Source organism: Segniliparus sp. (genome assembly GCF_051660745.1).
In the GTDB taxonomy this organism is placed as follows: domain Bacteria; phylum Actinomycetota; class Actinomycetes; order Mycobacteriales; family Mycobacteriaceae; genus Segniliparus.
Genome location: NZ_JBOFQF010000027.1, coordinates 1 through 56068, shown reverse-complemented (window position 1 = coordinate 56068; position 56068 = coordinate 1). Strand labels below are relative to the sequence as shown.

At 69.5% G+C, this 56068-nt stretch carries 55 protein-coding genes (1 of these 55 cut by a window edge); 21 read left to right on the top strand and 34 right to left on the bottom strand.

Features of this window, described 5'->3' with window-relative positions:
* A protein-coding gene (gene ctaC / locus ACRC20_RS07490; RefSeq protein ID WP_438685734.1) for an aa3-type cytochrome oxidase subunit II crosses the window boundary here: on the bottom strand, positions 1-401 show its 5' end (the start). The gene continues 652 nt to the left of window position 1, outside the view; the window shows 401 of its 1053 coding nt (coding positions 1-401); the start codon lies at positions 399-401; the stop codon falls past the left edge of the window.
* Between the two features lie 170 nt (positions 402-571).
* Here ctaC and asnB point away from each other — a divergent pair, with 170 nt between their 5' ends.
* Positions 572-2491, top strand: a complete 1920-nt coding sequence (gene asnB / locus ACRC20_RS07485; RefSeq protein ID WP_438685739.1) for an asparagine synthase (glutamine-hydrolyzing) — start codon at positions 572-574, stop codon at positions 2489-2491.
* Between the two features lie 67 nt (positions 2492-2558).
* Here the strand turns inward: asnB and ACRC20_RS07480 are convergent, their stop codons facing one another.
* Both ACRC20_RS07480 and ACRC20_RS07475 read right to left on the bottom strand, forming a co-directional pair.
* Positions 2559-2747 (bottom strand): hypothetical protein, encoded by a 189-nt coding sequence (locus tag ACRC20_RS07480; protein ID WP_438685733.1) that lies wholly within the window; start codon positions 2745-2747, stop codon positions 2559-2561.
* A gap of 222 nt (positions 2748-2969) precedes the next feature.
* A complete protein-coding gene (locus tag ACRC20_RS07475; protein WP_438685732.1) occupies positions 2970-3326 on the bottom strand; it encodes a HesB/IscA family protein in 357 nt (118 codons plus the stop codon).
* Between the two features lie 117 nt (positions 3327-3443).
* Here ACRC20_RS07475 and ACRC20_RS07470 point away from each other — a divergent pair, with 117 nt between their 5' ends.
* Entirely contained in the window at positions 3444-4163 is a 720-nt protein-coding gene (locus ACRC20_RS07470; RefSeq protein ID WP_438685731.1) for a DUF3043 domain-containing protein, read from the top strand.
* Entirely contained in the window at positions 4160-4969 is an 810-nt protein-coding gene (locus ACRC20_RS07465; protein ID WP_438685730.1) for a nicotinate-nucleotide--dimethylbenzimidazole phosphoribosyltransferase, read from the top strand. The genes ACRC20_RS07470 and ACRC20_RS07465 overlap by 4 nt, the downstream gene beginning before the upstream one ends.
* Positions 4970-4989: 20 nt before the next feature.
* Here ACRC20_RS07465 and ACRC20_RS07460 read toward each other — a convergent pair whose 3' ends face one another.
* Positions 4990-6105, bottom strand: a complete 1116-nt coding sequence (locus ACRC20_RS07460; protein WP_438685729.1) for a branched-chain amino acid aminotransferase — start codon at positions 6103-6105, stop codon at positions 4990-4992.
* Positions 6106-6242: 137 nt separating this feature from the next.
* Here ACRC20_RS07460 and ACRC20_RS07455 point away from each other — a divergent pair, with 137 nt between their 5' ends.
* From ACRC20_RS07455 to ACRC20_RS07425, 7 genes are all read left to right on the top strand, one after another.
* The gene (locus tag ACRC20_RS07455) at positions 6243-7583 is read left to right on the top strand and encodes an MFS transporter (protein WP_438685728.1); all 1341 of its coding nucleotides are present in this window, start codon (positions 6243-6245) and stop codon (positions 7581-7583) included.
* 57 nt (positions 7584-7640) lie between these two features.
* Complete coding sequence (locus ACRC20_RS07450; RefSeq protein WP_438685727.1) at positions 7641-8618, top strand: ABC transporter permease; 978 nt, start codon at positions 7641-7643, stop codon at positions 8616-8618.
* Positions 8615-9514, top strand: a complete 900-nt coding sequence (locus ACRC20_RS07445; RefSeq protein WP_438685726.1) for an ABC transporter permease — start codon at positions 8615-8617, stop codon at positions 9512-9514. Before ACRC20_RS07450 ends, ACRC20_RS07445 begins: the two co-directional genes overlap by 4 nt.
* Positions 9511-11394, top strand: a complete 1884-nt coding sequence (locus tag ACRC20_RS07440) for an ABC transporter ATP-binding protein (RefSeq protein ID WP_438685725.1) — start codon at positions 9511-9513, stop codon at positions 11392-11394. Before ACRC20_RS07445 ends, ACRC20_RS07440 begins: the two co-directional genes overlap by 4 nt.
* Positions 11391-13073, top strand: coding sequence for an ABC transporter family substrate-binding protein (locus ACRC20_RS07435; protein ID WP_438685724.1), 1683 nt, complete (start codon positions 11391-11393; stop codon positions 13071-13073). Before ACRC20_RS07440 ends, ACRC20_RS07435 begins: the two co-directional genes overlap by 4 nt.
* A 406-nt stretch (positions 13074-13479) precedes the next feature.
* Positions 13480-15141 (top strand): ABC transporter family substrate-binding protein, encoded by a 1662-nt coding sequence (locus ACRC20_RS07430; RefSeq protein WP_438685723.1) that lies wholly within the window; start codon positions 13480-13482, stop codon positions 15139-15141.
* A gap of 110 nt (positions 15142-15251) precedes the next feature.
* Positions 15252-15740, top strand: a complete 489-nt coding sequence (locus tag ACRC20_RS07425; RefSeq protein WP_438685722.1) for a Dps family protein — start codon at positions 15252-15254, stop codon at positions 15738-15740.
* Between the two features lie 27 nt (positions 15741-15767).
* Here ACRC20_RS07425 and ACRC20_RS07420 read toward each other — a convergent pair whose 3' ends face one another.
* The 9 genes from ACRC20_RS07420 to ACRC20_RS07380 all read right to left on the bottom strand — a co-directional run bounded on the left by ACRC20_RS07420 (position 15768) and on the right by ACRC20_RS07380 (position 25015).
* On the bottom strand, positions 15768-17024 hold the full coding sequence (locus ACRC20_RS07420) for an MFS transporter (RefSeq protein WP_438685721.1): 1257 nt from the start codon (positions 17022-17024) through the stop codon (positions 15768-15770).
* 104 nt (positions 17025-17128) lie between these two features.
* A complete protein-coding gene (locus tag ACRC20_RS07415; protein WP_438685720.1) occupies positions 17129-17623 on the bottom strand; it encodes a hypothetical protein in 495 nt (164 codons plus the stop codon).
* A 61-nt stretch (positions 17624-17684) separates the two neighbouring features.
* Positions 17685-18620: a hypothetical protein gene (locus ACRC20_RS07410; RefSeq protein ID WP_438685719.1), complete on the bottom strand. Its 936-nt coding sequence runs from the start codon at positions 18618-18620 to the stop codon at positions 17685-17687.
* Between the two features lie 14 nt (positions 18621-18634).
* Positions 18635-19651 carry a YdcF family protein gene (locus tag ACRC20_RS07405; RefSeq protein WP_438685718.1) on the bottom strand — a complete coding sequence of 339 codons (1017 nt, stop codon included), beginning with the start codon at positions 19649-19651 and terminating at the stop codon, positions 18635-18637.
* A 101-nt stretch (positions 19652-19752) separates the two neighbouring features.
* Positions 19753-20952, bottom strand: a complete 1200-nt coding sequence (locus tag ACRC20_RS07400; RefSeq protein ID WP_438685717.1) for an ABC transporter permease — start codon at positions 20950-20952, stop codon at positions 19753-19755.
* Complete coding sequence (locus tag ACRC20_RS07395; protein WP_438685716.1) at positions 20949-22016, bottom strand: ABC transporter permease; 1068 nt, start codon at positions 22014-22016, stop codon at positions 20949-20951. The genes ACRC20_RS07400 and ACRC20_RS07395 overlap by 4 nt, the downstream gene beginning before the upstream one ends.
* A complete protein-coding gene (locus ACRC20_RS07390) occupies positions 22013-23545 on the bottom strand; it encodes an ABC transporter ATP-binding protein (protein ID WP_438685715.1) in 1533 nt (510 codons plus the stop codon). Before ACRC20_RS07390 ends, ACRC20_RS07395 begins: the two co-directional genes overlap by 4 nt.
* Positions 23542-24693 (bottom strand): BMP family lipoprotein, encoded by a 1152-nt coding sequence (locus tag ACRC20_RS07385; protein WP_438685714.1) that lies wholly within the window; start codon positions 24691-24693, stop codon positions 23542-23544. The genes ACRC20_RS07390 and ACRC20_RS07385 overlap by 4 nt, the downstream gene beginning before the upstream one ends.
* 1 nt (position 24694) lies before the next feature.
* On the bottom strand, positions 24695-25015 hold the full coding sequence (locus tag ACRC20_RS07380) for a hypothetical protein (RefSeq protein ID WP_438685713.1): 321 nt from the start codon (positions 25013-25015) through the stop codon (positions 24695-24697).
* Between the two features lie 26 nt (positions 25016-25041).
* Between ACRC20_RS07380 and ACRC20_RS07375 the strand changes: the two genes are divergently transcribed.
* On the top strand, positions 25042-26007 hold the full coding sequence (locus tag ACRC20_RS07375; protein ID WP_438685738.1) for a quinone oxidoreductase family protein: 966 nt from the start codon (positions 25042-25044) through the stop codon (positions 26005-26007).
* 123 nt (positions 26008-26130) lie between these two features.
* Here ACRC20_RS07375 and ACRC20_RS07370 read toward each other — a convergent pair whose 3' ends face one another.
* The 9 genes from ACRC20_RS07370 to ACRC20_RS07330 all read right to left on the bottom strand — a co-directional run bounded on the left by ACRC20_RS07370 (position 26131) and on the right by ACRC20_RS07330 (position 34046).
* On the bottom strand, positions 26131-26877 hold the full coding sequence (locus ACRC20_RS07370; protein ID WP_438685712.1) for a dienelactone hydrolase family protein: 747 nt from the start codon (positions 26875-26877) through the stop codon (positions 26131-26133).
* Positions 26759-28384, bottom strand: coding sequence for a ComEC/Rec2 family competence protein (locus ACRC20_RS07365; protein WP_438685711.1), 1626 nt, complete (start codon positions 28382-28384; stop codon positions 26759-26761). Before ACRC20_RS07365 ends, ACRC20_RS07370 begins: the two co-directional genes overlap by 119 nt.
* On the bottom strand, positions 28381-29202 hold the full coding sequence (locus ACRC20_RS07360; RefSeq protein ID WP_438685710.1) for a helix-hairpin-helix domain-containing protein: 822 nt from the start codon (positions 29200-29202) through the stop codon (positions 28381-28383). The genes ACRC20_RS07365 and ACRC20_RS07360 overlap by 4 nt, the downstream gene beginning before the upstream one ends.
* Before the next feature lie 104 nt (positions 29203-29306).
* Positions 29307-30146 (bottom strand): DegV family protein, encoded by an 840-nt coding sequence (locus tag ACRC20_RS07355; RefSeq protein ID WP_438685709.1) that lies wholly within the window; start codon positions 30144-30146, stop codon positions 29307-29309.
* The gene (octT, locus tag ACRC20_RS07350; protein WP_438685708.1) at positions 30143-30859 is read right to left on the bottom strand and encodes a diglucosylglycerate octanoyltransferase; all 717 of its coding nucleotides are present in this window, start codon (positions 30857-30859) and stop codon (positions 30143-30145) included. Before octT ends, ACRC20_RS07355 begins: the two co-directional genes overlap by 4 nt.
* Positions 30852-31514 carry a histidine phosphatase family protein gene (locus tag ACRC20_RS07345; RefSeq protein WP_438685707.1) on the bottom strand — a complete coding sequence of 221 codons (663 nt, stop codon included), beginning with the start codon at positions 31512-31514 and terminating at the stop codon, positions 30852-30854. Before ACRC20_RS07345 ends, octT begins: the two co-directional genes overlap by 8 nt.
* Positions 31511-31942: a ribosome silencing factor gene (gene rsfS, locus ACRC20_RS07340; protein ID WP_438685706.1), complete on the bottom strand. Its 432-nt coding sequence runs from the start codon at positions 31940-31942 to the stop codon at positions 31511-31513. Before rsfS ends, ACRC20_RS07345 begins: the two co-directional genes overlap by 4 nt.
* Complete coding sequence (gene nadD / locus ACRC20_RS07335) at positions 31939-32634, bottom strand: nicotinate-nucleotide adenylyltransferase (protein WP_438685705.1); 696 nt, start codon at positions 32632-32634, stop codon at positions 31939-31941. The genes rsfS and nadD overlap by 4 nt, the downstream gene beginning before the upstream one ends.
* 26 nt (positions 32635-32660) lie before the next feature.
* Positions 32661-34046 carry an MFS transporter gene (locus ACRC20_RS07330; protein ID WP_438685704.1) on the bottom strand — a complete coding sequence of 462 codons (1386 nt, stop codon included), beginning with the start codon at positions 34044-34046 and terminating at the stop codon, positions 32661-32663.
* Positions 34047-34108: 62 nt separating this feature from the next.
* Between ACRC20_RS07330 and soxR the strand changes: the two genes are divergently transcribed.
* Together soxR and ACRC20_RS07320 are read left to right on the top strand one after the other, a co-directional pair.
* The gene (gene soxR / locus ACRC20_RS07325; protein ID WP_438685703.1) at positions 34109-34567 is read left to right on the top strand and encodes a redox-sensitive transcriptional activator SoxR; all 459 of its coding nucleotides are present in this window, start codon (positions 34109-34111) and stop codon (positions 34565-34567) included.
* Positions 34568-34678: 111 nt separating this feature from the next.
* Positions 34679-35383 carry an SAM-dependent methyltransferase gene (locus ACRC20_RS07320; protein WP_438685702.1) on the top strand — a complete coding sequence of 235 codons (705 nt, stop codon included), beginning with the start codon at positions 34679-34681 and terminating at the stop codon, positions 35381-35383.
* 39 nt (positions 35384-35422) lie between these two features.
* Here the strand turns inward: ACRC20_RS07320 and ACRC20_RS07315 are convergent, their stop codons facing one another.
* The 5 genes from ACRC20_RS07315 to ACRC20_RS07295 form a co-directional block, all read right to left on the bottom strand.
* A complete protein-coding gene (locus tag ACRC20_RS07315) occupies positions 35423-36967 on the bottom strand; it encodes a vWA domain-containing protein (protein ID WP_438685701.1) in 1545 nt (514 codons plus the stop codon).
* 2 nt (positions 36968-36969) lie between these two features.
* The gene (locus tag ACRC20_RS07310) at positions 36970-37860 is read right to left on the bottom strand and encodes an AAA family ATPase (protein WP_438685700.1); all 891 of its coding nucleotides are present in this window, start codon (positions 37858-37860) and stop codon (positions 36970-36972) included.
* A complete protein-coding gene (locus ACRC20_RS07305) occupies positions 37857-39149 on the bottom strand; it encodes a glutamate-5-semialdehyde dehydrogenase (RefSeq protein ID WP_438685699.1) in 1293 nt (430 codons plus the stop codon). Before ACRC20_RS07305 ends, ACRC20_RS07310 begins: the two co-directional genes overlap by 4 nt.
* A 74-nt stretch (positions 39150-39223) precedes the next feature.
* A complete protein-coding gene (locus ACRC20_RS07300; protein WP_438685698.1) occupies positions 39224-39544 on the bottom strand; it encodes a DUF2218 domain-containing protein in 321 nt (106 codons plus the stop codon).
* 90 nt (positions 39545-39634) lie between these two features.
* Positions 39635-40495, bottom strand: coding sequence for a metal-dependent hydrolase (locus tag ACRC20_RS07295; protein WP_438685697.1), 861 nt, complete (start codon positions 40493-40495; stop codon positions 39635-39637).
* Between the two features lie 149 nt (positions 40496-40644).
* On the opposite strand from ACRC20_RS07295, the gene ACRC20_RS07290 reads away from it, so the two are divergent.
* The 3 genes from ACRC20_RS07290 to ACRC20_RS07280 are packed head-to-tail and all read left to right on the top strand — an operon-like array spanning position 40645 to position 43645.
* Entirely contained in the window at positions 40645-41265 is a 621-nt protein-coding gene (locus tag ACRC20_RS07290; RefSeq protein WP_438685696.1) for a TetR/AcrR family transcriptional regulator, read from the top strand.
* Positions 41266-41306: 41 nt separating this feature from the next.
* A complete protein-coding gene (locus tag ACRC20_RS07285) occupies positions 41307-41972 on the top strand; it encodes a TetR/AcrR family transcriptional regulator (protein ID WP_438685695.1) in 666 nt (221 codons plus the stop codon).
* Positions 41969-43645 (top strand): MDR family MFS transporter, encoded by a 1677-nt coding sequence (locus ACRC20_RS07280; RefSeq protein ID WP_438685694.1) that lies wholly within the window; start codon positions 41969-41971, stop codon positions 43643-43645. The genes ACRC20_RS07285 and ACRC20_RS07280 overlap by 4 nt, the downstream gene beginning before the upstream one ends.
* Here the strand turns inward: ACRC20_RS07280 and ACRC20_RS07275 are convergent.
* Positions 43642-44238, bottom strand: coding sequence for a TetR/AcrR family transcriptional regulator (locus tag ACRC20_RS07275; protein ID WP_438685693.1), 597 nt, complete (start codon positions 44236-44238; stop codon positions 43642-43644). The two genes, ACRC20_RS07280 and ACRC20_RS07275, sit on opposite strands and share 4 nt — an antisense overlap.
* Before the next feature lie 62 nt (positions 44239-44300).
* Here ACRC20_RS07275 and ACRC20_RS07270 point away from each other — a divergent pair, with 62 nt between their 5' ends.
* The 4 genes from ACRC20_RS07270 to ACRC20_RS07255 all read left to right on the top strand — a co-directional run bounded on the left by ACRC20_RS07270 (position 44301) and on the right by ACRC20_RS07255 (position 48224).
* A complete protein-coding gene (locus tag ACRC20_RS07270; protein ID WP_438685737.1) occupies positions 44301-45110 on the top strand; it encodes an acyl-CoA thioesterase in 810 nt (269 codons plus the stop codon).
* Positions 45111-45225: 115 nt separating this feature from the next.
* On the top strand, positions 45226-46179 hold the full coding sequence (locus tag ACRC20_RS07265) for an alpha/beta fold hydrolase (RefSeq protein WP_438685692.1): 954 nt from the start codon (positions 45226-45228) through the stop codon (positions 46177-46179).
* A gap of 36 nt (positions 46180-46215) precedes the next feature.
* Positions 46216-47142 carry a metal-dependent hydrolase gene (locus ACRC20_RS07260; RefSeq protein WP_438685691.1) on the top strand — a complete coding sequence of 309 codons (927 nt, stop codon included), beginning with the start codon at positions 46216-46218 and terminating at the stop codon, positions 47140-47142.
* Entirely contained in the window at positions 47139-48224 is a 1086-nt protein-coding gene (locus ACRC20_RS07255) for a PDR/VanB family oxidoreductase (RefSeq protein ID WP_438685690.1), read from the top strand. Before ACRC20_RS07260 ends, ACRC20_RS07255 begins: the two co-directional genes overlap by 4 nt.
* Positions 48225-48255: 31 nt before the next feature.
* Here ACRC20_RS07255 and ACRC20_RS07250 read toward each other — a convergent pair whose 3' ends face one another.
* Genes ACRC20_RS07250 through ACRC20_RS07225 form a run of 6 tightly spaced genes read right to left on the bottom strand, consistent with a single transcriptional unit; the run spans position 48256 to position 55219 of the window.
* Positions 48256-48972, bottom strand: coding sequence for an HNH endonuclease family protein (locus ACRC20_RS07250; protein ID WP_438685689.1), 717 nt, complete (start codon positions 48970-48972; stop codon positions 48256-48258).
* The gene (locus tag ACRC20_RS07245) at positions 48969-51236 is read right to left on the bottom strand and encodes an ATP-dependent DNA helicase RecG (RefSeq protein ID WP_438685688.1); all 2268 of its coding nucleotides are present in this window, start codon (positions 51234-51236) and stop codon (positions 48969-48971) included. Before ACRC20_RS07245 ends, ACRC20_RS07250 begins: the two co-directional genes overlap by 4 nt.
* Complete coding sequence (locus tag ACRC20_RS07240) at positions 51233-52942, bottom strand: DAK2 domain-containing protein (RefSeq protein WP_438685687.1); 1710 nt, start codon at positions 52940-52942, stop codon at positions 51233-51235. The genes ACRC20_RS07245 and ACRC20_RS07240 overlap by 4 nt, the downstream gene beginning before the upstream one ends.
* On the bottom strand, positions 52930-53604 hold the full coding sequence (locus ACRC20_RS07235; protein ID WP_438685686.1) for a uracil-DNA glycosylase: 675 nt from the start codon (positions 53602-53604) through the stop codon (positions 52930-52932). Before ACRC20_RS07235 ends, ACRC20_RS07240 begins: the two co-directional genes overlap by 13 nt.
* Positions 53601-54122: a gamma carbonic anhydrase family protein gene (locus ACRC20_RS07230; RefSeq protein ID WP_438685685.1), complete on the bottom strand. Its 522-nt coding sequence runs from the start codon at positions 54120-54122 to the stop codon at positions 53601-53603. The genes ACRC20_RS07235 and ACRC20_RS07230 overlap by 4 nt, the downstream gene beginning before the upstream one ends.
* Positions 54123-54169: 47 nt before the next feature.
* Entirely contained in the window at positions 54170-55219 is a 1050-nt protein-coding gene (locus tag ACRC20_RS07225) for a thiamine-phosphate kinase (protein WP_438685684.1), read from the bottom strand.
* Between the two features lie 43 nt (positions 55220-55262).
* Between ACRC20_RS07225 and ACRC20_RS07220 the strand changes: the two genes are divergently transcribed.
* Positions 55263-55808 (top strand): DUF3515 domain-containing protein, encoded by a 546-nt coding sequence (locus ACRC20_RS07220; RefSeq protein WP_438685683.1) that lies wholly within the window; start codon positions 55263-55265, stop codon positions 55806-55808.
* The last annotated feature ends 260 nt before the right edge of the window (positions 55809-56068 follow it).

Here is a 56068-nt window from a genome sequence, read left to right as displayed (position 1 = left end):
GGGTTCGAGACCTTCTTCTCGACGAAGTTCTGCGTGACCACCGTGTAGTAGAAGAGGCCCGCCACGATGATCGTCGGGAGGACCGTGCAGATCATCTCCAGCACCGCGTTGTACCCGGTCTGGCGGGGGAACTCGGGAGAGCCCTCTTTCAGACGGGACTTGCGGTCGAAGTACATGGTCCAGAACATCGCCGCCCAGACCACGACGCCGACGGCGAGCGCCGCGACGCAGGACCACACCCAGAAGTCGCCCATGGCAGTCGCTTGCGGGGTGACTCCTTGCGGCCAGCCGAAGCGGAAGTCGTCATACACCGAGCAGCCGGAGAGGCTGAAGGCGGCCAAGCCAAGGACGGCCGGCCAACGCAGACGACGAAAGTCCAGCGTAGGGCGGAGTTTGCGCACGAACTCTCTACCTTTCTCTCCGACTTGGGGTCTGAGCGCTCTTCACGACGGGGAACTGTCTACTACGCAGCGTAGACCATGCGTGTCCGAGTTCAGAAGTCAGGGTCGAGTCCGTAGACTGCACAGGTCCTATCTGCCGAACGAAATCTAGAAGGAGCGTGACCGCCCTCGTGTGTGGACTTTTGGGAGCGCTCTCCTGCAGGCGTTCTGCGGGCGCGCTCACCGGCGACATCCTCTCGGCCGCCCATCTGATGCGCCACCGGGGGCCGGACGAGGAGGGCGGGATCTGGCACGACGACGATGTCGTCTTCGGGTTCAACCGCCTCGCCTTCATCGACGTCGACCACGCGCACCAACCGCTGCGCTGGGGCCCGCCGGAGTCGCCCGACCGCTACGCGCTCACCTTCAACGGCGAGATCTACAACTACCGCCAGTTGCGCGAGCGGCTCGCCGCCGAGCACGGCGCGGTGTTCGCGACCGAGGGCGACGGCGAGGCGATCGTCGCGGCATGGCACCACTGGGGCGCAGGCGCGCTTCGCGAGCTGCGCGGGATGTTCGCCTTCGCGATCTGGGACACCGTCGAGCGCGAGCTGGTCCTCGCCCGCGACCCCTTCGGCATCAAGCCCCTCTTCTACGCGGAGGGGTCCGAGGCCTTCGTGTTCGGCAGCGAGAAGAAGAGCGTGGTCGCCCTCGCGCAGGCCGCGGGCTTCGGCGAAGAGCTCGATCGCAGGGCGCTCGCCCATTACCTCGCCCTGCAGTACGTCCCGGAGCCGGAGAGCCTGCACCGCGAGGTCCGCAGGCTTGAGTCGGGGACCTACGCGGTCTTGCGCCCTGGCGCGGAGCCGCAGTTCGGCAGGCACTTCCGCCCCGATCTCGGCCAGCCGACCCGTAAAGACCCCGTCGCGCGGATCTTGGCGGCGCTGGAGGACTCGGTCGCCGCCCACATGGTCTCCGACCCGGACATCACCGTCGGCTCGTTCCTCTCCGGCGGCATCGACTCGACCGCCGTGGCCGCGCTCGCGATGCGCCACAACCCGAACTTGATGACCTTCACCACAGGCTTCGCCCGCGAGGGGTACTCGGAGATCGACGTGGCCGCCGAGTCGGCGCAAGCCATCGGCGCGAAGCACATCGTGAAAGTCGTCGACGAGGACGAGTTCGTCGCCGCGCTGCCGGAAATCGTCTGGTACCTCGACGACCCGGTGGCCGACCCCGCCCTCGTGCCGCTGTACTTCGTCGCGAAAGAGGCCCGCAAGCACGTCAAGGTCGTGCTGTCCGGGGAAGGCGCGGACGAGCTGTTCGGCGGCTACACCATCTACCGCGAGCCGTTGTCCCTCCGCCCGCTCACGGGCCTGCCCGCCCCGGTGCGCCATGGGATCCGCAGGCTCTCGACCAAGATCCCCGACGGGGTCCGGGGCAAGGGCCTGCTCTGGCGCGGCTCGATGACGTTGGAGGAGCGCTACTACGGCAACGCCCGCAACTTCGCCGACGAGGAGTTGCGGTCCCTCGCCCCGTGGCGGGGAGCAGAATGGGGGCACACCGATGTCACCGCGCCGGTCTACGCGGAGTCCGAGGGCTGGGACCCGGTGGCCCGGATGCAGCATCTCGACCTTTTCACCTGGTTGCGCGGCGACATCCTGGTCAAGGCGGACAAGATGACCATGGCGAACTCGCTCGAGCTCCGGGTGCCGTTCCTCGACCCGGAGATCTTCTCCATCGCCAAGCAGTTGCGCAGGCAGGACAAGATCCACGCCGGGACGACGAAGTTCGCGTTGCGTCAGGCGCTCGCGACGGTCGTGCCCGCGCATGTGCTGGACCGGCCGAAACTCGGCTTCCCCGTCCCCGTCCGGGTATGGCTCAAGGGCGGGCAGCTCGCGGAGTTCACCCGCGAGCAGCTCGAAGCCTCGCAGGCGGGCCATCTGGTGGACCTCGGCTTCGCGACGAGCCTCCTCGACCGCCACCAGGCGGGCGAGGGCGACCACTCCCGCAAGATCTGGACGGTGCTGCTGTTCGTCCTGTGGCACGCGGTGTTCGTGGAGAAGCGCATCGTGCCTGCCATCCCCGAGCCGCACTACCCGGTGCGGATTTAGCCGGTCAAAATCTCGTCACTGGCCGTTTCGGCGCAGCGGGTCGCCCGGCCGAACGCGTCGCCCTCGTTCACCACGCGGCCCCCGTCGCGGTGACGCTGCCGAACCTCTCCATGCCCAGCGCCCACGGCGTCGCGCTCTCCCGCTCGGACCGCTCGGCTTCGTCCGCCGGGCCGCGGAGCCGCCCGTGCCCGATAGCGGGCTGGGGCTCTTCTTCGATATCGCATCGGGGGACGCACAATTGGTCGACGTAACTCATGGCTGACACCTCATATCCGTCATTGGAAACCGGTCCCCATCACTGTGCGACAGCAGGAAAACCCAGGTCAAGGCATGAGACAAAGAAAGACACTTCTGGCAGTCCGACGTCTCGGGCTGAGACAGAACAAGACGCCGCCGCGGCGGGGCGACGACGGGCTATAACGCGCTGTGCCCCACGGACCAGGTCCGTGGGGCACAGCGCGTCCGCGCGTTCAGCGGGTCAGTTGAACGAGTCGCCGCAGGCGCAGGAGCCCGTCGCGTTCGGGTTGTCGATCGTGAAGCCCTGCTTCTGGATGGTGTCGACGAAGTCGATGGAGGCGCCGGAGAGGTAGGGGGCGCTCATCCGGTCCACGACCAGGCGCACGCCGTCGAACTCGGAGACCAGGTCGCCGTCGAGGGTGCGGTCGTCGAAGAAGAGCTGGTAGCGAAGGCCCGCGCAGCCGCCGGGCTGCACCGAGATACGGAGCGCCAGGTCGTCGCGGCCCTCCTGCTCCAGGAGCGCTTTGGCCTTCGTGGCAGCGCCGTCGGTGAGCACGACCTCGTGCTCGCGCGCCTCAGTCTGCAAATCGGCGGTCATCCGGTCTCCTTCACTATCTCTCCGCGCGTGCGTCGCGGAAGTCTTTCACTCCAGGTGCTCTGTCATCCCACAATACTCCGAACACGACGACAACGCTAAGGTCTAGCCTTGATGCTCGTGAAACTACCGTGGACCCGACACACCAAGGACGACCGCTCCCAAGCCGGCGCTCCCGAATCGAACCCTTCCGCGCCGAACCAGCCCGAACAGGCCGCCGACGCTCCTGGCGAGAACACGCCCGAAGGAGCCGGGGGCAAAACCCAAGGCAAAGGGCGGCCGACGCCGAAGCGGCGGGACGCGGCGGGAGCGCGACGCGGCCCGCTCCCCCCTGCCCCGCTCACCGGCGCGGAGGCCAGAGCCCGGCGCAAGGCCCTTGCCGGGCCCAAGCTCAGCCGTGACGAGCGGCGCGCGCAGGGCGCCGCGCGGCGCGAGCGGCAGACGCAGGCCAGGGAGCGGATGCTGGCGGGCGAGGAGGCCTACCTGCTGCCTCGGGACAAAGGCCCCGTCCGCGCGTACGTGCGCGACGTGATCGACTCCCGGCGCAGCGTCTCGGGGGCCTTCATGCCGGTCGCGTTCGTGATGATCGGAGCCTCGCTCATCGCCCCGGCGAAGTTCCAGGTCTTCGCCGCCCCCGCGATGCTCGTGCTGCTGGCCGCCATGGTGCTCGAAGGCCTGTGGCTCGGCCGCAAAGTGAACAACTTGGTCCGGTTGAAGTTCCCCGACAGCACCGAGCCGGGCCTCGGACTCGGCTGGTACGCCTTCAGCAGGGCGACCCAGATGCGCCGGATGCGTGTGCCCAAGCCCAGGGCGACCCCGAAAGACAAGGACCAGGTGTGAGCCTGAACCCGTCCGACGGCGCCTCGGCATGGCCGCCCGCGCCGAGTCCCTTGCCCGTCGCGGCGCGCGGCGAGCAAGGGCAAGGGCGGCTCGGCGAGCTGCTTCGCTGGTACGAGTCCTGCCGTGCGGGCGGGCACGCCGCGCCGACAAGGGTCCGGCTGCTGCTCGGCGAGCACGGTCCCGAGTGGTCTCTGTCCGCGCTGCCCGACGATGCGCACGAGGCCCGCTGGGCCACGGTCGCGACCGGCGCGGACGCTTTCGAATTCGGGCGGAAGACCGTCGACCAGCAGGTGGACTCGGGAACGGATTTGCTGCTGCTCGCGGATTCGCCGCAGGCGCGCACTGCGGGGACGGCGGCCATCGCCGCGATCGTCGACATCGAGCCCGTCGCAGCCGTCGGCTGGGGAGAGCCCGGCGAGGAGCGCCGCTGGGTCGAAGAGGTGGCCGCCGTGCGCGACGAGCGCCATCGGCTGTACGGCGCGGCGCGCGACCCCGAACGCCTCGTCGGCCTCGTCGCCAAGGAGATCGCTGTGACGGCGGGCTTCTGCCTGCAGGCCGCCCTGCGCCGCACCCCGGTGCTGTTGGACGGCGAGGTCTCCGCAGCGGGCGCGCTCATCGCCGCGCGGCTGTCCACCGGCGCGAGCGCATGGTGGCACGCCGCGCACCGCACCAGCCTGCCCGCGCATGAGAAAGGCCTCGCCCGGCTCGGGCTCGCGCCCACGCTCGCGCTGGATTTGGCGGGCGGCGGCCTCGGGCCGGTCCTCGCCCTGCAGGCGCTGCGCACCGCGCTCCGCGCGCTGTCCTGACGCTCTGACCGCGCGGGTCGTCAGGCGTTGGGCGACCAGAGGGTGCTCATCCAGCCGTGCGCGTCCGCGAACTGGCCGCGCTGGATGCCGGTGAGCGTGTCGCGCAGCGCCATCGTGACCTGGCCGGACTCGCCCTCGCCGACGACGAACTCGCCCTCTGCGCTGCGGATCTCGCCGATCGGCTTGACCACGGCGGCGGTGCCGCAGGCGAACGCCTCGGTGAGCTCGCCGGAGAAGGCCTTGTCCCTGACCTCCTGGAAGCTCACTGGACGCTCTTCGACCGCGTAGCCCGCGTCCACCGCCAGCTGCAGGATGGAGTCCCGCGTGATGCCGTCCAAAATGGTGCCGCTGATCGCGGGCGTCACCAGTTTGGCCTGCGCCCCCGAGCCGAAGATGAAGACGAGGTTCATGCCCGCGCCCTCCTCGAAGTACTTGCGCTCCACCGCGTCGAGGAAGACCACCTGGTCGCAGTCGTGCGCCACGGCCTGCGACTGGCCGATCATCGAGCCCGCGTAGTTGCCGCCGCATTTCGCGCCGCCGGTGCCGCCCGGAGCCGCCCTCGTGTACTCGGTGGTGACCCAGACCTTGCCGGGGGCGACCCCGCCCTTGAAGAACGGCGCGACCGGGCACGCGATCAGCAAGTAGCGGTACGACTTCGCCAAATGCAGCCCAAGCGCGGGCTCGTCCGCGAAGACGAAGGGGCGCAGGTAGAGCGAGTACTCCGTGCCCGCCTCGGGCACCCATGCGTGGTCGAGGGCGAGGAGCTGGCGGATCGACTCGAGGAAGAGGTCCTCCGGCAGCTCGGGGATCGTCAGGCGGCGGGCGGAGCGCTGGAAACGACGGGCGTTCGCCTCCGGGCGGAAGACCGCCACCGAGCCGTCCGCCTGCCGGTACGCCTTGAGCCCCTCGAAGATCTCTTCCCCGTAGTGGAACACGCGCGTGGAAGGCTGCAGGCTGATCGGGCCGTACGGCAGCACCTGCGCGTCGTGCCAGCCCTCTTCCCTCGAAAAGGCGATGGAGACCATGTGGTCGGTGAACACAGTCCCGAAAACAGGATCCGCGAGTACAGCCGCTCGCTCCGCAGGCGCCAGAGGGGCTGGATTGCGCGTCACTGCGAATGCGGGGGCTATGGTCATAACCAACAATGATATCCGGCCTGGGCGAACAGCCGCCATCAGGTTTCGCCGAGCCTGGCTCGGCGCCGGAACGCTCTTTCTGATCTGGGCAATTCAGATACTTCACAGAGGCGCCTCGCTCCAGTACGGTGCGGCGGATGACTGTCGTCGCGGGCACGCCGCCCGAACAAGAGAACCCGGCGCGCGAGGAGGGCAGGGCCGAACCCGAGCGGCACGAGCCAGCCGCGTCCCGGCAAGCCCCCACGTTCAAGCAGGCGCTCGGCGTCGCGGTGACGGCGGGGCTCGGCTACGGGTTCGACTCCTACGCGGTGAACATCTACGGCCTCGTGCTGCCCAAGATCCAGCAGACCCTGCAGATCACCGAAGCCCAAGCCGGGTACATCGGCTCGATCTTCCTGGTCGGCTACACCGTCGGCACGATCGGCTTCGGCCTCGCCGCCGACCGCTGGGGGCGCAAGACCACGCTCGGGGCCTCGATCCTGCTCTACGGCTTCACCACCGCCCTCGCGGGGCTCACCACGAACCTCGCCGCGTTCACCGGGCTCCGGTTCCTGACCGGGGTCGGCGGAGCGGGCGAGCTCGCGGTCGGCGCCCCCTACACGGCCGAGGTGTGGCCCGCGAAGACCCGGGCCATCGGGGTGGGCGGGGTGATCTTCTCGCTCTTCTCCCTCGGCTACGTCCTCGCCGCCTCGGTCGCGCTCGTGCTCGTGCCGCATTTCGGCTGGCAGTCCGTGTTCGTGGTCGCGATCGTCCCCGCGGTCCTCCTGTTCCTCGTCCGCCAGGGCGTCGTCGAGTCGCACCGCCACGTCGAGGCCAAAGCCAAGGCGCGCGCGGCCGCGGCCAAGCCGAAGCTCTGGCGCCTCCCCGGCGTGCGGCGCAGGCTCGTCGTCGGCTGGCTGATCTACACGGCGAACGCGGTCGGCTACTGGGGCATGACGCTCTTCCTGACCACCTATATCGTGAAGAAGTTCCACGCCGCCCCGACCGACGCGATCCGCTACGCGCTGCTGTTCTTCCTGTTGCAGGCGGTGTTCGTGTTCGTGGGCGCCTGCCTCGCCGACTGGGTCGGGCGGCGGCCCTCCGCGATTCTCGCCGCCGTCGTCGAGATCGTCTCGACCGTCCTCGGGGCGACCTCCGAATCGCTCGGCGAGTACCTGCCGTTCGGCGCGGTCTCCATCGCCACACTCGGATGGCTGTGGGGCGTCGGCGACACCTATATCGCCGAGCTCTTCCCCACCGTGCTGCGCGGCACGGGGTTCGGAGTCGCGGTCGGCGGGGGCCGGATCGCGTCCATCGCCGCGCCCGCCGTCGTCGGCTGGGCCATCGGGCAGTACGGGCCGCAAGCCCCGTATCTCGCGCTCGGCGGGCTGTGGACGCTGACGATCGCGGGCTACCTCCTCGGGCCGGAGACGAAGGGCGCGGAGCTCGACGACCTCGCCGACGCCGCCCTCGCGGAAGACCACACGCATGCGTCGTGAGCCGAACGCGCTGCTCGGCGCGCGACGCTCAGTCCCGTATGCCACACTGTCCCCACTATGCTGTTCTTTTTAGGGAAACGGCTGGCGGGAGCCATTGTCCTGCTTTTCCTCGCGACGTTTTTGACGTTCGCGCTGGCCTCGGAGACCTTCGATCCGATGGCCGCGTACAAGCAGCGCAACCCGCCGCCGCCCGCCGCCGCGATCCACGCGAAAGAACACGAGCTGCGGCTGGACAAACCGGTGCTGGAGCGGTACACGCTCTGGCTCGGCGACATCGGCCGGGCCAGTTTCGGCAACACCATCAACGACACCCCCGTTGCGCCCGAGCTCGGCCACCGGATCGGCGTGACCCTGCGCCTCGTGCTCCTCGGGGCGCTGATCGGCACCCTCCTCGGCGTTCTCCTCGGCGTGGCCTCCGCCGTGCGGCAATACAAATTCGCCGACCGCGCCACGACGTTCACGGCCTTCGTCGTCCTCTCCGCGCCCACGTTCCTCATCGCGACGATCTTCAAGCTCCTGGCGCTCACCGCGAACTCGTTCGTCGGGAAACAGGTGTTCCTCTACACCGGCGAGCAGTCCGCGATCCCCCCGAACGGCTTCTGGGCCGGGTTCGCGGACTCCAGCCAGCACCTCGTCCTGCCGACCCTCACCCTCGCGGTGATCGAGGCCGCGATGTTCAGCCGCTACCAGCGCAACGCGATGCTCGACGTGCTGGGCAGCGACTTCCTGCGCACCGCCCGCGCGAAAGGGCTCACCAAGACGAAGGCGCTGTTCAAGCATGGGCTTCGGACCGCGCTCATCCCGATGACCACGCTGTTCGCCTTCGGCTTCGGCGGGCTCATCGCCGGGGCGACCTTCACCGAGCGGGTCTTCGGCTGGAACGGGGTGGGCAGCTGGCTCGTCGACGGCATCGGGCGGCAGGACACGAACATCGTCACCGCGATCACCTTCTTCGCCGCAGTGGTCATCCTCCTCGCGGGGCTCGTCGCCGACGTGGCCCAAGGGGTCCTCGACCCGAGAGTGCGGGTGTCATGACGGAGAACGCCCGGGCGGGCGCAGAGACTCCCGCCAAGCCGATCACTCGCGCCAGGCTCGTCGCGAGCCGTTTCGTGTCGAACCGCCTCGCGGTGGCGGGGCTCGGGGTTTTGGCCCTGCTCTACCTCGTCGCCTTCCTGGTCTCGCCCTTTCTGCCGTGGGACTACCAGATCATCGACTACGGCCACGCGCTCGAAGCCCCCGGCGCGCGGCATTGGTTCGGCACGAACTCGATCGGCCAGGACATGCTCGCGCAGACACTGCGCGGCCTGCAGAAATCGCTCACCATCGGCCTTCTCGTCGCGATTCTCGCCTCCCTCATCGCCGCCGTGGTCGGCTCGGCGGCGGGCTATTTCGGCGGTTGGGCGGAACGCGTGATCGGCTGGGGCCTCGACCTGCTCTTGGTCCTGCCGGGCTTCCTCATCATCGCGGTCGCGAGCCCGCTGTTCCTCGGGCGCAGCTGGCTCTTCCTCGTGCTCCTGATCGCCCTGTTCAGCTGGATGCTCTCGGCACGTGTCGTGCGAGCTTTGACGATCAGCCTCAAACAACGCGAGTTCGTGATCGCGGCCCAGTACATGGGGGCCTCCCCCGCCAAGGTCATCGTCTCCCACATCCTGCCGAACGTCGCGTCCTTCCTCATCATCGACACCACGCTGACCGTCGGCTCCGCGATCCTCACCGAGACCGGGCTCTCTTTCTTCGGCTTCGGCGTGCAGCCCCCGGACATCTCCCTCGGCACGCTCATCGCGGAAGGCAGCTCCGCCGCGCTGCCCTTCCCGTGGCTCTTCATCTTCGCGGGCGGCGCGCTCGTCGTCACCGTGCTCGCCGCGAACTTCGCGGGCGACGGGCTCCGCGACGCCTTCGACCCCGGGGCGCAGATCGGAGCGGCGAAATGACCGTGCCGCGCTCCCCGTTGCTGCAGGTCGCCGACCTGACCGTCGCCATCGGCGGAACCGCCGTGGTGCGGGGCGTCAGCTTCGCCGTCGAGGCGGGCGAGGCGGTGGCCGTCGTCGGCGAGTCCGGTTCCGGCAAGTCCGTCACGGCGCTTTCCGTGCTCGGCCTTCTGCCCGACGCGGCGAGAGTCACCGGGTCGATCCGGTTCGAGGGCCAGGAGCTGGTCGGGCAGCCCGACAAGCATTTGTCCAAAATCCGAGGCGCCGGGATCAGCATGGTCTTCCAAGACCCGCTCTCCTCCCTCACCCCCGTCTACACCGTTGGCGACCAAATCGCCGAGGCGCTGCTCGTGCACGGGGGCAGGGGCGGCAGGCCTTCGCTGACGAAACGGCAAGCGCGGGACCGCGCGGTGGAGCTGCTCGACCTCGTCGGGGTGCCGAACCCGGCGCAGCGGGCCAAATCCTTCCCGCACCAGCTCTCCGGCGGGCAGCGCCAGCGCGTCATGATCGCGATGGCCATCGCGAACGACCCGAAGCTCATCATCGCCGACGAGCCGACCACCGCGCTCGACGTCACCGTGCAGGCGAAGATCCTGCGCCTGCTGCGCACCGCGCAGGAGATCACCGGGGCCGCGGTCGTCCTGATCACGCACGACCTCGGCGTTGTCGCCGAGTTCGCCGACCGCGCCCTGGTCATGTACGCGGGCCGGATCGTGGAGTCGGCGCCGCTGGAGCCGCTCTTCGCGAGCCCCCGCATGCCCTACACCCTGGGCCTGTTGGGCGCGGTGCCCCGGATCGACGCGCCCATCGGCGCCCGGCTCGTGCCCGTCCCCGGCACGCCTCCCCTGCCCTCGGCCCTGCCGCCCGGCTGCTCTTTCGCGCCGCGCTGCCCTTTGCGGATCGACCGCTGCGACGAGGCCGAGCCGCCGCTGTCGCCTGTCGGCGAGCACCAGGCGGCCGCGTGCATCCGCTCGGAAGAGCTGGCCGGGGCCGACGCGGCGGCCGTGTACCGAGTGCCGCCATGGAACGAGCCGCCTGCGAAGCCCGCGCAGCCCGAGGTCGTGGTGTCCGTCGAAGGCTTGCGGCGCACGTACCCGGTCACCAAGGGGCTTGTGTTCAAACGCCAGGTGGGCGAGGTGCACGCAGTCTCGGACGTGAGCTTCCAGGTGCGCCAGGGCGAGGCGCTCGGCCTCGTCGGCGAGTCCGGCTGCGGCAAGACCACCACGATCATGGAGATCATGGCCCTCGTCGCCCCGCAGGCCGGGAAGATCGAGGTCCTCGGCCGAGACGCCGCCTCGCTCTCCCCCCACGAGCGCCGCGAGCTGCGCCAGGACATCCAGATCGTCTTCCAGGACTCGATGGCGGCCATGGACCCGCGTCTGCCCGCCGCCGACATCCTCGCCGAGCCGCTCCGTTTGTTCGGGAAGCCAGAAGCGGAGTGCAATACGCGAGTATTGGAGCTGCTCGATTTGGTGGGCTTGGACCGGGGACACCTCGCGCGTTTTCCCGCGCAGTTCTCCGGCGGGCAGCGCCAACGGCTCTGCATCGCCCGCGCGCTGGCCCTCAAGCCGAAGATCCTGGTGCTCGACGAGCCGGTCTCCGCGCTCGACGTCTCCATCCAGGCCGGAATCTTGAATCTGCTCTCGGACCTGCGGGCCGAGCTCGGGCTGTCCTACCTCTTCGTCTCGCACGACCTCGCGCTCGTGAAGCAGGTCTGCGACCACGTCGCGGTGATGCGGGCGGGCGAGATCGTGGAAGCAGGCCCGGTCGCCAAGGTCTACGCCGACCCGCAGCACGAGTACACCCGGGAGCTGATGGCCTCGGTCCCGGTCCCCGACCCTGCGGCCGCACGGGCGAAGCGCGATTCGGAGAGGGCCCTATGAGACCGATCGACCGCCGCGCCGTGCTGCTCGGCCTGGCCGGGCTGCCCGTCCTCGCCTCATGCGGGCTGGAGCTGACCAGGCCGCAACAGGGCGACGACCCCACCCGCAAAGCCGATCCCGCGACCTTGCGCCAAGGCGGCATGCTGCGTTGGGCGTTGGACGAGCTTCCGGTCAACTACAACTACAACCAGGCGGACATGACCGCCTACATCGCGACCATCGCGGGCGCGCTCATGCCGACGAGCCACAAGTCCGACCCGCAGGGCAACCTCAGCGTCAACACTGACTATTTCAGCAAGATCGAGCTCCGCCCCGGCGAGCCGCAGACCGTCGTCTACACCATCGACCCGAGAGCCCATTGGTCCGACGGGAGCCCTCTGGCCTGGGAAGACCTCAAGGCGCAATGGCAGGCGCAGAGCGGGAGAAATCCCGACTACCAAATCATCTCCACCACCGGATATCGAGATATCGCCGCTGTCGAACCGGGCGTGGACAACCGCCAAGCCGTCGTGACTTTCCTGCGGAACTACGCCGATTGGCGCAGCCTGTTCTCGTATCTGTACCCGAAATCCACCAATCAAGACCCCGAAGCCTTCAACAAAGGCTGGATTCTCGATTTGTCCGGCTTCACCCGCCCGCCGGTGACGGCGGGCCCGTTCAAAATCGACTCGTACGACGCGGGGCAGAAGCGCCTCCGGGTTGCCGCCGACCCGAACTGGTGGGGGCCCAAGCCGCGCCTCGACAGCATCGTCTTCCTCGAACTCGCCGCAGACGCGCAAATCGGGGCCCTGCAGAACGACGAAATCGACTTCGCCTCGCTCGGGTCCTCCGCCCCGAACCTCGCCATCGCCGAGAACACGAAGGGCATCGACATCCGAACTGGCCCGAACCAGTATCTGGGCAATTTGACCTTCAACGGAAAACCTGGCGGCGTCTGCGCCGACGTACGCCTGCGGCGGGCCGTGGCCATGGGGATCGACCGAGACCGGCTCGCGAGCACCCTCTTGGGCGCCGTGGTCGAAAAACCAGCGGCTTCGTACAACCTTGTTTTCATCAAGGGCGTCCACGGCTACGAGGACCACCGTGCGGCATTGCCGTACGACCCGGGCGCCGCGAAATCCGAGCTCGACCGGCTCGGCTGGACGCAGCAGGGCACGTTCCGGGCGAAAGACGGGAAGCAGCTGACTCTGCGCCTCGTCATACCGGCGCAAAACCCTTCCTCGACGAACAACGCGAAAGTCTTGCAGCAGATGCTCGCGGATATCGGGGTGAACCTCAAGATCGCCCCTGTGTCCAGCGCCGGATTCTTCCGCGACTACATCAACGTCGGAGACTTCGACCTCACTCTTTTCAGCTGGGGGCACACCGCCTATCCCACCGATATCGGCTCCATCTACGGGCTTTACGAAAAAGCAGACGGAACCATCGATCCGCAGCAGAACTACGGGCAGATCGGCAGTCCCGCGATCAACGATCTGATCTCGCAGATGCAGCAGGAGCTCGACGAGGAGAAACTGCTTCAGATCGGCAATCAGATCGATGTCGAGATCGCCAAGATCGCCCACTCCATATCCCTGTTCCAAGCTCCCGCGAACACAGCCGCACGGTCCGGACTGCGCAACTTCGGCCCGGTCGGAGTCGGCGACGTCGACTACGCCGCTATCGGCTACGCGAAGTGATGGACCGAGGCTGAGACTGCCCATCCCCCGACCCAGACCCGCAGTCGAGACCCACGCCAACACCAGGGACCAGCACTGCAGATTCCCCGGCCGCCGCCGAAGGGCGAGAACCGAGTTGGACCCTCCCCCACGGCCCCGAGGGTGCCGCGGGCGGTACCCCACGTCCCGTTCGACCACGAGCACCCGGAATCTGGCAGACAAACAATCCCTGAGAATCTGAAACGCCTCCGCCGACACCACCACCGCGCGACAGTGCTCGTCTGGACACTCCGGGCCGCGTCCCTCGGCCCTGCGCGTCCGCCCCACGGCCAATGGCGAGACCAACCGGACGGCACGACACCACACTCCCCGGCTGAATGCCGGCTACCATCTTCGCCATGAACGCCAGGGAAGACAGCGCATCCGCATGATTCCCCGCCGCTCGCTGCTCCTCGGACTCGCAGGCCTGCCCCTTGCCTCCCTATATGCCGCCTCCTGCGGCCTGCCGCTTCGCAAGCCTTCATCCAGCGACGATCCCCTACGCGCGGCAGATCCCGAGACACTGCGCCAAGGCGGCGTCTTCCGTTGGCCGGTGGACGACTTCCCGAAGAATTTCAACGCCCTGCAAGCCGATATGAGCGGCTACACCAGGGACATCGTCGCACCCTGCATGCCCGTCCCGTTCCGCGCGGACTCGCGCGGCAATCTCACCCGACGCGACGAGTACTTCACCGCGATCGGCCTTGAGCCCGGCGAGCCGCAGACGGTCGTCTACACGATCAACCCGGAAGCCCGATGGTCCGACGGGACCCTGATCACCTGGGAAGACCTCCATTGGCAGTGGCGGGCCCTCTCCGGAGCCGACGAGCGCTACCTGGTCGCCTCCACCACCGGCTACCGCGATATCGCCCACGTCGGCAAAGGCGTCGACGAGCGACAGGCCGTCGTGGTCTTCGCGCGGCCCTACGCGGACTGGCGCAAGCTCTTCGGGCTCCTCTACCCCAAGACGACGAACAACGATCCGGACGTGTTCAACAAGGGCTGGATCTTCGGCAGGGGCGGCCTCCGAATCCCCCCGGTCACCTCCGGGCCGTTCAAGATCGGCCCCTACGACGAAGACCAGGGGCGCATCGCCATGGTCCCCGATCCACACTGGTGGGGCCGCGCGCCGAGGCTGGACTCGCTCGTGTTCCTAGGCCTTCCGAAAGAGGCCCAGATCGGCGCGCTGCAAAACGGGGAGATCGACTACATGAACTTGCTCGCCTCCGCGCCCGCCCTCGCCGTGGCAGAGAACACCAAGGGCCTCGACATCCGGCCCGGCCCGTCCTCCACGATCTCCGCCCTCGTGTTCTGCGGCAGAGACGGGAGCATCTGCGCGGACCGAGGGCTGCGCAGAGCTGTCGCGAAGGGGATCGACCGGGACCGGATCGCGGCGACGCTCATCGGCTCGGTCTCCGCCTCCCCCGCAGCTGCCTACAACCTCGTCTTCTTGCGCAGCTCCACAGGCTACGGGGACCATCGCGAGGCCTTGCCCTACGATCCGCGAGCAGCCCGCGCCGAGCTCGCGGCGCTCGGCTACCGCCGCCCCCGGATCCGCTTCGTCATCCCCGCGCAAAACCCCACCGGGGCCGATATCGGCAAAATCCTCCAGCAAATGCTCGCCGAGATCGACGTGGACCTCGTGATCGAGCCGGTGCCCAGCGCCGAGTTCTTCCGCAGCCACATCAACGTCGGCGACTTCGACCTCACCACCTTCCGCACCGAGTGCAGCCCCTATCCCTCCGACTCCGCGCCGACGTACGGCCGCTACCGAACCGCGCGCGGCGAGCCCGATGTGCAGCAGAATTACGGCCAGATCGGCAGCGAACGGCTCAACCAGCTCCTCGACCAGATGCAGGCGGAGCTCGACCCCGGACGGATGCGCCAGATCGCGAACGCGGCGGACCGGGAGATCGCCGAGATCGCGCACTCGCTCCCCCTCTTCGAGACCCCGTACAACTACGCGGTCCGCTCCGCCGTCCGCAATTTCGGCGCGAGCGGCGTCGGCGACATGGACCACGCCGCCATCGGCTACGCGCCGGACGCGTGAGAGCCTGCGCCGGACAAGAAAAATTCACACCCCCCTAGCCGCGCCCACCGAGATGCGCTAAAATGGAATAGTTCCAATTTAGGATCACCCACGACGAGAGGAACCTTCCCATGGCTCAAGCCAGCACCGTCAAAGTCATCACCAGCCCGCTCAACGAAGAGAACAAGAAGGTCACTGCTCAGGCGCTGCAGAACGCGCTCGTCAACCTCATCGACCTGTCCCTGATCGGCAAGCAGGCCCACTGGAACGTCGTCGGCTCGAACTTCCGCTCCGTCCATTTGCAGCTCGACGAGCTCATCGACCTGGTCCGTGGCTTCTCGGACGATGTGGCCGAGCGGCTCTCCGCCATCGGCGCGAACGCGAACGGCCTCGCGAGCACCGTCGTGTCGTCTGCGAAGACCAAGGGGTTCGCCACCGAGTTCACCTCCACCTCCGAAGTCGTCGGCGGCGTCGTGGACAACCTCAAGATCGTCATCGACGTGGTGCGCGAGGGCATCGGGGCCACCGAGGACTCGGACCCGGTGAGCCAGGACCTCCTCATCGCCGTGGCCGACGGCCTTGAGAAGCAGCACTGGATGTGGCAGGCCCAGGAGGCCTGAGCAGCCGCACAACAGCGACGGCCGCCCTCACCGGGCGGCCGTCGCTGTTTCCGGGCCCACTGTTTCAGCGTCCCGCGCGCCGTGCTCCAAATGCCGCACCGCCGGGAGGAGGAGCGGCCACGCCGCCATCGCGCACCACAGCGCCGCGCCGACCCACAGATAGCGCGAGAAGCCGACAAGGTCCGCCAGCGGCAACGCGACGACTTGGCCGAGCGGCATCGCGATCCACGAGCCCAGCGCGTCGAACGAGGCCACCCGGGAGAGCTTCTCGGCGGGAACATGCTCCTGCATCGAGGTGTCCCATGCGACGCCGAACACGCTGAACGCGACCCCGGCGACGAAGCTCGCTGCCAAAAGCCAGCCCAGCCCGGCGCCGAGGGCCATCGGGATCAGCGGCAACGGGGTCGCCACCAGGCAGAGCTGCCCGAGGCGCATGAGCCGCACGACCTGCAGCCGGTAGAGCAGCAGGCTTCCGACCAGGAACCCCGCCGCCTCCGCCCCGAGCACTACGCCCCAGCCCTGCGCGCCGAAGCTCCGCTCGGCGATCACCGGGCCGATCACGCCCCACGCTCCCGCCTGCACGAAGACGAGCACGGCGAAGCCGACGACCACTGCCCAGATCCACGTGTGCTTGCGGAACTCCTCGTACCCCTCGCGCAGCTCGGCGAACACCCCGGGGCGGCGTTCCGAGTCGACCTGGGGAAGGTGGAGGCGCGCGAGGCAGAACGCGGCGACGAGATAGCAGCCCGCGTCGACCGCGAGCGCCCAGCCGCCGCCCGCCGTGACGACGAGGAGCCCGCCGAGGCTCGGCCCGAGGATCGTCGCGACTTGACGGGTGGAGCCGAGGAGCGCGTTGGCCTGTTTGACTTGGCCCTCGGGCGCCACTTGGCCGATCATGCCGTAGACGCCGGGGCCGGTGAGGGCGGTGAGCGCGCCGTTGAGCGCCTCGGTCGCGAGGATGGCGACGAGGTCGAAATTCCCCGTGACCAGGATCGCGGCGGCGATCCCTTGGGTGATGGCCGCGCCGAGGTGTCCGACCAGCACCACTTTGTCCCTTGGGTAGCGGTCCGAGAGCACGCCGCCGAACAGGACCAGCAAGACCAGTGCCAGGCTCCGCGCCGCGAGCACGAGGCCGAGGTCGCTGTTGTGGTGCGAGGCCTCGAGCACCGCGAAAGCGAGCGCGATCGGTGCGGCGTTGCCGCCGAAGAGCGAGGCCGAGCGCGCCGCGAAGAACCACCGGAACTTCGCGGACGACAACGGCCCCTGGCTGTTCGCAACGCGCATAGCGGACATTCTGCCGAAGACCACCGACGCCGCGCGAGCGGTTTTTCTACGTCCGCCCTCGGCCCACTCGTACATGACGTGCGTCGGGGCAGGCGCTCAACCTCCTACAAGCCGCCGTCCGGCCACAAGAGAGCCGCCTGCAGCTGCACCGCCGTCAACTGGTCGAGGACCCCGCTCCCGGCCTGCGCGTCGCCGACGTGGAACACCTGGCGGCCGTGGCTCTCGTCGTGCTCGAACGAGCCCGTTATCACCGCCAAGGAGCCTGTCGCAGGCGCGTCCTGCCGAAACCAGGCGTCGAACGGTTCGCCCGTCTCGTAGTCGCGCACACGAGCGTCTGACCCATGCTTGGTGGATTTCTGTATGTGCTCGACCACGACGAGCCGCCTTCCCGGGAGGGCCGCGCTCTGCCGCATCTGAGCCAATCGTTGGCCGAATTGGGCGAGATCCGGCGGGGTCGTGCGCCGTTTCTTGAAGATCATCCGCCACACTCCGACGAGTCCCACCGCGAAGACGAAGACCACCGTGCCTGCGCACAGGATCCTCCCGAGGACACGACCAGCTTGGTACGCGGTGTCTGGACTCGCCAGTATTTCATTCACATAAGAATCGTAGCAAGCGCTACCGGACCCGGAGAGACGAGCGCGCTGCGGGGACCTCGGCTCACTCGTATACGACGTACATCGGAGCAGGCGCCAGGCCGAGCACGTCCTGCGGCGACATGAGCACGCCGCCGGTCTGCACGTCCTCGTCGTAGAACAGTTTGAAGCCAGGCGCCACATGGTCCGGCTTGGTGGCCATGAGCAGGTCCCAGGAGTAGCGCTTGTCCTTCGGCCTGCCGATGCCGTCGACGGATTTCACGACGGCGACCCCGTCATGACGGCGCAGATCCCCCTCGCTGGTGACCACCGACGGCGCGACCTGGTGGTAGACGAGCACTTTCTCGGGCAAGGCGTTCGCGGCGACGAGGTCCGCGAGATACGCGGCGACCGCGTCGATGTCCCCGCCGGTGGTGGTCCCGAACTGGTCGCCGGGCTGCCCTTGGGCCACCGACCACTCCGGGTCGAGCGCGAGCCCGACCTCTGGCTCGAGGAGGAACCGCTCGTACGCCTTGGCCTCGTCGAGGAACGACGCGCGCCCGGGCTGGATGTTCAAGAGCAAAAGGCCGCCCACGCTGCGCGCGGCGGCGAGATACGCGGCGACGACCTCGTCCGATTGCCGGATCCGGAACTTGCCGTCCGCGCCGGGCGAGCTCGTCACCACGGTGGCGATGAGCTCGAGCACCGGCAATGCCGGTGTGCCGCCGGGGGCGGCGTACGGGGCGATCTGGCCCAGCATGCGCTGCGCTGCCTGCGCCACGCTCGCAGGCAGCAGCTCGGGGTTCATGTCCCCGGTGAGCCTGCCCAAAGCTGTGCCGCCGGGCGCGCCGCACCAACCGACGAGCCGCGAGCCCGGGAACACAGTCCGCTGCCCGTTCGGCAAGAGCCCCGGCCCCCGGGCCGGGCTCTGCCTCGCAGGCGACGCCCCGCCTTCCGTGCACGCGGCTGCGGCGAAGGCCGCCGCAGCGACCAACACCGTCCTGCGCGTGCACCGGTCCATGCGCGGAACCCGCGTCACATGCCTGGACGGACGACGCTGAAGCTGTCGCGGTAGATGGCGCGCAGCTCCCAGTCCTCCGGGTCGGCCTCCTCGTCGTAACCAGCCTGGGCCGGGTCCACGCTCGCCACCGACGTGAGCGTGAATCCCGGCGGCAGGACCGGGCCCGCCGCGAGTTCGAACAGGGCGCCCGCCCGTCGCACATGGTTCGCCGAAGTGACGATCACCACATGCGAAGGCTGGAGCGACTGCAAGATCGACGCGCTGAACAACGCGTTCTGCACGGTGCTCGCGGAACGGTCCTCTTTATGGACGCGGCTCGGGTCCACGCCCTGCGCGACGAGCCAGTCTGCCATGGCGTCCGCCTCGGTCAGGCCGTTCTGCGGCTTGCCGCCCGTGACGACGATCGGCGCGGACGGGTCCGCATGGGCCACGTCGAGAGTCTTGCGCAGACGGTCGACCAGCACCTGCGGCATCGTCCCGTCCGGGTGCAGCCCCGCGCCGAGCGTCACGATCGCTGTTTCGGAGCCTTGGAGGGATTCTTGCCCGGGCAGCTCTTCGGTGATCTGCGCGCTCGTCTGGTTGTGGATCGCCGAGAGCATCCGGTCGAGGTCCGCGCCGCGCGCCGGGTCCGCCTCTTCGAGCTTGCTCTTGTAGCGGTCCGCGTCGTCCTCGTTGCCGAGGAAGGTCGACCAGCCAACGAGGTACATCAGCGCGGTCGAATCCTGCGGGCTGGCCTCGACGATGCCCCGGTAGTCCTCCACTGCCCCGGCCACGTCGCGCGCCCGGATCGCGGCAGACGCGGCGGAGAAGAGCGACCTCGTGCTCTGCGGCGCGCCGACCTGCTCCGCGGCGCATTCCTGCGCGCCTGCCTTGTCGTCATGGCGCTGCGGATCGCGATCGGCGCAGCTGGAGTCGGCCCCCTGCGCGGGAGCCGCGAGGGCGCCGGGAACGAGGGCCGCATCGAGGAAGGGCAGCACGAGCGCGAGCGCGCACACCGTCAAGGGCGCCGTGCGCCCGCTGTACGAAGCCAAAGGTCCTCCTGGATGAATGCGGCTGCCGAGAGACGAAATCACAGAAAGATTACGACTTGATGGAGGATCTGTCTTCCTCGGGTGGCTGTGGCCTCGAGAACTCAGTGGCCCGGAGCTTCTGTCTCCCCCAACGCGGCGGGCGGGCGCAAGCGGCTCGCGCCGATCGCGAGGACCATCAGCGTCAAGATATGCGGGAGGTAGTCGGTGAACTCGCTCGGCAGCTCCGAGGTGAACCAGTAGAGGCACCAGAGGCAGGCGGCTATCCCCGCTGTCACAAGCCCAGCCGTGCGCTGGCCCCGCGACAAACGCGCGGCGGCGATCACGGCCAGCACCAGGACCGCGCCGTACAGGAAGGCCCCGACCACCCACGCAGGCGTGGAGAGGCGCAGGCCGTCGGCGTAGCCGAAGAGCGCGGAGGCGCCGAGCAGGCCGCCAGGGCGCCAGTTCCCGAAAATCATCGCGGCGAGGCCGATATAGCCCCGGCCGCCGGTCTGCCCCTCGCTGTAGCCGATCTGCCCCGGCGCGACCACCAGCGCCGCCCCGCCGAGCCCGGCCAAGCCGCCAGAGATCAGCAAGGCCACGTACTGGCGCGAGCGCACCTTGACCCCCAGCGAAGCCGCCGCCGCGGGGTTCTCCCCGCAGGCGCGCAGCCGCAGGCCGAACCTCGTCCGCCACAGAATCCAGAAGCTCAGCGGGACCAGGGCGAGGCCGCCGACCGTGAGCACCGAGAGCCCGCTGGTCAGCCCGCCGACGACGCCCGCGAGATCGCTCACGAGAAACCAGTGCCGGTCGGCGAGCGACTGGCACCAGTCGGGCACGAGCGGCAGGTCGAAGGAGCGCAGCGTCTCGACCGGGGGCGATTCGCGCGGGTTCTTCGACTTCGGGAAGAACACAAGGTTCGCGAGGTACTTCGTGGCTCCCGCCCCGAGCAGGTTGATCGCCACGCCGGAGACGATGTGGTTCACCCGGAACGTGACCGTGGCGAGGGCGTGCAGCGCCCCGCCCGCCGCGCCGAAGAGCGCCGCGACGAGGAGCCCGAACAAAGGCCCGCACTCCAACGAGCCCCAGGCGGCGCCCCAGGTGCCGAGGATCATCATGCCTTCGAGCCCGATGTTGACCACGCCGGAGCGCTCCGCCCACAGGCCGCCGAGCGCGGCGAGGGCGATGGGGATGGCGAGGGCGACCCCGGTGCGGACCACTCCGGGGCTGGTCAAGTCGTATGCCTTGGTGAGCGCGGTGATCGCCGAGACCAGGAGCGCCACAAGGGCGACCGGCAGCGCCCGCCTCATCGTCGTGCTCATGCCGCCCCCACCGCGGCCCGCACCCGGCGCTGGGCCTGCGCCGCTTCGAACCGCCTGGCCAGCTCGTACGCGACCACCACGGCGAGGACCGCAGTCCCCTGCAGGATCAGCACGATCTCCTTCGGCACCGACACCGCGTCCAACGCCACGGCGGATTTGTCCAAAAACGCCCATAAGAGCGCTCCTGCCGCGATGCCGAGGGGATGGCCCCGCCCGATCAGCGCGACCGCGATCCCGGTGAACCCGTATCCCGCGGTGGACGTGACGAGATAGCTGTGGTCGCGGCTGGTGAGCTCGGGCAGCGCGGCGAGCCCGGCGACTGCGCCGGAGAGGACCATCGCCGTCACGATCATCCGCTTCGCGTCGACCCCGCCCGCCTGGGCCGCCGACGCGGACTCGCCGCTGGCGAGGAGCTCGAAGCCGAAGCGCGTGCGCGACAGCACCGTCCAATAGCCCGCGCCCGCCACGACGGCGAGGAGCACAAGCCCGAAGATCTTCCCGGAGCCGAACTCGAAGCTCCCCACCCAGCCGTCCGACGGAATCTCCTTGGTGCCGATGTTGTTCCCGTTGAGCACGCCCCAGCCCTGCTCGCCCGCCATATACGCCACGATCCCCACGGCCACCGCGTTGAGCATGATCGAGCTGATCACCTCGTGCACGCCCCGGAACACTTTCAAGAGGGCCGGGATCGCGGCGTACGCGCCGCCGACTGCCATCGCGACGAGCACGATGAGCAGGACGCGCATGCCAGGCGGCGCGGGCAGCTCGGCTCCGGCGACGGCGGCGGCAACGGCGGCCACCCGGTACTGCCCCTCGACTCCGATGTTGAACAAGCCCATCTTGAAGCCGAGCGAGGCGGCGACCGCGATGAGCGCGTACGCCGCCGCCGCGTTCACGATGTCGCACAGCACGGCCTGGTCCCGCAGCTGGCGCAGCATCGTGCCCGCGACGAAGAGGGGGTCTTTGCCGCTGACCACGAGGATCAGCGCGGCGAGGACCAACGCGAGGAGCACCGCGCCCAACGGCGCGTAGAGCGCGGCGAGCCATTTGAGCCTGCTTCTCATTCGGCGGCCCCCGTCATCGCCTCGCCGAGCTCGCCCGCCGTGACCGTCCTTGGGTCGGCCTCGGCGACGATCCGCCCGCAATGCAGCACGACGATCCGGTCCGAGAGGGCGAGGAGCTCGTCGAGATCCGCCGAGATCAAGAGGACGGCGAGCCCCGCCTCTTGCGCCTCGCGGATCTTGCCCCACAAAAGGCTCTGCGCCCCGACGTCGACGCCACGGGTCGGCTGGGCAGCGACAAGCAGCACCGGGTCGTCCGACAGCTCCCTGCCCATGATGAATTTCTGCTGGTTGCCGCCGGAGAGCGCGCCGATCGGCGTCCCGACTCCGGGCGCGCGCACGTCGAAGGACTTCCGGATCGTCTCCGCCTGGGCTTTCGCGTCGCCGATGGCGAGCCACTGGCCTCGGGCCAGACGCGATTGGAAGCCGAGCACCCGGTTGCGCCACAGGCTTTGCTCCAACAACAGCGAATGCCGGTGCCGGTCCTCGGCGACGTATCCGACGCCGGCCTCGCGCCGCCGCAACACCGAGAGCCCCGCGAGCGAGAGCGCCTCCCCCGCTCGCCCGCGCAGCTCCAGCGTGCCCGCCGAGGGCTGGCGCATCCCGAGGACCACCTCGGCCAGCGCCGTCTGGCCGTTGCCCTCCACGCCCGCGACGCCGAGGATCTCGCCCTCGCGGATCGTCAAATCCACCTCGGCGAGCTCGGACCGATTGCCCTCCCCCGCGACGGAGACTCCGGCCAGCCGGAGCACCGGCCTGCCGGGCTCCCTGCTCGCGTCGGGCCTGGAGAGGTCTGGGATCGAGCCGACGATGAGCTCGGCCAGCTGCGCGTTCGTGACAGTCTTCGGGTCGACGGTGGCGACGGTCTTCCCCCGGCGGATGACCGTCACCGTGTCGGCGACGGCGCGCACCTCGCCGAGCTTGTGCGAGATGAATAGGAAGGTGTACCCCTCCGCCTTCATCCCGCGCAGCACCTCGAAGAGGGCCTCCGCCTCGGAGGGGGCGAGCACTGCCGTCGGCTCGTCCAAAATGATGATCCGGGCCCCGCGGTAGAGCACCTTGAGGATCTCCACCCGTTGCCGGTCCGCCACGCCGAGCTCGTCCACCTGCGCGTCGACGTCGACGTGCAGGCCGGAGCCCTCGGCGAGCGCGCGGAGGAACGACCGGGCCTTCGCCCCGATCCCATGGCGCGACTCCGCCCCCAGCACCACGTTCTCCAGCACGGTCAGGTTCTCGGCGAGCATGAAATGCTGGTGGACCATGCCGATCCCCGCCTCGATGGCCTGCGCCGGAGAGTGGAACTTGACCTCTTCCCCGTGCACCTCGATGGTCCCCTCGTCGGGTTTGACCATGCCGTAGAGGATTTTCATCAGGGTGGACTTGCCCGCCCCGTTCTCGCCGCAGATCGCGTGCACTTCCCCGGCCCGGACCGTGAGCGCGACGGCGTCGTTCGCGACCACGCCGGGATAGCGCTTGACGATCCCTGCCAAACGCAGGACGGCAGTGCAGGCTCGCGGCGGTTCGAGGCTCATTCGCGCAGCTCCGAACGAGTGGTGGCGACATGGGTCCGACCGCTGACGATAGCTGCCCGGTACGCGTCGAGGACCGGTTTGAGATCGTCGATCCCGCCCCCCGAAGCGGCCAGGTCCACACCGCCAAGCGCGAGGTCGAACCGGCTCGGGAACGAGGCGAGCTGGCCGGAGGCCGTCGCCCGCAAGTACTCGTAGACCGCGACGTCGACACGCTTGACCACCGACGTGATGACGCTGAGCCGCGCGTCGCCCAAGTTCTGCTGCTCGTGTTGGTCCGAGTCGACGCCGATGGCGAGCTTCCCCGCGGCGTGCACCGCTTGGATCACGCCTTTGCCAGAGGCCCCGGACGCGTGGTAGACGACGTCCGCGCCTCGGCCCAGCTCCCCGTTCGCGGTGATGCGTCCTTTCGCCGGGTCTTGGAACCCGGAGTTGTCGCCCGCAGGCGAAAGGTATTTGCGCTCGATGACGATCCCCGGCGCGGCGGCCCTCGCCCCTTGGACGAAACCCGCCTCGAACTTGTGGATGAGCGGGTTGTCCACCCCGCCGACGAATCCGATATGGCAGGTTTTGCTTTTATAGGCGGCGACGACGCCCGCGAGGAACGAGGCCTGCTCCTCGGCGAACTCGATGGACCTGACGTTCGGCCCTGGTACTTCCGCGTCGACGATGGCGAACTGCGTGTTCGGGAAATGCGGCGCGACGGTCGCGAGCCTCGGGGCGTACACGAACCCGACCGCGACGATCGAGGTGTAGCCGTCCTCCGCCAACCGGACCAGGCGTGCTTCCTTGTCCGACTCGCCTTCCCCAGAGCTCGGCGAGCGCTCGGCGCGGTTCTCCGGACGCAGCCCCAGCTGGTCCACCGCCCGGTCCAGGCCCGCGACGGCGGCGTCGTTGAACGAGGCGTCCCCCCGACCGCCGATGTCGAAGGCCAGCCCGACCTTCAACCGGCTTCCGTCGACCTTCGCCTGGTCTCTAGCCGCGACGGACGCGACCGCAGCCCCGTCCGGAGGCTGCGCGAGCTTGCACGGCTCGGCCTTGCCCGACCCACCGCCCGGTGGAGGCTTCACGCAGCTGGTCAGCGCCGAGACCGCGCAGACCAGCACGAGCGAAGCCGTCAGAGCGGCGCGGAAACACCCCCCGCCGCCCATGTCAGGTGTTCGCGACCCAGCCGGCCATCTTCCGCGCGTGGCCGGGAGCAGGCGTTGCGGTGCTGACGAGCTCGCGGGTCCATTCCTCCGCCTCTTCGAGCCCGTCCACGGCGGCGACGACGGCCTTCGCCGCCGACATGCTCCGGACCACCTCGTCGCCGAGGACGCCGTCCTTTCCGATCAGGGTGATACGCACCCCAGCCTGGCCGATGTTCTGCAACAAAACGTTGCCGGAGCCGCCGTGGGCGGCGAGGAAAGCGCGCACGGCCTTCACAGCGCCGCTGGGCGCTTTGCCGAGCTGTTCAGCTGGAGTTTCGCTCATGTTGGAGAATGTACCGCATGAGCACAATGCGCGCGATCCAAGTCACCAAGACCGGCGGCCCCGAGGTCCTCGAACTGGTGGAGGCTGCCACGCCCGAGCCGGGCGCGGGCCAGGTGCTGATCAAAGTCGAGGCGGTCGGCGTGAACTTCATCGACACCTACCAGCGCTCCGGCGCGTACCAGATCCCGTTGCCCTTCACCCTCGGCAACGAGGGGGCGGGCACCGTGGCGGCCGTCGGCCCCGACGCGGCCGAGTTCTCAGTCGGCGACCGCGTGGCGTGGACCGGGTCGCTCGGCGGGTACGCCCAGTACGCCGCCGTGCCGGAGAAGAACATCGTGCGCCTGCCGGACGGGATCGATTTCGCGACCGCCGCCGCCTCCTTGCTCAAAGGGCTCACCGCGCATTACTTGCTCTGGTCGAGCCACGACGCGCAACCGGGCGAGAGCATCCTCGTCCATGCGGGCGCGGGCGGCGTCGGGCTCATCCTCACGCAGTGGGCGGTCGCGAAGGGCGTCCGCGTCATCACCACGGCGGGCACCCCGGAGAAGGCCGAGCTGTCCCGGCAAGCGGGGGCCTCGCATGTGCTGGGCTACGAGGAGGACATCGCGGCGAGGGTCCGCGAGCTCACCGGCGGAGAAGGCGTCGCCGCCGTCTACGACGGGGTCGGCAAGAGCACATTCGACGCGAGCCTCGCCGCCACCCGGATCCGGGGCTCCCTGGTGCTCTTCGGCGCGGCGAGCGGACCAGTGCCCCCGTTCGAGCTGCAACGGCTCAACGCGGGCGGCTCGTTGTTCGTCACCCGCCCGACGCTCGCGCACCATTTGCGCGATCGCGCCGAGACGAACTGGCGTTCCGAGGCGCTCTTCTCCGCCATCGAGCGCGGCGTGGTCAAGATCAGCGTGACCGAGCGCTACCCGCTCGCGGAAGCCGCGACGGCGCATCGAGATCTCGAAGGACGGCGCACCACCGGATCCGTGGTCCTCATCCCCTGATATGGCTCCCTTGCCATACCCTACGACCCTGACCAGGGCTTTCTCCTCTGACTAGGATCGGGGGGTTACCCTAGTCATGCCCCGGTCAGGGGAGGGAGCGGCTGATTCGGGGGAGGATAGCCGCTATTTCGATGGTAGCAAATGCTCTTCGAAAAAGTTGAAGACCCGACGCCAGGAATCCTCCGCGCTCTCATGCGAATAGCCGAACCCGACCACTCGCGCCATCGCTCCGTACGGCTGTGGAAGTTGGTTGGCGAACGAGTGCCCGGCTTCCTCGTACACCTTCACGTCGTGCGGGACCCCGTGCCGGGCAAAGGCCTGCTCCAACACGGGCCCCGCGTTCTTCCCGAGGAGGGGATCGCGTCGGCCCAAGCTCGCCACGACAGGACACGAGTGCTCCAGCAACGCTTCGTATCCCTTGGGCAGCTTCCCCCGAGTTATCGCGGACGGGTAGAACGGCGCGGACACGTCGAAGGTCTGCTTCGGAGAGAAGAGCAGCGCGAACCCGCCGCCCATGCAGAACCCGGTGATCGCGGTGCGCCCGTTGCAGCCCGGTTGGGCGACGAGCGCCTCGCGGACCGCCGCGATGTCGTCGAACGCGGTCCCCTCGCCCGTGAGCATCGCCCGCATCGTGGAGAGCAAGCACTTGCGTGCCCCGCCCCGTGCGTAAAGGTTCGGGAGGGCGACGAGATAACCCTGGTCAGCGACTCGCTGCGCGAGTTTGCGGGTGTCCTGGCCGAGGCCGATCGCGTCATGGACCATGACCACGCCGGGGACGGGGCCTTGCGGCGGTGTTGCCGAGGCGAACAGCTCGACGGACAGCGCGCCCGCTGGAGCCTGCACGTCGAAGGTGGATGATGCCGAGGCCATACAGCGACTCTCTTTCGTGGAACCGTGTTCTCCGTCTCCAGAGCCACAGTACTCCAGCGGCCATGAGCGATATACCAGAGGCTATAGCGAACCCGGAGAAGCCCGATCCGGTGCGGACGGTTCCGTATGGACACGCGGAGGCCGTCTTCGCGACGGCAACGAGCCATGCCGTCGGCACTCCCGCGAAACGGACGACCACGCCGCCGAACGGCTCCCACAGCGCGCTCGCCGCCACGCCCGCACAACCGAGGACCGTCGCCAACCCGACAACCGGCTCGACGACGACGTTCGCGGCCAAAGCGACCAGGCTGGCCTTGCCCGTGAGCGCCGCGACCACCGGAGCCGTCGCCACATGGGCAGCCGCGCTCGCTGCGAGCGCCCCGGCGAGCACGGACGGCGCCCCTTTGGCAGTCAGCGCCTCCTGCCACCGAGGCGCGAGGATCAGCAGGGCTCCGGTGGCGAGGACCGAGAGGACGAATCCGTAGTCCACCGCCAACGCGGGGTCGACGACGAGCAGCGCGACAACGGCGACCACCAACGCGTGGCCCGCCTGCCGCCGCCGCCCGGCGAACAACGCGACGAGGCCCAAGGCCCCCATCGCCGCCGCGCGCAGCACGCTCGGAGAAGGGCGCACCAAGAAGACGAGGCCGACCAGCGCCGCGAGCACGAGCACGGCGGACAGCCGAGGTCCTGCCCCGACGGACCGCAACGCGAACAACAGCGCGCCGAGGACGATCGCGAAATTCGCCCCGGACACCACCATGAGGTGGGTGAGCCCGGCGTCCTGGAACTCGTCTTTCAGCTTCCCCGAGATCCGGGAGCTGTCGCCGAGCACAACGGCGGGCAATATCTTGGCCTCGTCTTCCGCCAGCACTCGCTCGCACACGGCGGCGAACCGAACCCGCAATCCTCCCGTCGTCCGAGCCGCCCAGGAGACCGGGCCGACCGATTGCGGCGGCCCGAGCGCGGTCAACGACGCGACGGCGAGGTCGTGGCGGCGCGGCGGAGCCGCCTTCGCCCGGAACGTGACGGTTTGCCATGGGGACAGGGACTCGTACTGCGCCCTCGGCGCGAGCACGGCAACGGCTGCTCCGCCCCATGGCGACCGCAGCCGCGCCGGGACCAGCACGCGGTTTCCTCGCACCGGCCGAGGATCGTCGGTCGTCCACACGGTCACGAGAAGCTCGGCGCGCTCCCCCGTCCGCGCGAGCCGTGCGAGGGGATGGGACTCCGCCTCGTGCGCCCTCGCGGCGGACAGTGCCGAGGACGCCGCGAAAAGGACCAGCGCGGCGAGGCCCCAGCGCGGACACCGGGCGAGGAGATCGGCCTGCCCCCTCGGCTGCGCGGACCGCATGGCCGTCGCGGCGAGGACGATCAAAACTGTCGCGGCGAGGGCGGCGGCGACCGCCCCAACGCGCCACCCGAGCCCGACGGCGAGCGCCGCGCCCGCCCAGGCGCCCGCAGCCGGGGCGATCTGCGCCGGACCGAGCCGAGCCGGGCCGATCACAGGCGGAGATAGGGACGGAGCTTCTTCAACCGGCCCGCGCCGACTTGTTTGACCTTGGCCAGCTCGTCGAGGCTGCGGATCCGGCCGTGCGACGCGCGGTACTGGACGATGGCGCGGGCGATGCCTTTGCCGATCCCCGGGACGGCGTCCAGCTCCGCCTCCGTCGCCGTGTTGACGCTCGTCGGCGCGCGCTTGGGATGCGGCCCGCCCGGCTGGCGGTTCCCGCCGCATTCGCAACGGCTGTCCGTGCTCGGGGCCTGCTTCGCGGCCGGGGCCCGCCGCGCAGGAGAGGCAGGAGGGGCAGCCTGCGCTTGGGGCAGAGCCGGGGTGACCGGAGTCGCCGCAGCGCCGACCACGACTTGGTCCCCGTCCTCCAGCCGCTGCGCCAGGTTCAGCTCCGAAGCCTCCGCCTCAGGGCTCAGACCGCCTGCCGCTTCGAGGGCGTCGGACACTCGGGCTCCTGGGGCCAGCCGGGCCAGGCCGGGACGGCGCACCGCCCCGACAACGCTCACCACGATTTCGCGAGCCTCCGTCGCCAGCGGCAGTTCGGCGGCCGGGGCTGTCGGCGGGACGACGCTCGGCAGGACGGGGTATGCCGCGGCTTTCGAGTCGTCCCTGGTCGCGCCGAAGACGACGAAGCCCAATGCGACGAAGCCGACCAGGCACAGCGCGGCGGCGATCGCGGCGCGACCAGACCACCACGGAGCGCTGGGCGGCGGGCCTTCGAACTCCTCGTCCTCGTACTCCTCCTCGCGCCCGCGCTTCCCCGCGAGACCAGGGCCTCCCCACTCTTCTTCGAACACGTCGTGTTTGCTCATGGCTTCGACGCTAGGGCCGCCGCGACGTCGCCATGGGCCGTCTGACGAGAATGTGGACAACGGTTTTCCGTTCTCCACAAGTGTTCAGAGACTTGGCCGGCGGCTCAGAGGCTTGTGGCCGGAATTCCGGTGAGGATGAGGGCCCCCACTCCCACATGCGCCCCGAGCACCCGGTTGACCGGGCCGATGTCGACTTTCCCCGCCACTTGGAGCCGGTCGGCCAACGCTTCCGCCAAACGCTCCGCGTGCTCTTCGGCCTGTTGGTGGCGGATGGCCACCGAGGTCTCGCCGTCCCCGAAATGCGCCCGGGCGAGCTCCACGAGCTTGTCGAGGGCCCGGGAACGGGTTCGGGTCCGCTCGGCGACGTGCAACTTCCCGTCCGAGAGCCCCAGGACGGGGCGGATCGAGAGCGCCGTGCCGACGAGCCAGGTCGTGCGCGGGATCCGCCCGCTGCGCCGCAGCCAGTCCAACCGGTCCGCGTAGCCCCAGGTCGCCGCCGAGGCCGCAGCCGCGCGAGCATGCTCGGCCACCTCGTCGAGCGCCGCGCCGCGCGAGGCCGCGCGGGCTGCGGCGAGCGCCGCGAACCCCACCCCCATCGCCGTTTGCCGCGAGTCCACCACGACGACCCCTGGCCCGGATCGCCGAGCGGCGGCCTGCGCGGACGCGACGGTCGCGGACAAGGCTCCGGAGAGGTGCACCGCCACCACGCCGTCGCCCGAGCTCTCCGCCAACGCCTCCGCGTAGAGGGCCGCGAGCTCTTCCTCGTTCGCGCCGGATGTCGACAGGCCCGGCCGCGACAACCAGTCCTCGCCAAGGCTGTCGTCGTCTTCGGGGATCGCCCGCCCGTCCAGCAGCAGGTGCAACGCGGCTTGGCGCACCCCGTGCGCGACGAGCTGGTCCGGGCTCAAGCAGCTGGCGGAGTCGGTGACCACCTGCACGGTCATGCGCCTGCCCCCCGAAGCGCGCCCAGCATCGCGGCGGCCACCCGCTCATGCCCCTCGAACCCCCAATGGATCCCGTCCGGATTGCCCCGGCCTGCGAGCACATGCTCGCCGACCGCCGCTTTGAGGTCCACGAGAGGGAGTTGGTGGCTTGCCGCCCACGCCGAGAGCGACGCCGCGGTCTTGGCCCGTCCTCGGTGCACCTTCGCGTAGCTCGGCGCGCGATGGACGGAGGGCAAGGTCGCGACGACCGGCAGATCGGGACGCAGCGCCCTGATCGAGGAACGGATCTCTTCCTGGTACTCGACGGTGAGCCGGGCGGGCAGCGCGATGGGCCAGCCCAGCGGCGCAAGCCTCGGCTGCGCCCATTGGTACGCCTCGCGCACCCGTCTGCGCAGCGCAGGCGGACGGATGTAGCGCATCGACTCGCGCAGGCCGGTCGGCAACGGCGACGGCAGCGTGTCCATGCCGCACACGGCGATGACCAGCGCCCCCGCCTTGGGCAATGCGGCCCAGGCCCTCGGGTCTTTGATCAGCGCCCAGTAGGCCTCCCTGCTGGTCCATCCGATCTGCGCGACCAGTTCGAGCCGCCAGCCGAGCTCGGCCGCCACCAGGTTCGGCCAGATGCGGGGATCATCCGCGGGCAGCCCGCCGTTCGGGCCGAAATACGACAACGAGTCGGCGAGGACGAGCAGCGTCCGCGTCGGCTCAGGCATCGCCGTCAGGAGCGGCGCCCGAGTCGTCCTCGGGCGATTGGTTGGCCGCGACGCGGAGCCAGCGCCCTTCGTCGGGAAGCCAGCGCAGCTCGTGCCATGCCCCGTTGTCCAAGCCCCTGACCTGCATCCACTCGGCGAGCGGCAGTTCGAGGAGTGCTGCGGTGAGCCCGCCGATCACGCCCGCGTGCGCGACGAGGACCACCGGGCGCCCCGGCTCGTCGCCCCAGAGCGAGAATTGCTCGCGCAGCTCGTCGACCAGCGCCAACGCGCGGGCCCCCACCTGCACCCGGGTTTCACCGCCCGGCGGCGCGTACGTCGGGTCCGCCCGCCATTCCTCCACCGCGCCCGGATGGGTCTCCTCGACCTCCGCAGGCGTGCGCCCCTCCCATTGGCCGAGGTCGGTCTCCCGCAGCCGGGTGTCCACGCGCAGCTCCACGCCGCTGGCCTCGGTCAGCGCCTGGGCCGTTTGACGTGCCCGGACGAGGTCGGAGGTGACGATGAGCAGCGGCTCGCGCTTGGCGAGCTCCTGCGCCGACCGAGCCGCCTGCGCCTGGCCGGTCGCGTTGAGGTCCGGGTCCAAATGCCCTTGCATGCGGCCGCTGAAATTGAAGTCGGTCTGTCCGTGGCGGAGCAGGACGAGAGTCAGCTCGCTCATTCTTCCTCGGCTCCCTGGCTGTCCTCGTCGGCCTCGGCCTGGCTGTTCCGCAGGGGGGAGCCGTCGGCGGCTCCGGCGGCGAGCTCGATCTTCGGGCAGTCCTTCCACAACCGGTCGAGGCTGTAGAACTCGCGCTCGTCCCGGTGCTGCACGTGCACCACGACGTCGATGGCGTCGAGCAGCGCCCACCGGCCGGAGCGCTCGCCTTCCCGCCGGACCACCCTGTGGCCCGCGCGGCGCACCGCCTCGTCGACGGCTTCGACGATGGCGTTCACATGCCGCTCGTTGGGAGCCGAGGCGATGACGAAGCAATCTGTGATCGCCAGCCGCTCGGAGACGTCGATGATCACCACGTCGCTCGCGAGCTTGTCCTCCGCCGCCGCAGCGGCGATCTTTGCGAGGTCGACCGCTTCGGGGGTAGCCGTCATGTCTTGTCCTTCTTCTCTCTCGGTCGATAGAGCTGATGCTTGCCGATGTATTGCACCACGCCGTCGGGGACGAGGTACCAAATCGGGCGGCCGCCGCGCGACCGCTCTCTGCAGTTTGTCGAGGAGATCGCGAGCGCGGGCACCTCGACCAGGGTCACCGAGCCTTCCGGCAGCCCGGCGAGCCGGTCGCCGAACGCCTCCAAGGACAGCTCGTAGCCGGGACGGGAAACTCCGACGAACTTCGCGAGCTCGAACAGCTCTTCCCAGCGCTGCCAGGTCAAGATGTTCGCGAGCGCGTCCGCGCCCGTGATGAAGAAGAATTCGGCTTCCGGGTATTTGCGGCGCAGATCACGGAGCGTGTCGATGGTGTAGGTGTCCCCCGGGCGGTCGATGTCCACCCGGCTCACCGAGAAGCTCGGGTTGGCAGCGGTGGCGATGACCGTCATCAGATAGCGGTGCTCCGCCTCGGTGACCCCCCTGCCGCCGATGTCGGCGGCGGGCGGCTTCCCGGTCGTCTTCTGCCACGGCCTGCCGCTCGGGACGAACAACACCTCGTCGAGGCCGAACAGGTCCGACACCTCGCTCGCCGCGACCAGGTGCCCGTGGTGGATCGGGTCGAATGTCCCGCCCATCACGCCTAATCGCAGTGTGCGGCTCGGCGCAGGCGTGTCTGGCGCTGGCGTCGATGGCATTGCGCAACGGTATCAGAAATCGCTGATCAGATCTGCCCACGCGCATCCGGAGGTCGGCGGATGGCGCGCAGGACCGCGAAGAACCCGATCAGCCCGAGCGGGGCCGTCCCGAAGAAGAGGGAGCGCGCCGCGAGCTGGTACCCGGGCCCCGCGAGGTTGACGAGCAATCCCGCGAAGGCGGCCCCGAACGTCCCCGTGACCAACTGCGCGACCGAGATCCCCGCAGCGGCCTTCGCGCCTTCGACGGGGTCCCGGGCCGAGCGCATCGCGAGCACGGCAAGATGCGGCCACGCGATCCCGACGCCGAAGCCCGCGACCAGCACGGCGGCTCCGAACGCGAACCGGGCCGACGACAGGTGCAGCGATCCCGCGACCGCGAGCGAGCAGGCGGTCACGAACGGGCCGGCGACGAGCACGGCGCGCACGCGCCGCTCGCCTGCCACCGAGACGCTGGAGAATTCGCCGAGCGTCCAGCCGACCGCGAACAACGCCCCGAAGAATCCCGACGCGAGCGGCGAGAGCCCGCCGAGCCGCTGGCCGAAGAGGGGGATGAAGATCTCGACCGCCGTCGCGGCGGTGAGCACGCCGATGGCGAGGTAGACCCACGGCAGTGCGGAGCCGCGCGCGTACGCGGTGGGCGGGAACACCCCGTGCTCCGCGCGGGAGTCGGCCCAGAAGAAGCCTGCCAACAGCGCTGCCGCCGTCCCGAGCGCAAGCGCGAGCGCGAGCTTGGACGGCGCGGCGCTCGCCACGCTTGCGGCGAGCGCCGCGCCCGTGAGCGCGGCAAGCGACAACGGCGACGGCAGTCCCCCCGGTTTCTGCGCCCGGCGGCTTTCGGGGAAGGCGAACGGCGTGGCGGCGGCGGTGAGCACGGTGACAACAAGCAGCGCGAGGAACGCCCACCGCCAGGCGTGCGCCTGCGCGAACAGCCCGCCCGCCGCCGGGCCGAGAAAGGTTCCGACCCCCCACATCGCAGAGACCAGCCCCGACGCGTACGTCCAGAGGTGCTCGGGCAGCGCCGAGTTGATCGTGGCGTAGCCGAGCCCGGACAGCAGGCCGCCGCCAAGGCCCTGGACCGCTCTGCCGAGCAGCATCTCGGGCATGGTGTGGCTGCTGGCGCAGACGAGCGTCCCGAGCCCGAACAGGGCGAGGGCCGCCAAATACGAGTTCCTCGGCCCCCACGCTCCGGCCAGCGCCCCGACCGATGTCACCGAGAGGACCGAGCTGATCAGGAACGCGGTCGCGGTCCACGCGTAGTAGCGCTCCCCGCCGATCTCGGCGACCGCGCTGGGCAGGAGGCTCGCGGTGAGATAGACGTTGACGGCGTAGAGCGCGATCCCCGCCGCGAGGACGAACGCGGCCGGGGCATGTTTTTTGCCGAGCAGCTCCCGCCAGGAACCCGTCTGTTGCATGGGTCTAGCCTAAATGTTCAAGCGGGCTTGAGGTCAAGGCGATTTTGCGAGGAGGGCGGGACGTGCCGTCTGCCAAATACCAGCTGCTCACCATCGGCGAGGTGGCCGAACGGACCGGGGCCGCCGTGTCCGCGCTGCGCTATTACGAATCGCTCGGCCTGATCCGGTCGACCCGCACGGCGGGCAATCAGCGCCGATTCCCCCGGCACGTGCTCCGCCGGGTTTCGATCATCTTGGTCGCGGGCAGGTTCGGCATCGCGCTCTCCGAGGTCGCCGAAGTGTTCGCATGCCTGCCCGAGGACCGCAGCCCGACCCGCGCCGACTGGCGCAGAATCGCGACGAAGTGGCACGACAAGCTCGAGGCCCGGCGGAGCGCGATCGAGCGGATGCAGGCGGAGCTCACCGGCTGCATCGGCTGCGGCTGCCTGTCGCTCAAGAGCTGCGCCACGTTGAACTGGGGCGACGAGTTGGCGACGCGCGGCCCAGGACCGAGACGGCTGCCCGACTCCTGCCTCCGGTAAAGTGATTTATATCACTTTACCCTCCCGGGCTTCGGCATCTCGGCGTAGGGTTTTATGTGTCAATATTCCTGACATTCAGGGAAGGCGAAAGCCAGAAAGCGAGGAGCTCTCATGAGCGACGTGAACCAAGTGATGCAATGGGACGACGTCTACCGGGGCGAGTCCGACCGGATCGCCGGGGAGCCCCCGTGGAACATCGGCGAGCCGCAGCCGGAGATCAACGCGCTCATCGAGTCCGGCGAGATCGCGGGGACAGTCCTCGACGCGGGCTGCGGGCACGCGGAGACCTCCCTCAAGCTCGCCGCCCTCGGGCACACCGTCGTTGGGCTCGACCTCTCCCCCGCGGCCATCGCCGCCGCCGCCAAAGCCGCGCAGGAGCGCGGGCTGGCGGACCGGGCCAGCTACGAAGTCGCGGACATCAGCTCCTTCACCGGCTACGACGGGCGCTTCGACACCATTGTCGACTCCACCCTCTTCCACTCGTTGCCCGTCGAGCTGCGCGACGGCTACCTGTCCTCAGCCGCGCGAGCGGGCGCGCCAGGCGCGAAATATGTCGTGCTTGTCTTCGACAAGAGCGCGTTCTCCTACCTGCCGGAGGGCACCCCCGGGCCGAACGGCGTGGACGAGCCGGAGCTGCGCGCGGCGGTCTCGAAGCATTGGGCGATCGATGAGATCCGGCCCGCCTTCATCCATGCGAACTTGGACCCCGCCCAGCTCAAGGACATCCCCGAAGGCGTGGCGCTCCCGGACTTCGGCCGCGACGAGAAGGGCCGCGTCAAATCCCCGGCCTGGCTGTTGCGCGCGCACAAGGCCTGACGCACAAGGCCTGAGCCGATCACGCCGCTCGGGCCGTCGTCATTTGTTGGCGAGGAGGAGTTTGCCGATAAACTCCGCGAGCTGGCGGCCGTTGCGGCACTCGTGCATCGGCAGGACGCTCTGGTAGCGGTCGGCCTCCGAGTCGCCGCTCCCCCAGCCCTTCTCCGACTCAGGGTTCAGCCAATGCGCGTGCTTCACCTTGCTCGTGATCTCGCGCAGGGCGTCCAGGTTCGGGTCGAGGTAGTTCGTCCGCCCGTCCCCGAGGATCAGGAGCGAGGTGTTTCGGGTGAGCGAGTCCTCGAAACGCTCGATGAAAAGGCCGAAGGCCCTGCCGTAGTCCGAGTGCCCCGACGGCCCCGCCACGTCCGCCTCGGTGAGCGCCCGCCGGACCATCTCGGCGAGGTCCGCAGACTCGACGAACAACTGCGTGATCTCGTCGATCCGGTCCACGAAGGCAAAGGCGCGCACCCGCGAGAAGCGCTCGCGCAGCGCGTGCACCAAGAGCAGCGTGAACTGGCTGAACGACGCGACCGACCCGGAGACGTCGCAGAGGACCACGAGGTCCGGGCGCTTGGGCCGGGGTTTTTTCTGCACCAGCTTCACCGGCACCCCGGCGGTCGCGTGCGCGCGGTGCAGGGTCTTGCGCAGATCGATCCGCTGCCCCGCGCCCGCCCGCCTCGGCTGGGCGAGCCGGTTCGCGAGCAGGCGCGCGAGGGTGACGATCTCCCGGCGCATCACCATGAGCTCGGCGTTCGTCGCCTGCTGGACGTTGAGGACGGAGAGCGGCGGGCGGACCGAGTACGTCGCGACCCGCTGGCGGCCTTGGACCTCCGCGACCCTGCGGCTGGTCTCCTGCCGGATCTCGTCCTCGAGCCGCGCCACGCGCTGCCGGGCGTCCGCCTCCGCGATGCTCCGGCTGCTCCCTCCGGGGTCGCCTGCTCCGACGAGGAGTCCGTGGACGAGCCGCTCGACGAGGCCGTCGAGCTGGAGGCGACGAGTGGCCTGGTAGGCGGAGAACGAGTCGCCCCGCGAGGACTGGTACCGGCCGAGGCGGTCGACGATAGCGGCCACCAGCTGGCCGAGCCTGCGCTGGGCCTGCGGCGAGTCGTCCGCCATGAGCTCGGCGAGCATGTCGTTGAGCGCGGCCTGGACGATCTCCCCCTCGGCGTCGAGCGGCAGCTCGACCGCGTCGTCGCCGCCCTCGCCAAGGCCTTCTCGCTCGGGGAACCACAGCTCGAAGAGCCCGTCGAAGATCCGCCGGTGCTCCGAGCGCTGCAAAAGCGTGGCCGCGAGGGCTTCGCGCAGCTGCTCGCGGTCGAGGAGGTCGATCACCGACATCGCCTGTCCCGCGTCGATGACCTGGGAGGGGCTCACGCCGACCTCCGCGTCCCGCAGCGCCTCGACGAGGCTCACCATCCGCTCGCTCACCCCGTCCAGCGGCGAGGGGCGGGGCGGGGCGGGCTCGGAAATCGCGGCGGGCCGCTCCCGGTCGGACGGTTTCTCGTTGGCCGACAGCTTTTCGATCTGACGCTCCGCAGCTTTGCGCAGCGTGGGGAAGTCGGGCAGCCGGAAGCGCGAGGACATCGCTACAGTTTCAGCTCTTGCCGGGCGAGGTCGTGGTCGCCCCGGTGCTTGAGCACGGCCCCGAGGCTCGCAGCGATCGTCTTGTCGGACAGTTTGGAGGCGTCGCCCTGGCCGAGCGCGATGAGCGTGCGCGCCCAGTCGATACTCTCGGCCACCGACGGCGGCTTCTTCAGGCTCAGGCCCCGCAGCACGCCGACCACGCGGATCAGCTGCTCCGCCATCGCGGGGCGCAGCTGCGGCACCCGCTCGGCGAGGATCTCCCGCTCCAGGTGCGGATCGGGGAAGTCGATGTGCAGGAAGAGGCAGCGGCGTTTGAGCGCCTCGGAGAGCTCCCGGCTCGCGTTCGAGGTGAGCAGGGTGAAGGGGCGGCGGATCGACTCGATCGGGCCGAGCTCGGGGATGGTGATGGCGAAGTCGGAGAGCACCTCCAACAGCAGGCCCTCCACCTCGACGTCCGCCTTGTCGATCTCGTCGATGAGCAGGGTCGTCGGCCCGGTCTGGCGGATCGCGGTCAACAGCGGCCGTTCCAAGAGGAACTCTTCGGTGAAGATGTCGCTCTTGGTGTCTTCCCAACCGACGTCCTTGCCGGTCTGCACCCGGAGGATCTGCATGGCGTAGTTCCACTCGTAGAGCACGCGGGACTCGTCCACGCCCTCGTAGCATTGCAGCCGCACGAACCGCGCGCCCGCCGCCTGCGCGACGGCCTTGGCGAGCTCGGTCTTGCCGACGCCCGCCGGGCCCTCCACCAAGAGCGGCTTGCCGAGCTGGTCCGCGAGGAAGACTGCCGTCGCCACGGCCTCGCTCGCGAGGTAGCCGGTCTGTTTGAGGCGCTCCCGCACGTCGGCGACGTCGGCGAAGAACGGTTGGATCTTCTGGTCTGTGGAAGTCGTCACGCGGACCTCACCTGGCCGTCTCCCCAGACCACCCATTTGGTGCTGGTGAGGGCGGGCAGTCCCATCGGGCCACGGGCGTGCAGCTTCTGGGTGGAGATGCCGATCTCCGCGCCGAGCCCGAACTGCTCGCCGTCGGTGAAAGCGGTGGAGGCGTTCACCATGACCGCCGCCGCGTCCACCCGTGCGGCGAACTCCTGCGCGGCGGCGAGGTCTTTGGTGACGATGGCCTCGGTGTGGCCGGTGCCCCATCGGTCGATATGGGCGACCGCGCCGTCCACGCCGTCCACCACCGCGAGCGCGATATCGAGGGACAAGTACTCCTCGGCCCAGTCCGTGTCGGTCGCGGGGACCAGGCCCTGGCCCGGAAGATCGGACTCCGAGCCGTGCACGGTCACGCCCGCCGCCCTGAGCGCCGCGAGGATCTTCGGCGCCGCCTCGGCGGCGATCGCCCGGTCCACCAGCACGGTCTCGGCGGTGTTGCAGACGCTCGGCCTGCGGGTCTTCGCGTTGACCAGTATGTCCACCGCCTTGTCGAGGTCTGCGGCGGCGTGGACGAAGACGTGGCAGTTGCCGACGCCGGTCTCGATGGCGGGCACGGTCGCCTGGGCGACGACGGCGTTGATGAGCCCCGCCCCGCCGCGCGGGATGATCACGTCCACCAGGCCCCGCGCTTGGGCGAGCGCGGTGACGCTCGCATGGCTGGCGCTGGGCAGCAGCTGCGCCGCGTCCTCGGGCAGCCCGCGCTCGGCGAGCGTCTCGCGAACGAGGGCGACGAGGGCCTCGTTGGAGCGGGCGGCCGAGGCGGAGCCCCGCAGCAGCACCGCGTTGCCCGATTTGAAAGCGAGCCCGAACCCGTCCACCGTGACGTTCGGCCGGGCCTCGTAGACAATGCCGACCACGCCGAGCGGCACCCGCTCCTGGCGCAGCTTCAAGCCGTTGGGCAGGGTGCGCCCGTCCACCACTTCGCCGACCGGGTCGGCGAGCGCGGCGACTTGGCGCAGCCCCGAGGCGACGCCCTCGATCCTGGCCGGAGTGAGGCGCAGCCGGTCTTTGAGGCTCTCGGACATGCCTGCCGAGGCTCCGGCCTCCTCGTCCAAAGCATTGGCAGCGAGGACGTCGTCCGTCCTGGCGACAATCTTCTCGGCGACGGCGAGCAGCGCCTCGTTCTTCTGCGCGGTGGACAGGAGCGCGAGTTGCCGCGAGGCGGCTTTGGCCCGACGGGCCAGCTCGCGCACCTCGTGCGCCACCGCCTCGTCAGAGGGGGCGACAGGGGGATGGACGGCGGTCACGGCTCAACGGTAGCACTTTGTTATGACGTTTCGAATAGAGCGCCCGGCTCCCCGGCCTGCGAGGTCCCACGAGATCACCGGGCCTCGCCGTCGCGCTCCCACGTCACGCTGAGCCCGTCCTGCTCGCCGAAGCGCACGAGGTGGCGGCCGACGACGTCTTCGAGGGCAGTCAGCGAGTCCTCGTCCGAGGCGACGACCCGCAGTTGCAACGAGTCCTCGGCGGCGGCGACAGTCGCCCTGCCGCCCGCCAGCTCGATCCACCCGGAGCCCGCGTCCGCGTCCCACTCGCCCCCGTGCTTGCGGCCGAGGTGCGCCACCAGCTGCTTGCCGTAGCGGTGGGAACGGTCTGTGGCCACTGCGGCGCGCGAGGCCGCCGTGTATGCCTGCTCTGTCATGGGACCTTCTTCCCTCGGAGCGCCCGAGGATCGGGGCGGAATTCGACTTCTGAACCCAGAATACCGACGACAGGCCGCGCGGCGGCCGGTTCAGCGGAGGTTGCCCGCCAGCACGCCTTCGCTTCCGAACAGCTCGGCGCCCCAATGCTGGAGCAGCTCGGCGTTGCCATGGTCGTCCGGGTGGAACCCCGGCCGCGTGTAGGACTTGATCCGCGCGACCACGTCCGGGCTGAAGAACGGGGACCTTCGCAGGTTGGCGATGCTGGCGGCCAGCCTGCGCGGGTTGTAGGCGGACCGGTCCCTGGCCAGGCTCAACGCCGTGCGCATGAAGGTGCCGCCGACAAACCCGACCGTGATGAACCGCATCGCGCGCACCCGCGTGCGCTCGCTCGTCCCGACCAAGCGCATCACGTCGAACGCCACCGAACGGTGCTCGGACTCCTCATAGGCGTGCCACAGCAGCATGCGGCGGACCTCGGTGTGGCCGAGCATCTCCTGCGCCCTCTCGTCCGTCAGGATCGTCTCCGCCAGAACGGCGGTGTAATGCTCCAAAGCGGCGGTGATCGCCAAGCAGAACCGCGCCGTGAACACTTTTTCGTACAGCTTCATCCCCCGGCGGACCATGCGGTCGACGCCGTGCGTGGGGTAGCCCATCTGTTGCAGCCGGTCGTTGAGCTCCCGGTGCTCGCGCCCGTGGGTCACCTCTTGGCCGATGAAGCCGCCCACCTGCTGCTTGAGCGCGGGGTCGACAACCTGGTCGGCGAAGCGGCGAACCGACCGGACGAAGAACTCCTCCCCCTCGGGGAAGACCGCCGACAACGAAGCCACCAAATGGCTCATCACGAGGTCGCCCTGGACGTAATGGCGCTCGAGCGAGCCTGCTGGATAGTGGAACTTGATCCGCCGCGTCTTGATCCGCTCGGGCCCCGCCGCTCCGCCATATGGTTCCATCGTCCGCCCTCTCGTCGTATGCCAATGACCTGGTGGTACTTGACAGTACCATCAGGCCTTGGTGATGTCAACCACACATCTCGCGAAGACGGGGGGCCGCCAGGGACGTGCTAGCATCGACGGTCCCCGAGGCCGCGAGGAGGCCGCAGTTGTCCGACGACCCGCAGCCCAGCGCCCGCGACGAGGAGCCCGTCCGGCAACGGCTGCTGGGCGCGCTCGAGCAATCCGTCGTCGAACGCGGACTGCTCAACACCACCGTCGCCGACATCGTCAGCCGGGCCGCGACGTCCCGGCGCACGTTTTACGAGCACTTCGAGAGCAAGGAGGCGTGCTACCTCGAATTCCTGCGCATCGCGAACGGACGCCTCGGCGAACGGATCGCCCAGTCGGTCGACCCCGCCGCGCATCCCGTCGAGCAGATCCGCCAGGGCGTGCGGGCCTGGATCGCGGCCATCGAGGAGAACGCCGCCATCTTCGTCAGCGTGATCCGCGAGCTGCCCGGCCTCGGGCAACGCGGCCGCCAGCTCCGACGGCAGAACAACGAGACCATGATCCAGATCTTCCAAGGCCTGACCGACGACCCCCGCCTGCGCGAGATGGGGATCGCGCCCGTCCGCCCGGAGACCGCGCTCATCCTCCTCGGCGGCCTCAACGAGCTCATCACCACGACCATCGAAGACGGCAACAGCGTCACGGGCGTCGAACCCGCCATCGTCGACGCGGTCTACGCGCTCTTCGGGCCGAGGGCGGCCCTGCCCGGCGCGCAATAATTCTATTTGACGTAATTTTACATAAAGTGTATCTTTGCTCCATGAGCACGATCCAGGCCCAGCAGCTCGGGCTGCGCGAGCGCAAGCGGGCCGCCTGCGCAGCGCAGATCCACGAGGCGGCCGTGCGCCTCGTCGCCGAGCACGGCCACGACGCCGTGACCGTGGCGCACATCGCCGAGGCCGCCGAGGTCTCGCCCAAGACAGTCTTCAACTACTGGGGCTCCAAAGACGGGGCCATCCTCGGGATCCCCACCCAGGGGCCGGACCCCGCCTGGGCCGAGGCCTACCTCGCGCCGCAGACCACCGACCCGTTCCGCCCGCTGGTCGACTCCTTCGCCACCCAGGCCGAAGGACGCACCCAGGCGCACGCCCAGCGCATGCTCGAAGTCTTCCGGGCGAACCCGCACCTGGCCGGATTGCGATTCGCGTATGTGCACCAGCTCGGCGAGGAGCTCGCCGCGCTGTGCGCACAGAAGCTCCGCCAATTGCGCCCCGAGCACAGCGAGGCCGAAGCGCTGTCCAAGGCCAGGCTCTTCGTCGGCTTCGCCATGGCGATCACCCGGCACGCCTGGCAGGAATGGGCGGCCTCGGGCAACCGGCGACCGATGCGCGAGCACCTCGCCGACAGCCTCGCGCTGCATAAAACGCTTTGCGCAGAATTCCTCGACAGCCCAGACTCGTACGAAACACCCGGAGGGAACCCATGAGCCAGACAACCCGGCCGCCCATCGCCGAGCCGACGAAGGCCGGAGTCGGCCCCATCTTCGCCGCCGTCACGGCCACCATGCTGCTCGCCGCGCTGGACCAGATGATCTTCTCCACCGCCCAGCCCACCATCGTCGGCGAGCTGCACGGCGTGGAGCACCAGATGTGGATCGCCGCCGCGTACATGCTGGCCTCCACCGTCATGATGCCCGTCTACGGCAAATTCTCCGACGTGGTCGGCCGCAAACCCCTCTATCTCGGGGCGATCGGCGTCTTCCTCGCGGGCTCGGTGATCGGCGGACTCGCCCACACCATGGGCCAGCTCATTGTCGGACGGGCGGTGCAGGGCCTCGGCGGCGGCGGGCTCATGATCCTCTCGCAGGCCATCATCGCCGACGTCGTCCCGCCCCGACAGCGAGGGAAGTACATGGGCGTGATGGGCGGGATCTTCGCTATCGCCTCGGTGCTCGGCCCGCTGCTCGGCGGATGGTTCACCGAGGGCCCCGGCTGGCGTTGGGCGTTCTGGATGAACCTCCCGCTCGGCGGGTTCGCCGTCCTCGCCGCCGTGCTCTTCCTCAAACTGCCCGCGCGCCGGGCCGAGCGGATCCGGGTCGATGTCGCCGGAATGCTCGCCATGGCCGCCTCCGTCTCCTGCCTCGTCCTCGCCACCTCCCTCGGCGGGCAGCCGGACTACTCATGGGGCTCGACCACCGTCCTCGGGCTCTTGGCCGCGACAGCCGTCCTCGCCGTCGTCTTCGTGCTCGTGGAGCTGCGCGCCGAGCAGCCGATCATCCCGATGGGGATGTTCGCGACCAGGAACTTCACCCTCGCCACCGCAGCCGGGCTGGTCGTCGGAGTCTCCATGTTCGGGGCCTCGGCGTACCTGCCGACCTACCTGCAGATGGTCACCGGGCTGTCCACCACGAAGTCGGGCCTGCTCATGATCCCGATGATGCTCGGCATGATGCTCAGCTCGACGGTCTGCGGCACGATCACGACCAAGACCGGGCGCTACAAAATACTGCCAGTCCTTGGGACCCCGGTCATCGCGCTCGGCCTCTGCCTGCTCTCGACGATGAAGGCGGACACCCCGAACGGGCTCCTCGTCCTGTTCCAAGCGGTGCTCGGCGTGGGTCTTGGCATGTGCATGCAGACCCTGGTGCTCGTGGTGCAGAACTCCTTCCCGCCCGCCAAGACCGGCACCGCCACGGCGGCGTACAACTTCTTCCGGCAGATCGGCATGTCCCTCGGGGCCTCGCTGGTCGGCAGCATCTTCGTGCACCGGCTCGGCGACCAGATGCACGAGCGGCTCGCAACCGTCCCCCGACAGGACCTCGACGCGCTCGGCCCGTCGATGAGCGCCTTGCAGCCCGAGCTGGTCAACCACCTGAAAGCGGCGCACCCGGCGTTGCACGACGCGGTCGTCCACGCCTTCAACACGGCGATGACCCCGGTCTTCCTCTACCTCGTCCCCGTCGTGGCGATCGCCTTCGTCGCGGCGCTCTTCATCAAAGAAGTTCCGCTGCGCAGCACACTGGACTCGCCGGAGGAGGCGTTGGCGGCCGACCTGCCCGCGACGGCGGCGTGCGACAGCCTGCGCCAACACCACGCCCATGCCGCCGAGCAGGCTCGGCAGCCCGTGGACCGCGAACTCGTCGCCGCCTCGGAGCGCTAGGCCGAGCCCTCCCGGAAAAGGATCCGGAAATGATCCGCGACCACGTCGAGCGGCTCTGTCGAGCGAAGGCTGCGGGCCTGGATGATGGCCCCTTCGATCGCGCTGAGGGCAAGACTGCCGAGCGCGGCGGCCCGGTCTGCCGCGAAACCGTGCTGCTGCAACGCGGCGGCGAACAAACCGGAGAACCGCTGGAATCCCGCTGCCGCCGCCTCGCCCGCTTCTGGATAGTTCTGCGCGCCAAGGCTCGCCGCCACGACGGGGCAGCCGTAGGCGTAGTCGGTCTTCTGCAGCAGGCGCTTCCACCAATCCATGAGCGCCACGACCATCTCACCCGGCGATTTTGTCTCCACAAGATGTTGAATCATCGCTGTCATCTCCGTGACCGCCTCCGCCGCCGCTGCGGCGAGGAGCTGTTGCTTGCCCTGGGGGAAGTGCTGGTACGCCGAGCCACGCGCGGCGGCGCTCTTCTCCAACAGCTCCGCCATGCCGAACCCGTCCACCCCGCGTTGGCGCATAAGCGCCACGGCGCCTGTCAGCAGGCGCTGTCGGACATCGGGGCTCGCCCCCCTGTCGCCTTGCGTTCTCAGGCCCATAAGATCTAGCATACCTCAAGGTGACCGATCGTTCTATTCCCGAGAAAGGCCAGAAGCCGAAGATGTCCCACGTGTTCGACGAGACAATCGCCGTCTCCCCGGTCGATTCGCAGAATTTCGCGGCGCGCACCCACCCCGCCTACAACAACATGGTCGGACCCTTCGGCGGAGCCACCGCCGCGACCGTCGTCAACGCGTTGCAGCAGCACCCCGAGGCGCAGGGCGCCCCTCTCGCGCTCACGATCAACTACCTCGCCCCCATCGCCGAGGGCGAGTGGACCGTGGCGGCCCAGCCGCTTCGGACGAACCGGACGAACCAGCACTGGACCTTCAACGCCGTCCAGAACGGCGCTGTCGTCGCATCGGGCACAGCCGTCTTCGGCCTCGTCCGCGACACCTGGCACGACACCGAGGCGCGGCCGCCTGTCGCGGGCGGGCCCGGCGACTACCCGGACTCCGCCTTCCCCGACTTCATCGCCTGGGCCAACAACTACGAGAAGCGCTTCGTCGCCGGGTCGCTGGACTTCGCCGACCTGAAGCCCTCGGACGACTCGACGACCACCCAGTGGATCCGCGACGCCCCGCCCCGGCCACTGGACTACCCGGCGCTCACGGCGCTCGCCGACTCGTTCTACCCCAGGGTGTTCCTGCGCCGAGGCTCGTACCTGCCCGCGGGCACCATCTCGTTGACCGTGTACTACCACGCCTCCCCTGCCGAGCTGGCCGAGCACGGCGACGGCTACCTGCTGGGGACCGCGCGGACCGCGCGCTTCGGCCACGGGCATTTCGACCACCACGGGCAGCTCTGGAGCCAGAGCGGGGCCCTCCTCGCCACGACCCACCAGCTCGCGTATTTCAAAGACCCCGCCTGACCCCTTGACTGTCGGGCCTCCGCGCCGTAGAGTCCAGACTGATCGTTCTAGAACGATCAGTCTGGACGGTCTGTCTGGACGGTCTGTCTGGACTCTGCCGAGCGAGGAGCCACCGATGCACGAGGCGCGAACTTCCGACGAAGCAGCCCTCGGCGGAACGATGACGCGCCGCCCCGGACGACCACGTCGCAGGACGGTCGTCGCGACCGACGGGGCACGGCTGGCGGTCCACGAGTCCGGCAACCCGGACAACCCGACAGTGCTGCTCGTGCACGGGTTCCCCGACGACCACCACTGCTGGGACGGCGTCGCCGCCGCACTTGAGCAGGACCACCATGTGGTCGTCCTCGACACCCGGGGCTCCGGAGCCTCGGATCGGCCTGCGCGCACGTCCGCGTACCGGCTGGACCAGCTCGCCGCCGATCTCCGCGAGGTCGCCGAAGCCGTCGCGCCGGGCCGTCCCATCCATCTGGTGGGCCACGACTGGGGCTCGATCCAAGGGTGGCACCTGGTGACCGGCCCCGAGCAGCACGGCGTCGTCTCGTTCACGTCGATCTCGGGCGCCTGTTTGGACCATCTGCCCGTATGGGCGCGCGCCCGGCTCGTCGAAGGACCGCAAGGCTGGCGAAAACTCTTCGCGGCGTGGAAGACCCCGATCTATATGACCGCGTTCCAAATCCCCGTGCTTGGCGCATTGTCGTGCAGGCTCGGCCTGGTGGACGCGGTCATCTCATTCGCAGAGAAGCTCGAAGCGGGCTCGAAGCCGCCCGGGCGAGAAGGACAAGCTCGGGCCAACCGCGCCGCTTTGAAGCTCTACAACGCCAACGTGTTCCCCCGGCTTTTGCGCCCGCAACGCGCGGGCACGGATGTCCCGGTCCAGATCGTGGCGGCGCGGCGCGACCTCTTCGTCCCCGTGCTGACGCAGCTCGACCCGCATCCAGGCGTCACGCGCCACAGGGTCGAAATCGTGGATGGCGGCCACTGGACCCCGGCGTACAACCCCGGCCCCATCGCCGCTCTCGTGGCCGATTGGGTCCGACAGCACCAGCCAGCACGCCCGAAGCACTGACCGATCCCATCGAACCAGTCCGAAGGAGCACCCGCTATGACCACCCACCAAATCCGCCCCGCCGACCCGCTTGCGTTCGGGCACGTCGAACCAGGCCCGCACGACCCCCGGCAAGTGGCGCTGCACGCCCGCGACGTCTCGTGGGACTGGACCGACCTGCCCATGCACTACTTCGCGGGCAGCCCGTTCGTGACGCACTGGGCGAACGGCCTCAACATGCTGCTGCCCGAGGGCGAGGTGTTCTTCGTCGACGTCTTCCGCCAAGCACTCCCGCTCGTCGAAGACGACCAGGTCCGCGAGGACGTCGTCGGGTTCATCGGCCAAGAGGCCACGCACTCCAGCGCGCACCAGTCGCTGGTCGACCACCTGCAGCGCGAAGGACTCGACATGGAGCCCTTCATTGACCAAGCGCGCTGGTTCTTCCGCAAACTGCTCGGCAACCGGGACCTGCAGGGCGAGCAGGCCCGTGCGTGGCTCATCGAGCGGGTCGCCGTCATCGCCGCGGTCGAGCATTTCACGTCCTACCTTGGCGACTGGGGCTTGAACGCGCGGGCGTGGGACGACACCCTCGAGCCGCGCGTGCTCGACCTCGTCCGCTGGCACCTCGCCGAGGAGGTCGAACATCGCCACGTCGCGTTCGACCTGTTCACCCACCTGGACGGCAGCTATGTCCGCAGGGTCCGCGCCTGGCTGCTCGCCGCCCCTGCGCTGGTCGTCCTCTGGGCCCGGGGCACCCGCGATCTGATGGCGGTCGACCCCGAGCTCTTGCCGTCCCAACGGCGGATCAGGCTCCGCGACATCCGCGCCACGTACCGCGCGGGCCTGATGCCGTCGCCGAGCAGCCTCGGAAGGATGTTCGTCCAGTACTTCAAACCCGGCTACCATCCCCGCGACTACGGGTCGACCAGCCAAGCCGTCAGCTACCTTGCCTCCTCTCCCGCGGTCAGGGAAGCGGCCCGATGAGCGAAGCCGCCGCGCGCGCCGCGCTCCAGGTTCCGGACTCCCTTCGCCGTCCTGGCCGCCCGGACCCGCTGATGCGTTTCGCGCGCTTCCTCATCGGAGGTTACGAGAGCGCCGCCACCAGCAAACCGCCGCGTCCGGCCCGCCGCGTCGACCGCGACCTTCGTCTCGTCGTCGGCCAACGGCGGGACGAGGCCGAAGGCGCGATCGGACTCAGCCTCGTCGCGCGGAACCGGGCGGCGCTGCCGCCGTGGTCGCCTGGCGCGCATGTCGACATCGTTTTGCCCTCGGGCACGATGCGCCAGTACTCGCTCTGCGGGGATCCAGCAGACCGGCGCGAATACCGCGTCGCGGTGCGGCTCGTCCCCGGCGGGCAAGGTTCGGGCGAGATCCATCGCGACGTGCGCGAGGGCACGGAACTCGTCATTCGGGGGCCCCGCAACGGCTTCCCGTTCGCCTATCCGCACCTGGCCCGCGCGGACATCAGCTCCATCCTCTTCATCGCGGGCGGCATCGGGATCACCGCGATCCTGCCCATGGTCCGCGCCGCCGCGGCCAACCGGATCGACTGGCGGCTCGTGTACGTGGGGCGCGGCAAAGCATCGCTGCCGTTCCTCGCAGAACTGGAGGCGCTCGGCCCCGAACGGGTCGAAACCCGCGTCGGGCGCTCGGGCGCGGACGAGCTGCTCCGACATGCCGGGGCCTCGACATCGGTCTATTTCTGCGGCCCGCCGGGCATGCTCGCCGAAGTCCGAGCGGCGGTCGATCGGCGCTCGAGCGCAGGGTTCCACTTCGAACGGTTCTCCGCGCCGCCAGTGGTCGGAGGCTCCCCTTTCACTGTCCGACTGGCCTCGACCGGCGAAGACATCGCTGTGGAAGCCACGGCCTCGGCACTCGCAGCCGTGCGCCAACGGCTCCCGGACGTGGCGTACTCCTGCCAGCAGGGCTTCTGCGGCACCTGCCGGGTCCGCGTCGTGGACGGCACGGTCGAACGCCGCGGCCGGTCCCAGTTCCTGGACGAGCCGGGGACCATGCTGCTGTGCTCGGACCGGGCCGAGGGCGACCGGCTGACGGTCGACCTCTGAAGGATTGCCCCCGCTGGTCAAACCACTCCGGTCAAACTACAGGGCAGTCCTGCAACGTCTGCGCGATGGTCTTCGCGGACCTGGCGTCGACCGCGACGTCGTAGGCCTGCGCGACGGCGGCGAACTGCCGCACGTACGAGCAGTGGAAAGCCGCTTCCTTCGGCATCCACTGCCCCGGCGGCTGATCGCCTTTGTCCTCGTTCGCGTTCCCGTCCACCGCGAGGAGGTTCGCCGGGTCGTTCGCGAACCTCTTGCGCAGGTCAGGAGTCCAACTCCGCGCCCCCATGTCCCAGGCGTACGCCAACGGCACGATATGGTCGATCTGGACCTTGGCGCTGGAGTCCTTGCCGCGTTGGAAATGCACCCACTGCCCCGTGTACGGGTCGTGCAGGTCGCCGCTCGCGACGGCCTGCGGGCATCGTCGGGTGGACACGTATTGCTTATGCGTCAGATCCCGGTCCAGCACGTCGTCCCTGGTGTCGCAGCCGTTGTGCCCCGACGGCGCGTCGGTGTCGTCGGTCCACGCCTCGCCGAACGCGCCGCGCCGGTAGTCCCTCGCATGCTGGCGCGCGTCGACGACGCGCACGCCGAGCTGCTGCGCGGCCTGCGCCGCGCTCGGCCCGCCGAAGCCGAAGGCCTCCTCGATGCGGCTCCAGTGCAGCTGGACCGCCACGGCCACGGCGAGCACCGCGAACACCGCCGCGTACCCGGGCAGCCTGTGCCGCGCGGATTTCGTCGCACTCCTCACCATTTCTCCAGATACCCCGCTTCCACCTCGGTGAGGACCGAGTCGAGGGCCTCCGCCAACAACGCCTCCCCTCCTTCGCCCCGCGCCAACGCGTCCGCCACGTCCCTGGCGTCGGCGATGATCTCCTCGTCCCTGGTCACCGACAGCAACCGCAGCGAGCGCGAGCGCCCGGACTGCGCCGCGCCGATGACATCGCCCTCGCCACGGATCTTCAAGTCCAGCTCCGCGAGCTCGAACCCGTCCATGCAGGCCGCCACGCTCTGCAGACGGTCGAGGGCCGCTCCGCCCGCCCGCGTGATGAAGATGCACAGCCCTGGGTGCTCGCCCCGTCCGACCCGGCCGCGCAGCTGGTGCAGCTGGCTGATGCCGAACCGGTCCGCGTCGACGATCACCATCATGGTGGAGTTCGGCACGTCCACGCCCACCTCGATCACCGTGGTCGACACGAGCACCTGCGTCTCGCCCGACGCGAAAGCCGCCATGGCCTTGTCCTTCTCCGCTGACGGGAGCCCGCCGTGCATGAGCCCGAGCCGCAGGCCCGCGAGCGGGCCCGCGGAAAGCTCCGCGAACACGTCCACCACGGCCCGTGGCGGGGGCGGGCCCTTCTCTGCGGCTTTCGGCTGAGGTTTGGGCTTCGCGGGCTTTTTCTCTCCCTCTTTCTCTTTGTCCTGGATCCGCGCGCACACGATATACGCCTGCCTGCCCGCCGAGGCCTCCTCGCGCATCCGCTCCCAGACGCGGTGCACCCAGTCCGGCTTCCGCTTCTCGTCCACCACCGACGAGCTGATCCCGGCCCGGTTCTTCGGCAGATGCTTGATCGTGGAGACCTCGAGCTCGCCGAACACGGTCATCGCGACCGTCCGAGGGATCGGCGTCGCGGTCATGACCAACAGGTGCGGCAGCCGCCCGGCCACGCCGCGCCCCCGCAGCGCGTCGCGCTGGTCCACCCCGAAGCGGTGCTGCTCGTCCACCACCAAAAGCCCGAGGTCGGCGAACACGACTTTCTCCGAGAGGAGCGCGTGCGTGCCCACCACGATGCTCGCCTCCCCGCTCGCCGCCTGCGCGAGGGCCGCTTTCCTCGCCGCCGCCCCCATCGAGCCGGTGAGCAGCACGATTTTCAGCCCGTCGGGGTCGCCGTCGAGCTCGCCGCCCCGGCCGAGCGGCCCGAGGAGCTTGCGCAGGGTCGCATGATGCTGGGCGGCGAGCACCTCGGTGGGCGCGAGCATCGCGCATTGGGAGCCCGCGTCCACCGCCCGGAGCATCGCGAGCAGGCTCACCACTGTCTTTCCCGAGCCGACCTCGCCGTGCAGGAGGCGGCTCATCGGAACGGCTTTGGCGAGGTCCGCGTCGATCTCGTCCCGCGCCGCCCGCTGGTCCTCGGTGAGCTGGAACGGGAGCCGGTCCTCGAACTTGGCGACCTTCCCGCCGGGCAGCGGCAGGCAGGCGAGCGCTTTGGCGTTCGCGAGCGCCGCCCGCCGTTTCGCGAAGGCGAGCTGCACCGCGAGAGCCTCGTCGAAACGCAGCCGGTCCTTCGCGAGGCCCACCTGGTCCTGCGACTCCGGGGTGTGGATGGTCCGCAGCGCTTCCTCAAGGCCCACGAACCCGCGCTCGGCGCGCATCGTCTCGGTCAACGGGTCGGCCACCGGGGCGAGCTGGTCCAGCACCGTCTCGACATACCGGCGGACGTCCCAGCTGGACACGTTCTTGCTCGCCGGATACACCGCCATGAGCTCGGAGCGCCATTCGGACGGGTCGAGCTGCAGCGCGGGGTCGACGCTGCGGGCGTACGCCGCGATCTGGCCGGTGCCGGTGATCTTCCCCGCGCCCTCCTCGTCCGCCCCCTCGTCCGGAAGCAGGATGAAACCGGGGTGGGCGAGCTGCAACTTGTTCGCGTACATCGAGACCTCGCCGTCGAACATGTAGCGCTGGCCCTCCTCCAGCTTCTCCTGCGTCCATTTCTTCGGGTTGAAGAACACCACCTCGTACACGTTGATCCCGTCCGAGACGGACAGCACCATGCGCCGCTTGCTCGGGTCGTTCTTGAACCGTATGACCGACTTCTTGCGGACTTCGGCGATGAGCGTCACGTGCTCCCCGACCTGCGCCAGCCGGTCCCCCAGCAACTGCCCCGGCCTGGCGTAGTCCCTCGGGTAGTGCCGCACGAGCTCGCCGACCGTGGCGATCCCGAGCTCTTCGGCCAGTTTGGCCGCTTTCGCGGCTCCGATCACCGGCCCGAGCTGGTCTGCGAAGACCAAGCCGCTCATTCGACCCCCACCTGCGCGATCTCGTCGGGCTGGCCGCCGTCGAGGACGACGAGCTCGATCCCGGGGTGGCGTTTGTGCATGTGCTCGGCCATCCCGTCCGCGACCGAGCCGTCCCCCAACTGCCCGACCAAGACCGTCACCAGCTCGCCGCCCGAGGCCAGCATGAGGTCAACGAGGTCCGCCAGGGCATGCGCCCGCTCCTCCGCGACCAGCACGACCTCGTCGCCGACCAGGCCGAGGAAGTCCCCCGCCGAGCATTTCCCGGCCCAGGTGAACGCCTCCTCCTGCGCGACGACCAACCGCGCCCACCGGGCTCCGGCGGCCGCCGAGGCCATCGTGTACTCGTCGTCCCCCGGGGGCTGGCCGGGGTCGTGCACCGCGACCGCCGCGAGGCCTTGCACCGCAGACCCGCACGGCAGAAACCGGGCCGCCCGCCCCTTCGCGCGGATCTGCGAGGCGGCGCGGATCAGCCCCGGCTGGTCGAGCGCCCCGTTGGGCAGGACGAACACCTCGTCCAGCCCGAGCGCCACCACGGCCTCCGCCAGCCGCTTCGGGGACACGCCCGCGCCGATGTCGAGCACATGCGCCCCCGCTCCCTGGAACAAGGCCGCCAGGCCTTCGCCCGCCGCGAGCGCGAGGACGGCCCTCGTCTGCGCCGCGGCAGGCTCCGGCAGATTCGTGATCCGCGCGGCGACGACCTGGCCCGCGTGGATCCCGGCCAAGACGGCGGCTCCCGAGTCTGCGGTGTGCACATGGACTTTGAGCCGCACGCCGTCGCCCGCGACCACAACCGAGTCGCCGAGCTCGGCGAGCCGCGAGCGCAGCCTGGCCGCGGCCTCGTCGGCGACGCCGAGCAGCTCCAGCTCGACTTCGTGGTGCTGCGGCGCGGGCTCGCGCCGGTGGGCAGGTGCGTGCCGGTGGGCAGGCTCATCGGCTGTCCTCGGCGCGGCAACTGGGTCTGCGGGGCCGATGTTCGCCAGCATCGCGAGCACTTCTGGCCGGATCGGCTCCTGGGCCGGGGCCGCCGCCTCCTGCTCCCACGCCTCCTGCGCTTCTCTCGCGCGGTTTTCCTCTTCCACCGCCTCGGCGAGGGCGTCGAGGACGCAGAGGACGCCGAGCCCGCCCGCGTCCACCACTTTCGCCTCGGCGAGCGTCGGCAGCTGCTCGGGCGTGCGCGCCACGGCCAACGCGGCCGCTTCGACCGCAGCAGCGGCCACCTCGGACAGCTCGGCGCGCCCCTCGGCCACGAGCTCTTGGATCCGCTGTGCTGCTGCCCGCAACACAGACCAGGCCGTGCCTTCGACCGGATCGGCCACGGCCTCCCCGATCAGGGCCACCGACAAGGCGAGCGCCTCGGCGTATCCGGCGGCGTCGAGCTCGCGCCTGGTGATCGTCTCTGCCACCGCCCGCCAGAACTGGCTCAGGATGATCCCGGAATTGCCCCGAGCACCGTTCAGCACCCCCTGCAACAGGGTCTGCGCGAGGTTGGCGGCGTTCCACGGGATATCGGGGAACTCGTACAACGCGTCGAGGCCCGCGCGCATGGTCGCGAGCATGTTCCTCCCGGTGTCGTGGTCCGCGACCGGGAACACGTTCACCGCGTCGATCTGCGGCTGCGCCTGGGCGAGCCGTTCGGTCGTGATCCGAGCCCAACGGTCGAACAGACCGGCGTCCCGGTAGCTGTCCCGATGATTCAGAGCGCCCAATCCACCGGCTCCCCGCCCAGCTCGACGAGATGCTGGTTCGCGCGGCTGAACGGACGCGAGCCGAAAAAGCCCCGGTGCGCGGACAAGGGCGACGGATGCACGGACTCGATCACCGGCACGCCGGGCAGGAACGGTTTCGCGGTGCCCGCGTCCTTGCCCCAGAGGACCGCGACGAGCGGGGCCTCCCGCTCCCCGAGCGCCCGGATCGCCTGCTCGGTGACGGCCTCCCAGCCTTTGCCCCGGTGCGAGGCGGGCTCCCCCGGGCGCACGGTGAGGACCCTGTTGAGCATGAGCACGCCGTGCTCCGCCCACCGGATGAGCGAGCCGTTCTTCGGCTGCGGCACGCCGAGGTCGGCGACCAGCTCCTGGAAAATGTTCTGCAGGCTCTTGGGCAGCGGCTTGACATGCTCGTCCACCGCGAACGAGAGCCCGATGGCGTGGCCGGGCGTCGGGTAGGGGTCTTGGCCGACGATGAGGACCTTCACCTCGTCGAACGGGTAGGTGAAGGCGCGCAGCACGTTTTTGCCCTCCGGCAAATACGACCGTCCGGCCTGGAGCTCCGCGCGCAGGAAGTCGCCCATCGCGTGGATCTGGCCTTCGACCGGGGCCAATGCTTTCGCCCAGCCCGGATCGAGGAGCTCGGACAAAGGCCGGGCGCTCACGAGAGCCTCCGCAAACCCTCGCGGTGCTGCTGGGAGTAGTACAAATACGCCGCGACGTTGAGCTTGATGTGCTCCTCGGGGACCTGATGGCCCTCGCGCACCTTCGCCGGGACCCCCAGCGCAAGGGAACGCGCGGGGATCTTCGCCCCCGGCGAGACCACTGCCCCCGCCCCGACGACCGAGCCCTCCTCGACCACCGAGCCGTTGAGCACCACGGACCCGGAGGCGATCAACGTGTTGCGGCCGATGACCGCGCCTTCGATATGGGCGTTGTGCCCGACCACGCAGTCCTCCCCGATGATCGTGTCGTGGATGGCGGTGCAATGCACGATCGTGCCGTCCTGCACGCTCGTGCGCGCGCCGACCACGATCTTCCCCGCGTCGCCGCGCAAGACCGCCGTCGGCCACACCGAGGCCTGCGCCTCCAGCACGACGTTGCCGATGACCACCGCTTCCGGGTGCACGAACGCGTCAGGATGGATGTCTGGGACGAGGTCGCCGAGCGCGTACACAGTCATAGGGGCACAGTACCGAACCCGGCTGACAACGCCCGCCCGTGATCGGACTAGAACGAGCGCCAGCCGATGTGCTCGGCGGCTTCCCCTGCCGACAGGCGCACCCATTCCGGCCCCTTGCCCCCGCAGACCTCCTCCAGCGGGACGGTCCGCCCGATCGGCGTCCACCACTGCGGCACGGCCTCCTCGCTGGGGAAGACCGCCGCGAGCGCATGGTCCTCGCCGCCGGAGAGCAGCCATCTCGTCGCCGAGGCTCCGAGCCGTTCCGCCGCGATGGCGAGCTGCCACGGGCTGTTGAGAGCGTCGACGTCGACGAGGATCCCGACGTTGGAAGCCTTCGCCACATGCCGCAGGTCGGCGACCAGGCCGTCCGAGATGTCGATCATCGCGGTCGCCCCCGCGCGGGCCGCCGCGCCGCCCTCCAGGAGCGGCGGGCGCGGAGCCTGGTGCCGTTCGATGAGCTCGACGAGCGCGCCCGCGCGCTGCGCCTCCTCGCCGGAGCCCGCGAGCTGCTGCTCGAGGGACTGGATCGTGATTCCGGCCTCGATCAGGGCCTGGCCCGCCGCGGAGCAGCCCAGCTCGCCCGCGATCGCGACCACCTGGCCGGGCGCCGCCCCGCCCCGCGTGACCGGGGTCAGCCCGTCCATCGAGCCGAGGACCGTCCCGCCGACCAGGATGTGGTCGGCCTCGACGAGGTCGCCGCCGGAGAGCGCGGTGCCGAGGTCTCGCGCGCCTTCCCACAGCCCCTCGTACAACTCCTCGACGAAGCTGGCCGGGGTGTCCTTCGGGCAGGCGAGGCCGATGAGGAACCCGACGGGGCGCGCTCCCATCGCGGCCACATCGGCGGCGTTCTGCGCGATGACCTTGCGCCCGATCATCCGGGGCGGGGACCAGTCGAGGCGGAAATGCCTGCCCTCGACCAGCATGTCGGTGGACACAACGAGCCGTTCCCCGCCGATCGCGAACACCGCCGCGTCGTCTCCCGGGCCGAGCAGCGTCGAGCCCGGCTGCGGGCGGCCGTAGGCAATCTTGGCGATGAGTTCGAACTCGCCGATGTCGGCAACTGTCAGCCGGTTTGCCGGAGGGGATAGTTCAGTCATGATGCTCCATCGGTGTGCCTGAGGCACTGTACCCTGGCTCGATATGAGGCTCGATAATCGCACCCGTTTGGTGATCGTCGCGGTGCTCCCGTTCCTGCTGTTGGCGGTGGTGCTGGTCCTGGCGAAGCGGATCCAGCACGACGAGCGGGACGATGTCGTGCGGCTGGGCGACGTCCCGGCGCCGCAGGCGGGCTCCCCCGACTGCGCGAAACTGCTGGGCGGCCTTCCGGAGCGCCTCGGCCCGTTCTCCCGGGCCAAGCTCGCCGATCCTGCTCCGATGGGCGTGGCGGCGTGGCGGGGCCCGAAGGGGGAGCTGGTCGAGCTGCACTGCGGCGTCCCGCGCCCGGACGAGCTGCGGCGGGACGCCACGTTCCAAGAGGTGGCCGCCGTCCAGAATCTGCCCGCCGTGAAGTGGTTGCGGGTCGGCGAGGAGGCTGGTCGAGCCGAGCAGACGTGGGTGGCGGTGGACCGACCGGTGTACGTCCGGCTCGGCTACGACCCCGGGGTCGGCACGACGGCGCCGGTGCAAGGCGCCTCCGAGGCGATCGCGAAGTCGCTGCCGGTGAGAGATCCCGACTACGTGGGCTGATATTCGAATAAGTCAGTGAAAAGCGTTGCGCAAGGTTGTCATAAGTCGGCACACAAGCGTGTGAGTTTTCCTTGTTCTGACTGGTGTTTTCGGGTAGAATCGAACGTATGGATGACATGGCGGGAACCGGTTCGGCGGTGAGGGATTTGTTCGCCGCGCTCGCAGAAGTGGAGCGCGAGGAGTCCCTGCTGCTCTCCCGGAAAGCGGTGCTGGTGGCGAGGATCGCCGAGAAGGTCGCGGAGCGCCAGATCGTGGAGGAG

Bases quoted from the DNA above. Each gene is read 5' to 3' on its own strand.
- ACRC20_RS07480 (WP_438685733.1), bottom strand. From the start codon at position 2,747: ATGAGTTACGTCGACCAATTGTGCGTCCCCCGATGCGATATCGAAGAA.
- ACRC20_RS07475 (WP_438685732.1), bottom strand. From the start codon at position 3,326: ATGACCGCCGATTTGCAGACTGAGGCGCGCGAGCACGAGGTCGTGCTC.
- ACRC20_RS07460 (WP_438685729.1), bottom strand. From the start codon at position 6,105: ATGACCATAGCCCCCGCATTCGCAGTGACGCGCAATCCAGCCCCTCTG.
- ACRC20_RS07455 (WP_438685728.1), top strand. From the start codon at position 6,243: ATGACTGTCGTCGCGGGCACGCCGCCCGAACAAGAGAACCCGGCGCGC.
- ACRC20_RS07450 (WP_438685727.1), top strand. From the start codon at position 7,641: ATGCTGTTCTTTTTAGGGAAACGGCTGGCGGGAGCCATTGTCCTGCTT.
- ACRC20_RS07445 (WP_438685726.1), top strand. From the start codon at position 8,615: ATGACGGAGAACGCCCGGGCGGGCGCAGAGACTCCCGCCAAGCCGATC.
- ACRC20_RS07440 (WP_438685725.1), top strand. From the start codon at position 9,511: ATGACCGTGCCGCGCTCCCCGTTGCTGCAGGTCGCCGACCTGACCGTC.
- ACRC20_RS07435 (WP_438685724.1), top strand. From the start codon at position 11,391: ATGAGACCGATCGACCGCCGCGCCGTGCTGCTCGGCCTGGCCGGGCTG.
- ACRC20_RS07430 (WP_438685723.1), top strand. From the start codon at position 13,480: ATGATTCCCCGCCGCTCGCTGCTCCTCGGACTCGCAGGCCTGCCCCTT.
- ACRC20_RS07425 (WP_438685722.1), top strand. From the start codon at position 15,252: ATGGCTCAAGCCAGCACCGTCAAAGTCATCACCAGCCCGCTCAACGAA.
- ACRC20_RS07420 (WP_438685721.1), bottom strand. From the start codon at position 17,024: ATGCGCGTTGCGAACAGCCAGGGGCCGTTGTCGTCCGCGAAGTTCCGG.
- ACRC20_RS07410 (WP_438685719.1), bottom strand. From the start codon at position 18,620: ATGGACCGGTGCACGCGCAGGACGGTGTTGGTCGCTGCGGCGGCCTTC.
- ACRC20_RS07400 (WP_438685717.1), bottom strand. From the start codon at position 20,952: ATGAGCACGACGATGAGGCGGGCGCTGCCGGTCGCCCTTGTGGCGCTC.
- ACRC20_RS07395 (WP_438685716.1), bottom strand. From the start codon at position 22,016: ATGAGAAGCAGGCTCAAATGGCTCGCCGCGCTCTACGCGCCGTTGGGC.
- ACRC20_RS07390 (WP_438685715.1), bottom strand. From the start codon at position 23,545: ATGAGCCTCGAACCGCCGCGAGCCTGCACTGCCGTCCTGCGTTTGGCA.
- ACRC20_RS07385 (WP_438685714.1), bottom strand. From the start codon at position 24,693: ATGGGCGGCGGGGGGTGTTTCCGCGCCGCTCTGACGGCTTCGCTCGTG.
- ACRC20_RS07380 (WP_438685713.1), bottom strand. From the start codon at position 25,015: ATGAGCGAAACTCCAGCTGAACAGCTCGGCAAAGCGCCCAGCGGCGCT.
- ACRC20_RS07375 (WP_438685738.1), top strand. From the start codon at position 25,042: ATGCGCGCGATCCAAGTCACCAAGACCGGCGGCCCCGAGGTCCTCGAA.
- ACRC20_RS07370 (WP_438685712.1), bottom strand. From the start codon at position 26,877: ATGGCCTCGGCATCATCCACCTTCGACGTGCAGGCTCCAGCGGGCGCG.
- ACRC20_RS07360 (WP_438685710.1), bottom strand. From the start codon at position 29,202: ATGAGCAAACACGACGTGTTCGAAGAAGAGTGGGGAGGCCCTGGTCTC.
- ACRC20_RS07355 (WP_438685709.1), bottom strand. From the start codon at position 30,146: ATGACCGTGCAGGTGGTCACCGACTCCGCCAGCTGCTTGAGCCCGGAC.
- octT (WP_438685708.1), bottom strand. From the start codon at position 30,859: ATGCCTGAGCCGACGCGGACGCTGCTCGTCCTCGCCGACTCGTTGTCG.
- ACRC20_RS07345 (WP_438685707.1), bottom strand. From the start codon at position 31,514: ATGAGCGAGCTGACTCTCGTCCTGCTCCGCCACGGACAGACCGACTTC.
- rsfS (WP_438685706.1), bottom strand. From the start codon at position 31,942: ATGACGGCTACCCCCGAAGCGGTCGACCTCGCAAAGATCGCCGCTGCG.
- nadD (WP_438685705.1), bottom strand. From the start codon at position 32,634: ATGCCATCGACGCCAGCGCCAGACACGCCTGCGCCGAGCCGCACACTG.
- ACRC20_RS07330 (WP_438685704.1), bottom strand. From the start codon at position 34,046: ATGCAACAGACGGGTTCCTGGCGGGAGCTGCTCGGCAAAAAACATGCC.
- ACRC20_RS07320 (WP_438685702.1), top strand. From the start codon at position 34,679: ATGAGCGACGTGAACCAAGTGATGCAATGGGACGACGTCTACCGGGGC.
- ACRC20_RS07315 (WP_438685701.1), bottom strand. From the start codon at position 36,967: ATGTCCTCGCGCTTCCGGCTGCCCGACTTCCCCACGCTGCGCAAAGCT.
- ACRC20_RS07300 (WP_438685698.1), bottom strand. From the start codon at position 39,544: ATGACAGAGCAGGCATACACGGCGGCCTCGCGCGCCGCAGTGGCCACA.
- ACRC20_RS07295 (WP_438685697.1), bottom strand. From the start codon at position 40,495: ATGGAACCATATGGCGGAGCGGCGGGGCCCGAGCGGATCAAGACGCGG.
- ACRC20_RS07285 (WP_438685695.1), top strand. From the start codon at position 41,307: ATGAGCACGATCCAGGCCCAGCAGCTCGGGCTGCGCGAGCGCAAGCGG.
- ACRC20_RS07280 (WP_438685694.1), top strand. From the start codon at position 41,969: ATGAGCCAGACAACCCGGCCGCCCATCGCCGAGCCGACGAAGGCCGGA.
- ACRC20_RS07275 (WP_438685693.1), bottom strand. From the start codon at position 44,238: ATGGGCCTGAGAACGCAAGGCGACAGGGGGGCGAGCCCCGATGTCCGA.
- ACRC20_RS07270 (WP_438685737.1), top strand. From the start codon at position 44,301: ATGTCCCACGTGTTCGACGAGACAATCGCCGTCTCCCCGGTCGATTCG.
- ACRC20_RS07265 (WP_438685692.1), top strand. From the start codon at position 45,226: ATGCACGAGGCGCGAACTTCCGACGAAGCAGCCCTCGGCGGAACGATG.
- ACRC20_RS07260 (WP_438685691.1), top strand. From the start codon at position 46,216: ATGACCACCCACCAAATCCGCCCCGCCGACCCGCTTGCGTTCGGGCAC.
- ACRC20_RS07255 (WP_438685690.1), top strand. From the start codon at position 47,139: ATGAGCGAAGCCGCCGCGCGCGCCGCGCTCCAGGTTCCGGACTCCCTT.
- ACRC20_RS07245 (WP_438685688.1), bottom strand. From the start codon at position 51,236: ATGAGCGGCTTGGTCTTCGCAGACCAGCTCGGGCCGGTGATCGGAGCC.
- ACRC20_RS07230 (WP_438685685.1), bottom strand. From the start codon at position 54,122: ATGACTGTGTACGCGCTCGGCGACCTCGTCCCAGACATCCATCCTGAC.
- ACRC20_RS07225 (WP_438685684.1), bottom strand. From the start codon at position 55,219: ATGACTGAACTATCCCCTCCGGCAAACCGGCTGACAGTTGCCGACATC.
- ACRC20_RS07220 (WP_438685683.1), top strand. From the start codon at position 55,263: ATGAGGCTCGATAATCGCACCCGTTTGGTGATCGTCGCGGTGCTCCCG.